We start from the raw sequence: 53,159 nt of genomic DNA, 5'->3' as shown, positions 1-53,159 counted from the left end.
TTTAATAACCATGAATTTATAAAATAATCTTTTATGAAATAAGCTGTCAAATAGCAATATTGATAGTACTTTATACTAACTGAAAGAGTTAAATAAATCATTTAAATGATTTAATAAAACCCCCTATCTTTAGACAGGGAGTTAAATGTAGATATAATAACGATCAAACTAATATAAATATCATTCAGGTTCTTTGTATCCTAGCTGTATCATTATGATATCCCAATGATCTAAAGAAAATTTAGCTTCTTTATCCCCCATATCAGCCATTTTCTGAAAATATATTTTCGCCTTCTTTAAATCTTGTGGAACGTTGCCATCACCATGTAAATAAATGACAGACATATTATTGTATGCCTTTAAAAGACCTTGGCTACCGGCTCTTTCGTAAAATTCTAATGCTTTTTTTGCATCCTGCTTATCGCTATCTCCAGATTCGTAAGCAACACCTAACCAAAATAAAGCCAATATGTGATTGTTATCTAAATCTAAGGCTTTCTCATAATAATATTTAGCTATTTCATAATCCCTTTCCGAACTTGGTAATGAAATATCACTATATAAACGCCCCAACAAAAAATTAGCATCCGCACTCCCCTTTTCTGCCAATTTTTCTAAGTTATGAAACTCCTCAACTGTTCCGGGTGTCTTCAGCGTAATTTCCTTGTCCTCATAATGCATACCTGTAAACACCGTTTTCGGAATATATTTTGCTATATTTTCCGCATATACGTTAGAAACCAATAAAACCATAATTAAAATAATATATTTCATGATACTGCCCTAAATTATTTGCCAAAATATCCTGTAGTTAAATTAGGAAATTATTTGAGAAATCATACCTCTCTGTCTAACCCTTAATATGATAAACAGCAGAATAGCATTCACAAAAAGCCCCAAAACCAACCCATACCAAAACCCTATAATTCCCATCCTCTCGGTTACCCAGTCTGTCAAAGCCAAAACAAACCCTAATGGCAAGCCCACTAACCAATAACCGAATAACGGCGCGTAAAATACCGATCGGGTATCATGAAAACCCCGTAAAATACCGGATAAAGCCGCCTGACAAGAGTCAAAGAATTGGAATAGACATAACAGAAAGATGATGTTAAGCGCAATTATTATAACTCCATTGTCGTTAGTATAGAGTGAAATAAATGAACCGGCGAAATAGTAGATTAAAACGCCAATAACTGCGGAAATAGATAAAATTAAGGCAATTGAGATCCTTATAGTGCCGATTAATGATGTTCTATCTCCCTTCCCAATATAGGAACCGACTTTCACAGTCACAGCGGCGGCAATCCCACCCGTTATGGTATAAATGATAGAGGTAATATTGAGCATAATATTATGCGCAGCAATGACTTGAGCACCTAAAGGAGCAGCGGTTATCGCGATCACATCGAGAAAAACCATTTCAACAAAAAGCGCCAATCCACTTGGCATGCTAATATAAAAAGTCTTCATCAAAGCATTATATTTCGGCAAACTAAAATCTGGCCTATAGCGACGATATTCCTTCTTTAGCAAAAAATAGATAATCAAGCATACAGCAATTAGATTATTAATAATTGCAGTTGTAATACCCGCGCCAATGCCGCCCATTGCTGGCAAACCCAGTTTTCCATAAATGAAGATGTAATTTAATGGTATATTCAATAATAAAGAAGCCGCAGACAAATACATTGCGATTTTTGTGTCTTCCAATCCTTGTAGAAAGGAACGAAAAACATTAAATATCATAACGCTAGGAACACCACAAGCCAGCGCAATAACATAGCCCTGGGTAATTTCTAAAATATGCTCATCAATACCGATGAACGAAAGTAGCCAGCTAACTAACATTAATAAAAGAATTATTGGTATCGAAAGTATCACCGCCAGAAACAAGTAATTTTTGAGACTGTCTCTAATCCCTTCGTCATCATGTTGCGCTTTCTGCTTAGCGACATCTGCTGCCAGCATGATAATCATCCCATATCCTAATACAAATATAGGAAACCAAATACTACTGCCTAATGTTACCGCTGCTAAATCAGCCGTAGCATAGTGACCAGACATCACAATATCAACAAAACTCATTGCTGTACGTGCTATCTGACTAACGATGATAGGGAAAGAGAAAAATAAAAGTTGTTTCAACTCCCGCCGGTTTGAAAACATAGCCATAAGAATCCTATTAATTTATTGGTTAGTGCCAATATTGATAATACTAACAATAAATTACGACCAAAATCATTTAAAAAAGTCTAAAAAAGTGAGAATGACGAGTATACCTGCTATTTTCGCTCAGGCAACAACGAATAAATAAATTAAAGCAATCTAACGAGAACTAACTATTTCACAGCAATTTTTGTGATCTTTATAAAAGATTGAATATTTATTTAAGTATTTTGTTCCCATTTTCTATTTTAGTAGTTAATGTTACTTGGCTGAAATTATTGAAGTATTTTGTGATAACATCCACATTATTAAAAAAATAATAATACTAACATAGCTAAAGCAAATAATTAGTAACTTTTTCAAATTATTTCTTTAATCAATAAAGAATTAGCGAAAATATCATGTCTACACAGATATCTATTCTAATAGTTCATCAATCAAAAAGAGAGATAAATCAAGTTCCTTGTAAGCAATTGCGAGCGGCTATGGTTTTAACAAAGGCCGATTACACCTATTCATCAAAGATATATGTCATCTTACCGTAAAAAAAGAGATCGAAAATGAAACCAGAAACTCTTGCTATCCACGGCGGATATTCCCCTGATCCAACCACCAAAGCCGTTGCCGTTCCTATTTATCAAACGACATCCTATGCGTTTGACGACACTCAACATGGCGCCGACCTATTTGATTTAAAGGTTGAGGGCAACATCTACTCCCGCATTATGAACCCGACTAATGATGTATTAGAAAAACGGGTTGCTCTACTTGAAGGAGGAATCGCTGCTTTGGCGGTTGCATCTGGCATGGCGGCCGTCACCTGTGCAATTCAATCCATTGCCAGCGCTGGAGATAACATTATATCTGTTGCTAAGTTATATGGCGGCACTCATAACCTGTTAGCTCACACATTGCCGCGATTCGGAATTGAGACTCGGTTTGCTGAACACGATGATATTGCAGCATTGGAATCATTGATTGATGACAATACCAAGGCGGTATTTTGTGAATCTATTGGTAATCCGGCAGGTAATATTGTTGATCTGAAAAAATTTGCCGAAGTCGCTCATCGTCATGGCATCCCTTTAATTGTTGATAATACTGTCGCCACTCCTGTGCTTTGTCGCCCCTTCGAGCACGGCGCTGACATTGTTATTCACTCTTTAACCAAGTATATGGGAGGGCATGGTAATTCTATTGGCGGCATCATTGTAGATTCCGGCAATTTCCCCTGGAAAAAATATCAGCAACGGTTTGCTATATTAACTACCCCGGACCCTTCCTATCATAACGTCGTTTATACCGAGCAATTCGGCAAAGCTGCATTTATCGGACATTGTCGTGTTGTACCACTACGTAATATGGGAGCTTCACTGTCGCCTTTTAATGCTTTCCTTATCCTGCAAGGTTTGGAAACACTGGCATTAAGAATGGAACGTCATACTGAAAATGCGCTGAAAGTCGCTCATTATCTGCAAGATCATCCTCAAGTTAGTTGGGTGAAATATGCCGGGCTGCCAAACCATCCAGAACATGAACTGGCTCAGCAATATATGAATGGGAAACCATCAGCCATCCTCTCCTTTGGTATTAAAGGCGGGCAGCAATCCGGCGCACGATTTATTGACGCACTAAAATTGATTGTGCGCTTGGTTAATATTGGCGACGCTAAATCACTTGCCTGTCATCCAGCGTCAACAACGCATAGCCAATTAAATGATGAAGAGTTAATTAAAGCCGGCGTATCACAGGATATGATTCGCTTGTCAATCGGCATTGAACATATCGATGATATTATTGCCGATCTTGCTCAAGCGCTGGATGCATCGAAATAATTTAGATTTGTCATATACCCCGTTCTGACGAACGGGGTTCTATTCACCGATATTCACTGTTTTTATTCTATCTATCTCAATTATTTTTCCCAACTCATATTGTCAACTTTAATTCCCTTTCATTTTTATCAACCAATATTAATACCATATTGAATGAATAAAACGAAAATAATGGGGGTAATAAATTAAATCGGTAACCCCGTCGCTAATATTCGATAAAGTAATTCATATCTCTGCTACAAAAAAGGGGAACCAATAGCACTCATTTTTTAGATTGATATCCATAAGGTTCAAGGGCTCGAATAGAAATCGGTAATAGCTATCGAATAAATAACAATTATTCACGTCAAACATACAAGGAAAATAGATGAAAATTAAGCTAACCTACACGTTGTTATTAAGCACATTGTTCAGTGGGTATGCTCTAGCAAAAATCCCCAATGAATTTAGCTCTACTCCCTCATTTGAAGATAATTTCGATGGCGCCGCGCTTAATACCCAAAAATGGGATCACCGTGGTCTGGGCGTCAGAAAAAATTGTATCAATACTCCATCAGCGGTTATCGTACAAAATGGTCATTTAATCATAAAAACCTATTCCGATAGTTCTTCTGGCAAGTTACAAAATTATTGCGGCATGATTTCAACACAAAAAAGTTTTCTACAAGCATATGGCTATTGGGAAGCCGCTATCAGATTTAATCGTGCAGAAGGTAATCAAGTTGCATTTTGGATACAGTCACCGACAATGGGCCTCGATTTAACAAATCCAGAAAAATCAGGTGTCGAAATTGATGTATTTGAACATTTAGCCGAAGCAAAACAAGAGCAATATGATCACGCTATTCACTGGAATGGTTATGGCAGCGCTCATAAGGAGTGGTCAAAGAGATCATCTACCAGTAAATTGACTGATGGTCAATTCCACAAATTTGCTGTGGCATGGACTCCAAATGGCTATACATTTTATATTGATGATATTGCTCAAACTCTGTCGGGGTTAGATCAAGTTCCTATTTCAATCACAGAAGAATACATTATTTTAAGTTCTGAAGTACCGCGCAGTTATCCAGCGCAAGGTTATGGCCCGATAAATAAAACAACCGCAACATTCGATGTCGATTATGTAAAAGTTTATCCGTATATCGGTAATAAGAAATAGTCATTAATCAGGAAAAGGATAAACAAATAATTGGCGCCCAATTAATTGGACGCCATTTTCTCATTAGAATTTTACATCTACTTTCGCCCACACCGTCCGGCCGGGTTCATTCACTGAGGTATTCGCTGAATAACCAAAGGTGCTATTACCGGCAAGGTTAAGGTGTTCGCTGTACTCTTTATCCAAAATATTGTCGATACCCGCGCTAACTTTTACATTTTTATTAACCTTATAGGCCATGTTGGCTGAAAGCACGCCGAAACCTGGACTATCTTGAAAATCTTTACCAACGACATTGCCTTGCCCCACAGCAATCCGATGCTGGCTGCTTACCAATCGCCACAAGCCGGTACTGCTCCAATCACCACGTTCATAGGTCAATCCGAAACGGGCTTCCAAAGGTGGGATCTGAGGCATCGGCTTGTTATCCGTCCTGTTTTCTCCCCAAGCATAGGCAAGGCTGGCATCCGTTTTCCAATGATCAGTCAATTGATAACCGAAGCCCATTTCTCCGCCCATGATATTGGCATTAACGTTATCCGCCTGGCTAATACGGGCGTTTGTCGGGCTATATCTAAATAAAATGAAATCATTTACACGCCCCAGATAGGCGGATACCCAACCATTAAAACGCTCCCCGGTATATTGAGCGCCAATATCAAGTTGAGTGGTTTTCTCACTTTTTACCCCATCAAAAGCGCTGGCACTCCCCGCCGGACCATATTTAGGCGAGAACAATTCCCAATAGTCGGGGAAACGTTCGGTATAACCAATACCGGCATAAAACATCATTGGCATATCCGCCAGTGTATGCTCTAAGCGCATAAAACCACTCGGTAAAGTATCATTACGCTCTTTTTCACTATTACCAGCAAATTTCTTTGCTCGACTGCGATCAAGACGGGCGCCGGTTATCAATTCGCTCTGTTCCGTAGCAGACCAAGTTAGCTCACTAAATAGACCATAGTTATAGAATTGCGCATCCTTTTGCCATCTACTACCGGCTTTATTACGGTGAGTATTGGTTTGTGTATCCGCGCCACTTTCCAATTTGAAGTCTTGCCATAGCCAGGTGCCCATAATTCGCCCCCCGATAACGCGACGATCCAGTTGCATCGACATACCGTGATTCATATTCATGTGCATGCCACACCCGTGTTTACAACTCGAAGAAGACATCCCCATCGACATAGCGCTATTCGGAGAACGCAAGGTTATATTGTCCATAATATGGTTGGTATAGTTGTAATAAACTTGGGCTTCAACCTTATCAAGCACTTCACTAATGTGAGATTTCTCAAAACGCACGCCAAGACTTTCACGTTTGAATTGTGAACCGTCCATACTGCGTCCTGCATAACGGGCCTCTCCGTCCCCTTTCCCTGCGGTCAACTCAAGCAACGTATCTTTATCCGGCGTCCATCCCAACGCCAGATCACTATTCCATTTATCCCAACGTGAAGGAACGCGATACCCACTGCCATCTTTGTAGTCATTTGAGCGGGATTTATTCGCCATTAAACGTAAATATCCCAATTCATTGCCAATACTGGCATCCACATTGCCATCCCAACGGTCATTTGAACCCGTCAGCCCACTGGCATTGAATTTGACTCCCGGCTGATCAAAGCGAGGATGTTCACGTTCAAATCTTATGGTCCCTGCCGAAGCGCCAGCCCCCCACAATACCGTTTGAGGCCCTTTAATGACTGTCAGCAAATCATAACTTTCTGGCGAAATGTAGGATGAAGGGGCATCCATTCTGCCGGGACACGCTCCTAACATTTCTGCGCCATCAGTCAGGAGTTTAATTCTTGAACCAAACATGCCCCGAAATACCGGATCGCCATTGGTGCCGCCATTACGGATTTGGGAAAATCCGGGTATGGTTTTTAAATAATCAGAACCGTCACTTGCTGGAACTGGCTGACGAGGCGTTTTTGGCGAAGTGACAATTGCCAAAGGAGAGTACAAAGGCGCGGTTACGGTAATCACATCCCCATCATTGGTTTTTGAGCCCTTTACATGGTCGTGCGCATCCGATGCGGTTTCAGCCGCATAGCCATTAAAAGTCGCTAGCAGAAAAAGCGGCATTGCCGAACGGATACAATGGGATAGCATATTTTTTTTATGAGAAGAATTTTTTTCGAACATCATCTTGCCTTAATGTGAATCCACCTTCCAAAGTGATATTTCTATCAAAAGCGGAATACGTTATAGAATCCAACCAAATTGTTTTTGGTATGAGCAAACTTTTCCTGACTCAATAAGTTACAGGACAAAGCGTTGCAATTATGTTTAAACCAATGAGATTAGATCTGTTCAGGCGGAGCACGAGGCAACGAATCAGCAAAGATGAAATGCGGCAGAAAGGAAGCTACAGTTTGAATCGGTGGTGGCCGTGACGTCAGCGAAGTTGACCAAAATAGCAGTGTATTCGCCAAATCCAGTATAGGTACATGGATCAGAAAAACGCAGTATCCACAGGCGATATCCTCCAACATCGACATACCACCGCCAGCATGCATACCCATCTGCATGCCATCATGATGGCTGGTACTATATAACTTAGTACTATGTGATTGAGTAACCTGTGATGCGGAAGAAACGTCAGAATGAGACATATTCCGAGGCATATCATCGTCAGATGACATCGCCCTATGGCAATCGACCACTCTCGATGAATGAGCCTCACCAATGCGCGCATGTTCCAGCGATCGGGAGATCACTGGCGCAATGAACAACATCAGTATCGCGAATATCCCGAGCCAAGCTGGCAGGCGACTTCGCGATGTATAAAACCGGATCAGTGACAAACTAAGCCTATTTCTGTAGAGAACACATTCAGGGACGGGATTGTACGTATTTAACAAGCAAATGTTAAAGCACTTTATGCAGGAATGTCGCCTCGGCGACACAATTTATTGTTTTTCCAACGTTAGCAGGAGTTTTTTCACTCATTCGACCAAAAATACCAAAAATCTCACCTGTCACAATAACTGTATTCTTAGCAATATAACGCTACCCATTTTTGCAAAGTAGAACAACCGGCTTCAACCCAATACAGTCAGCCGACGGGGCCAAATCGCCTGACTGTGATAAGCAGCGCTAAAAACGCCATTTACGTTAGCCCCAAGGTATTTTTTCACCTTATTATGACCATTAACCGCCCCTTTGCTTCCGACAATTAACTTAATTCAGGAATCAACATGCGAATAAAACTCGCCTGTTCAGGCGATATATCATCGTCGTTAGTGATGGCGTTCTTAACAAGCTCCAAGTTCGTGTCATTAATAAAATTTTCAGTGATTGAAATTCCTGACGCCAAATTTTTAACTTGGTGATAGTGTGTACAAGGGGTGAAAACAATATCACCAGGATTCTGTATACAATGAATACCCTGAGCCTGAATGAAATCGGGATATAAGGCCAGATCGGGGTTAAAAGCATCAACTTTGCCATCACCTATTTTCGCTGCTTCTTCCGGCCCATAAAATATCCACTCTTTTCGACCACTAATAACCGCATTCCAGGCATGAGTAGAAGCAATATCCAAATGCAAACGAGAACCACTGTTTTTAGGCCCCATATAAATCCAGCGAAGTAATAGTAATGCGGCTTCATTATGCAAAATATCGTCTGCAACACGCTTACGAATCAAGCAGGAAAAATAGTCAGGGACCTCATAATCACTCACCAACTCTTTAAAATAGAGCGAAAACGGCCACGCAGAGGCATAATAAGGATCGGGTTCTTCCACATCTTTTATATAATCAATATAGTCACCAAGAGACATATATTTATTATCTTTATTATTTGAGGATCGAAATACTTTTATCAGGTGATGACCAAATTTTTGCTGAAAATAGTTCCATGTCCACTTCGTTCTTGCTACCCACTGTTCAGCTCCGCCTCGAATAATAAAAGGGACTCTATCCAGCATGCAAGTAAACACATCCTCTATGGATGGCATGGTGAACTCTACACATTTCTGACATCCAGAATTAGAAAAATCCATCATATTTATATCGTTCCAAAGAATAAATAGTATTTTCGATAACTGACGGAACCAATCCGCCAGTTAATAATTTTATCCAGCCAAGGCCCAAATAATCTGATTGCCTAATGTTGGATAACCACTTCTGAAATAGTTGATCGTTTAATCTCTTCTGGCCGATAAGGCAACGGCAATAGCTGTTTATAATGAGAATAAAACCGGCTCTGATCCGCAAAATAAGGCGAATCAATATCAGAAGATTGCGAATAAGTGAGTAACCCACGCGCATTAGGTCCTTGTTGATCAAATGCCACCAGCATTATCCAACTGGAACCATAACGAATATGATATCCTTGATCAGTTAGCTCCGATTCCAATGCCTCACCAGTCACCACATCATTACCCACAGTATAATGATGTTTAGGAAACAGGGTTTCATCCTCATCCCGCGGAGCGATCATATTAAAGCCGCCTTCTTTTCCAAACAACCCCGGCCAACTCATGCGATTATCTGCCGGTTTACCGTCAGGTGCGGTACTTTCAATAAATTGAAACTGACTCACCGGAGTATCTAAAGCCAGCCCCGCATTATTCACATTAGCAACCGCTCGTGCTAACAAGGTGACAAACTCTTCACTTTGTTTTAATTGGCGTGGCGTTGTTGCCGGGTGGGCTATGTCAAACGGTACGGCAAAGTGTTTTTGCTGATCAATTAAAAAAGCTAATTCACGTAATATAATCGCGCCCCGACTATCAGCATTAAATTCACCGTTCCATTGCGATAGCAATTGACATGCCTGAGTAATATCGACCTTCATGCCATTCACCAATCTAATTAATCGGTTCTGTGTTTTATCACATAGGGCAACCACATCTTTTAATATCAGTTCGGCTAAATATGAACGCTCAGAGAATAACGCCCGTTCTAACTCCATGAGAGAAAATCGCTTATTATCACCCGCCGCATCCTGTATTAGTTGCAATCCCATACGCGTTCTGAACGACAGGGGTTTTCGTTCATTACCCAGAAGTGGGGAAAAGCCTTCGAGTAAATGTTCCAAGTTCGTTGCCCAGTGAGAATCATTGGAATTTTGTACATAGGATGTTTCCACAAGCTGCGGGATCTGATCATAACCCAAGGCTTCGGTAAAAATCATGGATGATGAGTTACCCGGTAAAATAGTCACGTCATACTTCTCACGTGCTGCCGCTAGGGTTTCGTTATCATTCAATAATTGAATAGCTTCAAGAGACAATGCCGGTACAGCTTTATCACCAATAAAAATACCAACGCCTTCTTTACCCGTTAACAACGTGTTATTAAAAGCCAAGCCATTAAAATCTTTATAAGATTGTTTTGCATCAGCAAGACTATCCGCTCGATTCAACGCCAACCAATGATCAATCATATCAAGATTGTAAAGATTGACATCTTTCACGACATAAAATTCAGACTCGGACCAAGCAAAGTCTTCATTTTCAATAATTGGCCCAATATCAGTATAAAAATGATCTTTCGTGACCGTTTTAATACCGCTGTCGGTTTTGACTTCAATATGAATCGGCTTCGACATTACCGGCTTAATAACCCCATCAATCACATAATTCAGCGGATTGTTAGCAGCAGTTTGCATTTTGTAAACAATGACATGTTCAGCCTGTGAATAAGTGTGAGTCCAGGCAATATTGTGATTAAACCCAATATTAACAATACCCGGGAAACCAATTAAGGAGGCTCCCATGACATCAATCTTTCCGTTCATGACATGATGCACCTGCCAAAAACGCAGGTTGCCTTCATAAGGAAAATGGGGATTAGCCAATAACATGCCATTGACTTCTTCAACTTTGTCACGGCCTAATGCCCAACCATTCGAACCAATGGAATAACCATTATTCCTAGATATATTTAAAGACAATTGTTTTTGATCATCATTATTGGGATCAGCCGCATAATAATCAGCAAGAAATTGAGCAGAACCCGGAAATACCGCAATAGAAAATACATATGCCAGTACATCCTCACGTTGAATAGGTGTTACCCATTCTTGATCTCGACAAGCTTTTGGTAAGGTATAACGCCCTTCCTTAACATGGGACAGGTAGGTATTATAACCTGCAACAAATCCATCAATAATTACCTGTGAATCAGCACTTAATTGCGGCCATTTTTCACGCGCCTGTTCCACCAAAGCTAACGTTTTATAACCGAAGTCCTGAATTAAATTCAGTGAGTCCCCCTGCTTATCTCTATCAGCACCAAAGAAACGCGCACGCTCCCCTCTAATGCGCACGTAACTATCCGCCATAATGCATATATTATCTTGTGCCTGAGCATAGGCATTGCCAAAACTCAAGCTTCCCAAGTCGTGTGCATAAATATGAGGGACACCATAATGAGTACGAACAATTTTCGCTTCAAATGCTGTCTTCGTCTTTTCTGAATAACTTTTAAATCCGCTACAACTTATTGTTAATAAGGTAATCAACAGTAATGTGATTGATTTAAATGATATTGTTTTAAATAATATTGTTTTAAATGATGTCATTTTTATTTTGCCCTTAAAGTACCTGTATAAAAGTAATCTCTAGCTTTGAATTTTGATTCCAATATTAATGCCCTGAGTAACCAGCGATCATAACCATCGTATCGAGGTTCATACTCGCTGCGTGCATGAGCGACTTTGCGGTTATCAAATAGCAACATGTCTCCCGGCGATAATGTAAAGGACTCTCTATTTTCATTAATACACTGATTCAACTTTTCTAACGCGGCTTCTGCATTTGGGGTTAAACAACGCATATAAGCGGGATCAAATATCATTTCTGGTTCTTGATGTTGACTTAATATGGCAACACAACGACGGCCACTGGTATTTGACATAAATGTAGGATCGACATCGATCTCAAAGTTCGGTTTTTGTAATTCAGCAATGGTTTCAGCATCTAAATGAATATTCTTGGTTTGAAACAAATAGGTTTCAGCATTTTTATCGCCACGTAGACAATATAAAGCGACCCAGTCCGCTTTTGCATCATGGAAACCATCTTCAACATGCCATTCCAAAAACTCTTTGTTTGTCCCTAACTGCATATTCTTATATTTTTCCATTGGGAAAACATCATCGATAAAATTAAAGTTCTTTTTATTGACAAACGAATAAATATATCCAATGCGAGATAAAATCGTGGATATCAAAGTACGAACACCCGCCACCTCAGAACTATTTGTTTGTTCATAAGATAAAGGCGTTAAGCCCAGATCATCAGGGATAGGCAATCCCTTTATCAGCAAATAATTTTCATTTTCTAACGCACGAAAATCAAATAGCTTTTTCTGTAAACGCACAGGCAAATGAAACGATTGATAAAAACATTGCCAGTAAAATTCCTCGAAATTATCAATGTCATATTTTAGAGTAGACGCTAAAAATTCCTGCTTTAAATATGTCTGTTCTGTTGAGTCAAGCTCAAAAATGAAGTCATCAAACTCCTGAATATCAGACACCATGCATCGCCCATTTCTATTCATAAAGGCTATCCTTTTAAATTGTGTTGCCATATCCAGCAACACATATCTAATAAAATATACCCGTCATCTTTCAAGTTGCCTCTTTGTTGGCTGCGCTCACTCACCCCGATCACATCGTTCTCTATGCTCCCGGGGATTCGCTCCCTTGCCGTCGCGATGCATCTTGAAATCCATTGGGTATAAGCTAATCGAAAAGTTCACGAATACCGGTAATAATCAAAACCAATGCTTCTCGTTCCGCAAACGATAAATTGGGGTGCCAGATATCCATTAATAAACAAATTCTATGTTTATCTGAACGGTTATAAGCTTCATGCTGATAAGAATAATCAAAAAGCAAACATTCTCCTTCTTTCCAACATCTGGCTTCATTGGCAACGATGATCTCACAATTGCTAGCAGGAATATCGACTGCAAAGTGTAAATTAAGGGTGAAATTCCATAAATCACAATGCGGTTTAATCACCGTACCCGGTTGCAACACCGAAAAGTGAACTTCCAATAGAGGACAATGCCAATCCCGTAATTCATTATTAAAAATATGCCATGTAGCGGGCAAAATATTGGCAACTGCATTATTAGGCTGACCATTTTTGAACAAATATAACGCTTTCCAATCTCTTTGCGTTCCCAAATAGTGCTCATAATCGGTTATATGTTGGGATTCACCGCTGATGACCGCGTTAATTTCCTGTTTTATTTTACCCGCATTATTCATCAATGAGGTGACTAATGGCTGCAACTGCGGAAAAGAATGGGTATCTAACCACGGCGTGGTAGAAAGCCCAGGCATGATATATTTAGCATCTGCTTGTAATGGCGCTCTTTGTTGTAATAAAGGATAAAACATATCCTCTACTCTTTTTAAACAGTCACTCCCATATCTTTCCTTAATTCCAGCTAATTGATCTTCAAATAGTTCCAACATGATAACCTCCTGATATCTATTTTCTATTATGATTATATTTCTCTATTATAATTATCTTTCCCTATTATAGTTACCTTTCCTTATTATAGTCATACAGTAGAAATAGCGGGCTCTAGAGCCGCATTTTCTACTTTATCGGAGTGTACGTTGATTTCAATATTATCCACCAAACCATTATCCATAGTGATAACTCTGTCCGCGATATGAAAATATTTATCGTCATGGCTAATAACGATGATAGTTTTCCCATTGCGCTTCATTTCAGGAAGTAATTCATTATAGAAAAATCCTCTGTAATTAGGGTCCTGATCGGCTGCCCATTCATCAAACAAATAAACAGGCGCATCTTCCATATAAGAGATAACCAGAGCTAAGCGTTTACGTTGACCATGAGAAAGCTTAGTTGTGGACAATCTGCCATCTTTAACCGTGACTTTTTCTGCTAAATCCAATTTTTTCAGATATTGACGCGTTAATTCATCATCGGCAAGTTCACCTTTTCGATTAATTACCGTATCAAACAGATAAAAATCCGAATGAATAACACTGTACATATTCAGATAATTCTCTCGGTTATCTTTATTAACCACCTTATCATCTATGAAAATATCACCTTCAGATTTATTCAACAGTCCAATCAATAATTTGGCAAAAGTTGACTTGCCACTGCCATTACCGCCTTTAATAATGATAATTTCGCCGCGCTGAATATCCAGATCAATCGGCCCAACAGAAAAACAGTTCCCTTCACCGGTATACTGAAAGCTTATGGAACGCAGAGAAATTCGAGACCATTCTTTATATTCTTCGGTGTTGGTTACAGTTGGCTCCATTGATAAGTTTTCAGAAAACCTCAAGCGATCAATCTTACGCAGAGATATGAGCGCTTTTACTATGGTTTCCTGTGAGGACAAAATAAAATCAACAGGCCCCAGTAAAAAGGTCATAATAAAGATAAAGGTAAGAATATCGTTACTTTCTCCGATCCCCCACATAACATGAGAAAATAAAATAGCGCCAAGCACCAGAAATAATAATATTTGTCCCCAATTTTCATTCAATTTCCAGAAAATTTCTGATCTAAGATCAGAGTCATTAATCTTTTCTAATGAGGGTAAAACACCTCGATTAAAAAACGAATGTTTGCGCTTTTCATTATTATTAAGCTCTTTAACTCCATCCACCAGACTCTTAAATTGTTCATGAAGATTATCATAATCATCACGATATATCTCATCATAAGCTTCAGCTCGACTGATGAAATAACGGGAAACCAAAAGCCCTAATGGGAGAATGACCAGCGTGACCATAAACAGCTCAATCGATCTGAATGCCAGAAAACCTAAACATGCAATCACGGTAATTACATGATAAATAAACTGCGGCATGGTAGAGATAGCCCTGGAAATATCACTCACATCAGATGTTAAACTGGCCTGAACTTTATGCCCGCCAATCCTATCCAAAATGGCATAAGGGGTATTCAAGATCCGTTTCACTAAGGTACTACGAACTTCAAAAATAATTTTGACACTTAACTTTGTCATTAGGTAATTAGCAAAAGAACTTACAATAAATAAGCAAGCAAGCCCGGTGAAAAACTTAACTGTCCACGATACTAAGTCAGCGCTAATCTGCTCCAATGCATCATCGGTAATCAAGGAAATTAACCAAATACTAAAGAAAGCACTAAAAGCGCCAACAATACTATTAAATATAATTTTTAACCGATTGGCTTTAACCAAATCAGAGATCATCGAGATTAACTCCTAAATAAAATTTTATTATTGCCTGACTTTAACAATCTTTACTCTGCCACAAAGTGATATTCCATCCCCCCATAAAACCTCGGCTAATGGTTTTTGGCGTTAACCAAAAGCAGTGTTGATAAATAGCATCATTACCATTAATTTGCAAAATCAACACTTTATAGCCTTTGTCATAAACATCTGTTTTCAACCGCTGTAGAAGTTGCTTAAGCTGATCATTTAAAAAACTATCAAAGTGATAAATAACCACATGGTTTTCATTAAATCGATAATGATTTACATCAGCCTGTATTATCTCAATGTGATTCTTTTTATTTATAACGTTAACATTTTGCCGCGCAATTAACGCCAATGACTCAACAAATTCTACTCCAGTAATCTTGTTAAAATTGTAACTAGATGCACATATAATCGCTCGCCCTTTACCGCATCCCAAATCAACAAATTCAAAGTCACTGTACTCGATCGGCAGAGACATTAATGCTTTATCAATCACACTGTAATGAGCAGGCATATAACGAGTACCAACGGGAGAATTGACATGCCATTTATCGTCAAAATCAACGCCATTGGTTTGCACGCCTAAATATTGATCTTGGCTATCTTGTTGATCAATCCAGTGAAAAATTTCATCAGGTTGCGTGACGCCAAAAATAATCCATAATAAGTGATACAGCTCTTCTCCTCGTTGTACCTGAATTTTATTATCCAATATCGCCTTAGCGATAGCGGCTGATGGCTCCTCACTGGTTACGCACGCTATTAATGAATCCACACTGATTTCAATCTCACTATAAAAATCATATTGTTCATACATTGCATCATCAGCGTTGAAATCAATATGTACACCGCCATCCGCTATCTCAATAAACCAATATCCGACCTGTGATATCTTCACGCGGTGACAATGGTTGATATTATTTATAGGCCGATAAATATCGGCCCGATATTGCACAATGTCGAGCAACTCCTGATAGGTTAAGTTCGATGTTTTGAATAAAGGCTCCGGCCGGTAGCGTTGTCGCAATATAGCCTCAGCCAACTCTTCAACGGCACCCGGTTTTAATACTGAATAATGATCACCACCCACCATGCCGCAAGTAATCGTTTGTGCGACATAATCTTGTAAGGATGCAATAATCTTCTTTTTTTCCGCCCGTAGCTGTATGGAAGTTTCGCAATAAATGAATGTCATCTTGCCCTTTAATCTGGCCGATGGGACATAATTGCAAGCCATCGTAGAGTAGCGTTTATAAACTTCAATAAACCTTTCCAGCGCTTCACCTTCAATGCCTTGAGCTAACTCAGCACTCACTTCGTCGATCTCTTCGCGGGTATAAGGCTGTTGCTCATAGGCGGTAAGAAAACTATCAATCGCTATTAAGTCAACGGTTTTCCCTTTATTTTCCAACGCCAAAGCAACCTCGAAAGCAACACATGCCCCCACACAATCACCCACCAGTCGATAATGCTCTTGTGGATAGTCTTGCAAAAGTAATGCCGCATAACGTTCCGCCAAGGTTTTAATCGTCATGGTGTTCCCTCCCAAGAATAGGGAGGTTGCGTCAAATACTTTGAGGCAGAAATCGTTTTTTATTTCTCGGGCTAAATCAATAAAAGATGATACTGGCGCACCGGCGCCAGGAACCAAAAATAATGGCATTTGGTCAGCACCCAATGACACCAATTTAATGGCTTCATCTGGCGCTAAAAAAGTAATAATGTCGGCTTTATTAGCAATCACCAGATTTTTTAGTTCAGGAGTAAAAACACAACCTGACATGACCTTAAAACCCAGTTTGCCGTGCTCAACAAATAACTGCACCCCCGCAGCCGAAGTTTGCCGAATAATATCAACGACTCGCATTATTCCACCTTATTTATCAGCGTCTATTTTTATCATCATAACCAGCCTTCTTCTGCCACCGAGTTATGCCCCTGATTAACTTGTTCAGCTTGTTGCAACTGCTTACGCTCAATTATCAATGCCAGTATTGCCAAATCACTGGCCGTCATGATATCGGCAACGCTGACCGTGACAGCAAAAGTCTGTTGTATCTGATGTAAAAACCTCAATAAGGTTAATGAATTTCCTCCCAACTCGATAAAAGACGCGGTTAAGCTCACCATACTTAACGGTAATTTCAGTGCGTCGGCACACAGTTGTACCAATTGTTTTTCAATTTCAGTTTCCGCAATACGATCCAACCCTCGCGTAATACAAGGTTTTGGCTCAGGTAGGGCAGCAAAATTCACTTTACCATTAGCCGTGGTTGGTATCGTGGCTATCACAGCATACAGGGTTGGCGCCATATATTCTGGTAATCGGGTTTTCAGTTGCTCTCTTATCGGAGGAATGACAGCATCCGTTTCGATACCCTCTGGCATAACCAGCCAAGCACACAGTTGTTTTTCGCCCGTTGCATCGACAATCACTCGCACAATACTTGTCGCCACACTATCGATAGCTGACAGTGCTGACTCTATTTCGCGAGTTTCAATACGAAAACCTCTGATCTTGACCTGATTATCAAGACGACCGACATAAACCAGTTCACCCTCGTTATTCCAATAAACACGATCACCGGTTTTATATAAACGTACTGTTTGTTCCGGCAAGATAGCCATTTCAACAAACTGGGCCGCATTTTGCTCTGGGTTATTCACGTAACCTAAACTTAAAGCATCACCCACAATGTAGAGTTCACCAATAACACCCGGCGGCACCAATCCACCCTGAGAATCCAAAACATAGGTCTGACAATGTGCCAAAGGACGACCTATCGGCACCACTGCGTCGGTTAAGGCGTCTAACTGGGTGACATCAATAGCAGTCGCGACAATGGTTGTTTCTGTCGGTCCATAAGTGTTGAATAAACGGATCTTTCCTTGTGTTTTTTGTTGCCATAGCGCCAACAACTCCATTCGCATGGCTTCACCACCGACGATGCATACCTCCAAATGCTTAACGAGTTGTTCAACATCGTCGGCAGTTAACTGATACGTCCATTCATGCCATAAGGCTGTGGGTACTGAAATCAGTGTGATTTTTTGTGCATCAATGATCTGACATAACTGTTTAACGCTATACGCTGTTTTATGACTATCCAGAACCAGACGACCACCGGAAAATACCGACAACATTAATTCTTCGATAAAAATATCAAAACCAATGTTGGCAATTTGCAATACCGCATGAGCAGAAGTTGTCGGGTAATAGCGTTGAACGGCCTCATAATAGCTCAATAAATTGTGATGGCTGATCTTAATGCCTTTAGGCGTACCCGTTGAACCTGAGGTATACATGATATAAGCAATACGATCTTGCGCTGATAATGCGACTTCTTGTGCCACAACCGCAGTATCAACCGACTCAATCTCATCAACCATAACAATATTTTGTTCATCAACCGGTAAAGTGCGGCTTTCAGAACGCTGTGAAACAATAAGCTGAATATCAGCATCATTAATAATATGGGCAATGCGTTCTGCTGGATAATCGGTTGCCAATGGCACAAACGTTGCGTTCGCCTGCAAAATAGCCAAGACACTGATCACCACTTCGGGGCTACTTGATAAATAAATACCCACCGTATCATTTACCCCAATACCCCGCGCGATAAGAAGCGCCGCCAACTTATCAGCCGCTAACGCCAACTGCGCATAATTCATGCTTCCCCAAGGCCCTGACAAAGCCACTTCATCAGGTATCTGATGCGCCACTCGGGCAAATAATTGAGTCAGAGATGTGCAGTCATTAGCAATAGATGACGCATGACCGGCTAATTGATGCAAGTGTTGAATTTGATCTGGAACTAAATAATCCGCATGCCCCAAGTGATGATGTTGTGAAACTAACATCGATTTTATTGCCGTTTCATAATAAGCCAATATTTGGCCCGCCTGATATTCCCCAAACACCGATTGAGTTAACGCCAATTGCAGAACCAGAAAACTATTAGCTGAGCTATGATGGCAAACAAAATCATAGCCATAACCAACTCGTTCATATTCATGATCATCAGCCTGCTCAGGCTCAACATCCTGAGTTGTCTGTAATTCATCAGACACATGAAAATCGACATAGTTAAACAAAGCGCCAGAGTAATCACACTTGAATTCCTCTTGCATTACAGCCACCGGATAATGTCGATAAGGCCAGCTTGCCGTGCTATATTCGGTTAATTGCTCAATCAACGATGCCCAGGTTTGTTGATGAATATCTGCATTAACCGGCGGCGTATTCAAAAATAATCCAAGACAAGATTCAGCACCTTCCACTTCAAGTCTTCCGTGACTTACCACCGAACTGGTGATGGCATCAGTGCCATTGATTTTCGCCAATACATAAACATGTACCGCCAACAGTAATGTGCGCAACGGCACTTTTAATTGCGTCGCAAGTTGTTGCAAGTCGTTATGTAAATAAGATAGCTCAAGGCGAGCGGAATAATGTTGTGTTGACCCTTTCCCAGTCCAGTCAGGAAGTACAGCCGCGTTGGCAATCTGCCGCCAATAAGCTTTGTGTTCAGGATCATCAATAGCCGCCAGTTCTTCAGCAATGTATTCACCGTAATGCGGTAAGTCAGCTCTTGGTGGAATAGAACCGCCAGACAACACCGATAAATAGTTTTCCATAAACTCAACTTGCAGGTTGGCAACACTCCAACCGTCAAGAATGGCATGTTGATGAGACAAAACCAGAGCAAATGTATTATTAGCATCAATAAATACATGAACTCGCCACATTAATTCATTTTCAACAAAAAAGCGGCTATTTTCCTGTTCCAAACAGTGATCTAATTGATGCTCAAATTCCTGTACGGAAAGGTGGCGGCAATCATTAAGCGTAATCGGCAAAGCAATCTTTTTATGAATATATTGCAACGCTCTTCCTAATTCGAAGTTGTATGTCGCACGCAATAATTCATGGCGTTGTACTATGGCATTAAATGCTTGACGAAACGCTTGTTCACTCCACTCGGCATTAATCGAGTAATGTTCTACAATGTGGTAACTTTTATCTTTTAGCTGATGATAAATAGACCCCATTTGCAAACTCGACAATGAATATGCATCATCCAATGTGGATGACTCAGTCAATGCCGCTCGCTCGTCATCGGTGAGTAATGAAAAAGCGTGATAAACATCTTTAGAAGAGGCAATGTTGTTGTGCAAATCAGGTAACTGCTGCGTTATTTCATGAATACTTTGATAGGCCAAAATATCTTTTACACTGAGTGCTAAACCCGCCTGTTTAGCCATCGCAACAACACGCACAATTAATATTGAGTCACCACCCAACGCAAAGAAATTATCGTAACGACTCACTTTCTCCTGCTTCAAAACCACGGCAAAAATAGACGCTAATGTTCTTTCAACGTCATTTTGCGGCGCAACATATTCAATACTGGTAAAAGCACTGGCTTCTGGCGCAGGTAATTTTTCTTTATCCACTTTTCCGGTAATACTCACCGGGAAAGCATCCAGACATACAAATGCACTGGGGATCATGTAATGTGGTAATTGATGCCGTAGCTGTTCTCTGATCTGTTCAACCAATAACGATTGCGGCGTTTGCAGATAAGCAATAATTTGTTTATTGCCCGGCTCAATTTCCCGTACCACAGCAATCGCATTCTGCACATCAGGCAATGCACGCAGCTTGGCATCAATTTCAGCCAGTTCAATACGGAATCCACGCAGTTTTATTTGATCATCATTACGCCCTAAAAACTCCAGAGTCCCATCAGATTTTAATCTAGCTTGATCACCGGTGTGATAAATATAACCACAACCGCCAGAAAGGTTGTCTTTAACAAATTTTTGTTGCGTTAATTCGCTATTGCGGTTGTAACCTCTTGCCAAACCCGGGCCGCCTACCGCAATTTCACCAACCACCCCCATAGGCACAGGCTCGCCATAAGCATCAAGGATATAAATGTGGGTATTGGCAAACGGCGTACCAATGGGAACATAGGCGTCATCAGGCAAAGAGAGATGCGTCACATCACCGTAACTGGCATCAATCACCGATTCTGTTTGTCCATAAATATTGAAACAACGGGCATCGGTATGCATCAGCTTTTGCAAACGGTTCAAATCACGACCATACCAAGCTTCGGAACCCACTAATATATGGCGCAGGGAATCCAATTGAACCCCGTTTTGTTCAGCATAATCGAGTAAATTCCTCAGAATGACCGGCACAAAGTCACCAAACGTCACTTGTTGTTGTTCGATAAGCTGATACAAAGCCTCTGTGGTAATCAAATCCGACTTGCGGCAAATCACCAAGCGACCACCGGTGGTCAAGCTCTTAACGATATCACCCAGAAAAATATCCACCGCCAAACCCGCCATTTGTAATACTGTCGGCGGCTGCTGGAATAAGCCAAATACCGCATCCCAACCATACAAACGGGCAATCATCGCCGTGTGCTCAACCATCACGCCCTTGGGATGGCCGGTTGTTCCTGAAGTGTAAGTCATGTAAGCCAAATTGGTCGCAGTTGAATGACTCTGCGTCGCCGCAATATGGGTATCAATCCGTGACTGGCTTAATATTTCATCCAATCTCCAGACGCTATACGCCGAAGCCACTTCAATAGGCAAACGCTGAATATCATCAACCACAACCAATGGTGTACCGCTATCTTGAAGAATGTATTCAATCCGCTGCAATGGCTGATCAGCATCAAATGGCACATAGGCTAAACCCGCCTTCAAGATGCCAAGTACGGTAATCACTGCGGCCGCAGTACGATCCATACAAACCGCAATAAAGGAATCCGATGTATAACCTTTGTCCAATAAAAAGTGGGCTACCTGATTCGCTTGCGCATTCACTTGCCGATAAGTGAGATGAAGCTCGCCGTCAATAACCGCTATTTGTTCTGGACTCCGTTCCATTTGGTCTTCGAACAACTGGTGAATACACTTATCCGCAGGATAAGGCTGCCAATTGTCGTTGATATCGCTCAACAGATATTGCCTTTCCTGCTCAGTTAACACCGGCAATTTAGTCAAAGGCGCTGTTTGATATTGGTCACTCACTAATGCAGACAATAAAGTCAGGAACCGTTGGCTGAATCGGGTTATTGTCGACCGTTCGAATAGTTGACAGTTGTATTCAAAACTAAAATCAAGACTGTCCTCACTTTCACTGGCATCTAAGGTCAAATCGAACTGGGCGGTAACATGTTCGCTATCAAGGTACTCAAATTCAACGTTACTCAATTGCAATACCTTGGATTCATTGGTATCCATTGAGAATACGATTTGGAATAGCGGCGAATAACTTGTACTCCGTTCCGGCTGCATTTTCTCAACCAACAGTTCAAACGGCAGTAATTGATGCGCTTGAGCATCAATATTAACTTGGCGAATATGCGACAGATATTCAGCAAAAGTGAGATTTGCCTGATATTTGGTGCGCAGCACTAGCATATTGACGAAAAAGCCGATAAGCGGCTCCACTTCCGCCTGCAAACGATTCGCAACCGGCGTTCCTATGACAATATCTTTGCTTTGACCATGACGAGCAAGTAACAAGGTAAATGCAGCATGTAATACCACAAACAGACTGGTATTATGCTGACTGGCAAGGGATTTGAGCCCAATCAAAAGAGATTTGTCAGCACTAAATTCAAATAGCCCGCCACGGCTGCCAAGTTGTAATGGGCGCGGGTAATCCAACGGTAAGTCGTGTACAGGCGGCAGCTCATTAAGCTGAGTTAACCAGTAGTTAAGATCCGTTTGTAACGTTTCACCCTGTAGTTGTTGCCGTTGCCAGACAGCATAATCTTTATATTGAATGGGTAGCGATGGCAAAGCCGGTTGCTGACGGCCCTCAAGCAGTTGGCTGTATATGCTGACAAATTCATCAGCAAGCACGTTGATTGACCAACCATCTGAGGCGATATGGTGCATATTGAATACCATAACACTCTGATCTTCAGCTATTTTTAGATAAGCCGCTCGCAGCATGACATCGTTAGCCAAATCAAATGCCCGCTCTGCATGCTGCTGAATAAATTCTTGCACCTGCTGCTGACAGCTTTTTTCCCCAAAGCTTTGATAGTCAATACGGTCGATCTTCACAGTTACCGTGTCCAACACTTCCTGCCATGCACCAGCAATATCATGCCGATAGACCGTTCGGAGCACCTGATGGCGTTGAACAATCATGTTTATCGCACGCTCAGCAATAGCGAGATTGAAGTCCCCTTTGACGGTTAATGCAAACGGCATATTGTATTGAGGCGTTTGTCCATCTAACTGGTCAATAAACCAAAGCCGTTGCTGAGCAAACGACAATGGAAGCCGCGCCATTTCAACTCGAACCATTTCAGCTCGCACCATCTCAACTCTCGCCATTTCAACTCTTGTCATTTCAACTACAGGCGTAATTGGCGCTATCGCTGCATTGCCGCTAGTTGCTGTCTGTTGTTCAGCGATCAATTGTGCAAAGTCAGCCAAGGTTTGGCTTTCAAACACTACCCGAACAGAGATCTGTACGGCCAAGGTTTTCTTGATTTCCGATACCAATTTAATCGCCAACAGGGAATGTCCCCCTAGCTTGAAAAAGTTATCGGTACGGCTCACTTTAGGATGACCTAACAACTGCTGCCACATATCAGCCAGTTGTTCTTCCAGTTCCCCCTGCGGGAGGCAATAATTCTCTGGTAACGGCTCTTGTGTCTCTACACTCAGTAACGCTTTGTAGTCAACTTTACCGTTTACCGTCATTGGAATGCTGGTTAGCGAAATAAAGGCATTGGGGACCATATATTCCGGCAAAGTTTGGCTTATTTGTTCCCTCAGCGCCACTGGCTCCAGCGGCGTGTCCGCAACGTAGTATGCAACCAGTTGTTTATTGCCGTTAAGCTCATCCGCAGTGACAACCGCCTGCCTCACTCCATCAATCGCAACAAGTTGGTTCTCAATCTCACCGAGCTCAACGCGGAAACCCCGAATTTTTATCTGGCTATCCTTCCGCCCGATATATTCAATTTCACCATGAACATTAAACCTCACCAGATCGCCGGTCCGGTAAAGCCGTTCAACCTCACCGTCGAAAAAAGCAACCTGGACAAAACTTCTCTGCTGCTCCTCAGGTCGGTTTAAGTAACCTCGGGAAACGCCTTTACCACCAACCACTAATTCACCAATGACACCTTGTGGCGCCAAATTCAAATGTTCATCAACAATATAGGCTTTAACATGACCACATACCCTGCCAATGGGAACCGATTGTTCAATCTGCAACGCGGATTCAATCAGGTAGTAACTCGCCAAGACGGTTGTTTCGGTCGGCCCGTAGGTATTCATCACCGGAGGACGGTTTGCTGATGCAAACCAATGCCTGACAATTTCAGCATTAATTGCTTCGCCGCCAACGATAACCAACCGTAGTGTGTCAGGCACCAAGGCGTCGCCACTACTTACCTGATGCCAAAATGCGGTGGGTAAGCTCATTACGGTGATATTGTGTTGACAACACTGTTGCCAAAATAGGTCAGCGCTGTTCAACCAATCATCGTTCCTCAATACCAACGTGGCCCCTGCACATAGGGTGACAAAACACTCTTCAATGGAAATATCAAATGCAAATGAGGAGAACTGTAATACGTTGTCGTCAGGTTTAACGGCATACATTGCCAATGCGGCCGCCACAAAATGGCTCAACTGCGTATGCTCTACCATGACCCCTTTAGGTTTGCCCGTCGATCCAGAGGTATACATGACATAAGCAAGTTCATCCAAGCTCTGGTTGATATTCGGATTATCAGATGCAATCTCTAAAAATGGCTCCATTTCCGAGGTTAACAGCTCAACAATGACATTCAGTTCAGCAAACTTGTCTGCATAGGCGTTGTTCGTCAACACAACCGCCGGTTGGCAATCGGCAATAATGTGCTGGATTCGGGACTGAGGGTTGTCAACGTCAATGGGGGTGTAAGCGGCGCCTGCTTTCAGTACCGCCAATATACTGATAATCATCTCCGGGGAACGCGGTAAACATAACGCGACAATATTACCCGGCTTAACCCCCTTTTCGATTAGGTGATGCGCCAATCGGTTAGCCCGCTGGTTCAACTCGCAATATGTCAGGGTTTGGTTTTCTCCTGCAACCTGCCATACCAAAGCGGTCGCATCGGATCTTCGTGCTACCTGACGTTCAAACTGGCATTGCACAGTTTCTGCCGTTGTCGCGATAGAAGAGGGTATCGCCAGTTGTCGCCCTAAACGGCGCTTTTCGTCTTCATCCAACAACGCTAAAGAGTCTAATGTTTTATAAGGATTTTTGGCGATATCAATCAATAAGATTTCAAACGATTTGAGTAACCTTGCAATAGTGTGTTCATGGAATAGGCTACTGTTGTACACCACTTCAAACAGAATAGTGTCACCGTCATCAATCGCATCAAGTTCCAAATCAAATTTAGAGAATGCTTCACCCGAAGATACCGGGGTAAACACCACGTCATCCAATCTCGATTCACTGGCCTCGGTCGTATCCATTGTGAACATGAACTGGAATATCGGTGAATAAGCGATGTTCCGACTCACCGCCAATTTCTCCACCAGAACATCAAACGGCAAATCCTGATTCATTTGTGCTTCAATGTTGACTTGCTTTACATGCTGCACAAACTGCATGAAATCAATCTTGCCCTGATATTCAGTTCTCAACGCCAACGTATTGACAAACAACCCGAGCAGCGACTGTAACTCTTTTTGTTTCCGGTTAGTGGCCGGTGTACCAATGACAATATCCGTTTGCTGGCTGTAGCGAGCGATAAATACTGAAAATGCGGCGTGCAATAACATAAACAGGGTCGCCCCGGCATTGCCTGCATGCTTACGCAACATCGCCGAAGATTGCCGATCCAATCGGAATCGCACCTTAACACCATAGTTGGTCTGTTTCACCGGGCGCGGAAAATCCAAGGGAAATTGGTGAACTTGCGGTATATCCGCTAGTTTTTGTCGCCAATAATCAAGTTGCGCATCAAACACCCCGTCAGCAATCCATGACTGCTGAGTGTAAGCATAATCTGCATATTGTACGGGTAATACAGGCAAGGATTCCGGCAGATTCTGCTTAATCGCTTGATAATGAGTGACAAATTCTTCCATCAATAGAGAGAAAGACAATCCGTCTCCAGCAATATGGTGCAAGTTGATGATAAGAAATTGCCGCTGAGTATCCGTTGTAAAAAAGTCGATCCGGACCATGAGATCCTTCTGCAAGTCAAACGGAGCAGAAACATACTGATAAAATATCGCTTTCAGTTCGGCAGGTTCACATGTCAAGTGCCGAACATTGATTTTTGCCTTAACATCTGACTGAATCTCTTGCCATACTTCGCCCTGTTCTTCTCGGTAAACTGAGCGCAACACTTCATGGCGTTCGACAATGCGTTGCATGACTTTTTCAGCAATCGTTAAATCGAACGCGCCGCTCACTTCCAACACCGTCGCCATATTGTAATGTTCGCTGCTGCCAAAGAGCTGGTCGATGAACCACAGGCGTTGTTGTGCAAAAGAAAGCGGTAACCGAGTCAACCCTCTGTCGACAATCTTGATCGGTAATGGATTTGATTGTTGCCCTTGCAGATACGCAATAATCTCTACCTTATGCGTTCTCAACTCCGTAAGCATATCTTGCGATACTGCGCCCTTAGGCGCGTTCAGCTTAAGCGAGTCAGATTCAAGGTATACCATAATGTCTTGCTGTTTTAAGTCAGCTAAAAATGCGGCGATATTCACAGTTCAACGACCTCCCTTTCTCCCCCAATCTGTTTCTGTCGTTCGGCAAGCTGCTGCTCAACATACTGTGCTAAAGCAAACAGAGTGTCGTAGACGTAAAAATCCTTTACGGACAGTTCTATCTTCAATTCTTCGCTGATGACACTGCCGAGTTTGACAAATTGCAGTGAGTGAATACCGATCTGTACAAACCGGGCCGCAGTATTGATTCGCTCCAAGCCAAGCTCTCTATGAAACAATTCAGCTAACTGCTTTTCAGTTGCCGTTTCTGGCGGCGTAAAAGGCTCCTCAGCGATATTTTCCATACTTGGCGCAGGCAGGGCTTGACGATTAACTTTACCGTTCTCAGTCAGCGGCATTTCCGGCAATAACACATAGCAGCCAGGCCACATAAACTCCGGCAAGATGCGCTCGACTTTATCGCGCTGTTCACGTATGTCGATCATCGACGGAGCGACTAAATAAGCCACCAAGGATTGCCTCTGTTTGTCATCCTGCCTGACACAGACCACAACATCCGCTACCTCAAAATTAGCGCGGATACAGTTCTCAATTTCACCCAATTCGAGACGAAAACCACGCAATTTCACTTGGAAATCGTTTCGGCCAATGTAAGCAATTTCGCCTGATGGCAACACTTTCACTAAATCACCTGTGCGATATAGTCGTTCGCTGTTACCTTTAGCATCCAAATGATCAATAAAACGTTCGGCCGTCAGTTCTGGACGGTTCAAGTACCCTTTTGCTAATCCGACACCACCGACATACAGTTCTCCAACTACGCCAACCGGACATTGGGAGCGATCTTTCGCCAATACATAAAGTGACACATGGGGCGCTGGACGACCAATCGTGACTGGCTCAGTCGCCTTTGCAAAGATTTTCAACGAAGACCATACCGTGGTTTCCGTTGGCCCATATTCGTTGACCAGAGTTGCCTGAGGCTGACATTGGAAATGTTTTGTCTTAACTTGGTCCGACAAATTCTCGCCGGCACAAATCACCTTACGTAGTGAATGTCCTGTAAGGGAATCAAGAACAGCATCGTAGAAACTGGGAATAAAAAGAACGTGGCTAATTTGTTGACTGTCTATCATCTTTGCCACATATGATGCATCTTTCGCATCTTGGGGGGCCATTAAATGCAACGTTGCGCCGCTGCCAAGCCCCCAATATATTGCCGGAGCCGATGAATCGAAAGCAAATGATGAAACCAGTAAAAATTTCTCCGGCACTATCGAGTATGAATTAAACCGCCCAACCGTTGATGCGCTCAAAGCCCCGTGAGGGATCATCACCCCTTTAGGATTGCCTGTCGAACCTGAGGTATAAATGACATAGGCAAGGGAATCTGCTGTTACATTTGAGGTCAACATCGGTTCAGTACGGAGCTGGGCGGCAATTTCAGTGTCATCAAGCAAGATAGTGCAAACGCTACCCGTTGGTAAATCGACCTTATCGATACTTTTGTTATCGACGATAACCAAACCAACATTGCTGTCAGCCAAGATAAAACTTAACCGTGCTACAGAATAAGTAGGGTCCAATGGCAAATAAGCACACCCTGCTTTCAATATCGCTAACATGCTGACAACAAAGTCAATGCCGGGTTCCATCAAAATAGCAATTAGCTGGTTGTTGTCGGCGCCTTTAGCCAATAATAATTGAGCGATCTGATTAGCCCTTGCATCAAGTTCAGCAAAACTGAGGCTTTGCTCCTGATAGCGAATTGCCGCTCGCTCAGGATACTCAGCCGCCCGCTGTTGAATAAGCTGATGCACAAAAGGTTGCTCCTCAGGCAGTTGCCAAGCCGATTGATGAGACTTGTCCAACACCGCTTGTTCCTGCTCACTGACGATCGCCAATTGATTAATGGGTCTATCACCATTGACCGCAATATGTGCCAACAACAACTGCATATTTTCAGCAAAACGGGCGATTGTGTCTGGATTAAAGAGTCCTTGATTAAACTCAAAAATCAGCGACAATCCGTCCTTATCTTCTGTCGCGGTTAGGGTTAAATCAAACTGCGTTTGTCCCCGTTGTTCCATAACCTCTTCAAATTCAACATCAGCAAGTTCCAACTGTTGAGATTCATAATTTTGCATTGAGAAAAGCACTTGGAATAAGGGCGTAAACGCGGTGCTTTGTTCAGCTAGCAACTTCTCGACTAATAATTCGAATGGAATGGCCTGATTGCTCTGTGCATCAAGGTGCGCCTGCCTTGCACTCTTTAACAACTCATTGAATGTCAGCGTCGGTGTACAATTCAAACGCAACACCAGCGTATTGAGGAAGCAACCAATTAGCGATTCCAGTTTCTGTCCCGGCCGGCTTGTAATAGGTGTGCCAATAACCACATCCGGGTTATCACTGTAACGCCCCAGCATCACAGCAAAAGCGGTATGCAACAGCATGAATAAAGTGGCATTTGCATCCACCGCTAATCGCTTAAGTTGACTCACCGTCTCCAGCGGTATCTTTTGCGTGTGCGTTGCGCTGCGCATATCCAATTTTTGAGGACGAGCGTAATCCAAAGGCAATTCATGAACCAATGGCAGGTTAGCCAACTGTTGTTGCCAATATTGCAACTGCTCGTCAAACATTTGCTGAGTTTCAGCTTGATTCTGCCAGTAGGCATAGTCCGAGTATTGCAGTTCAAGTTCAGTCAACAAGGCGGGTTTACCATGCACAATTCGCTGATAAAGAAGGGTAAATTCATCCACCAATATCGCCAGAGACCAGCCATCAGCAGCAATATGGTGCAAATCAAAAAACAATACGCCGGCCAATGGTTTATCAGATGTCTCTGATTTTAGATCAGAGGCCAAATAAGCCACTCTTAGCGGTAAATCCCTACTTAAATCAAATCGTCTCTGTCTCTGCCCCGCCAGCCAATCTTCTATCTGTTGCTGTTGGTCAACACCATCGGCAAGGGTGTCTTTATCAATCTGGAAAACAAAGTCGTCCAACACGACCTGTTCCGGCATGCCTTGTGATTCCTGATAAACAGTACGTAAAATTTCATGTCGCTTAATAATGGCATCCATCGCCTGATTTGCGGCTGCTAAGGAAAATTGACCATATAAATTAAACGCGGTTGAAATCTTATACTGACTCTCAACCGTAGAAACCTGTTCGACCAGCCAAAAACGGCGCTGCGCAAAGGATAACGGTGCCTTGGTAAGGCGCCGACGTTGTAATAACGCAAGCTTCGGTTGCCCCCCTACCTCCGCATGAGAGAGAAAATCAATAATTGCTTGTTTGTTTTGTTTAATAAATTTTTCCTGCTCAGGTGTGATGGCGCCAGGAGCAGACTGAGATTTTAGCGTCCCATTTTCAACAAAAAGACGAACTTCCTGCTCGGACAATCTATCAATAAAGCCTTTTAGGTTCATAATCACCACTCAGTTACCTCATATTCTTCCACTACAGCCCCAACTGACTTGTTACGTTGAATAACAATTTCTTTTTCAAGCCAATCACATAACTGCTCTAATCTTGATCTTTCAAACACAATCGCAATTGGCACGCCAACGGAAAATGCCTGTTCAATTCGAGAAATTAGCTTCATCGCTAATAAGGAATGACCACCTAAATCAAAAAAGTTGTCGGCCATGCTTACCCTGTCTTGTTGCAATAACCCCTGCCAAATTTTCGCAACACTTTGTTCCAGTTCAGTCACTGGCGCGATGTATTTGGCTTTGACAAAGTTATCTGCTCCAGGTTGTGGAAGTCGGCTGCGATCCACTTTGCCATTGGTATTCAGCGGAAAAGCCGCCATCTGCACATACGCAGATGGCAACATGTAATCAGGTAAGCTAGCCGATAAATAGGCTTTAATTTCAGGTAAATTCAATGGGTTAGCTGCGATAAAATAAGCGATAAGCTGCTTATCGCCTGCTTCTGTACCAATAGCAATGACTACGGCTCCGGTTATGCCATCGAACTTACTTAATTGAGCTTCGATATCACCGAGTTCAATTCTGAACCCACGGATCTTGACCAGATGGTCGTTGCGGCCAAAGTAGTTGATTTCACCGTTTTGATGAAAGCTGGCTAAGTCCCCAGTTCGATACACTCGTTTCCCAAGAACCCAATCGCAATCAAGATACCGCTCTGCGGTAAGCTGGGGCTGCTGATAATAGCCTCTTGATAAACACTCCCCGGCTAAATATAGCTCGCCAATGGCTCCCATCGGGACAGGCTGCAAGTACTCATCCAAAATATAACAAGCCACGTTAGGCAATGAGCGGCCAATCGTCGGCAAATCAGGCCATGAGGCAGGTTCTCCCTGTAATGTGTTAGACGTTACGACATGGGTCTCTGCCGGGCCATAGTGGTTCACTAACTTACATTGACTATGTGTCGTGAAAAACTGTCTGATGGCCGCTGTGATTTTGAGCCTTTCAGCGCTCGAAACAATAACCCTTAATTCGGGGAACTGTAGCCCATTAACACCGCTATACTCAGCCAGGTTCTGCAATACGGCATAAGGTAAGTTCAGGACTTGAAGTTGCCCCTGCTGGATTTGCTTCGCTAACAGCCGAATATCCAACTGAGTCGATTTATCAATGAGTTGCAGTGAACCCCCGGACAACAGCGGCATGAATATGTCTTCAAAACTGAGATCAAAACCAATTGATGAGAATTGTAACCAACGGTTCGGCCCCGTCAGCGCTGGCTCAAGCTGGCTAATACCTTGTAATAAATTGCTCAGCGCCCGCTGTGGCATTTCAATCGCCTTAGGCTTACCCGTTGAACCTGAGGTATAGAGCACGTAACCGAGGTAATCCAGAGAGTATTCGATAGCCAAATTACTGGTTGGCTGTTTGTCCAGTATCTCTACTGTGCAAGGATCATCCAACAACACCATTTTCTGGCGTTTTACCGCAAACCTATCATTCAAGGAGCACATCGTTACTAAGATTTCATCAGACAGATCACTAAGAATGATGTTTAAGCGTTCTGTCGGTAATGAGGTATCCAGTGGTACATAACCGGCGCCCGTTTTTAAGATGGCGATAACAGTGATGACCATCTCAAAGGAACGTTCAATGAACATCACGACGGGAGTATTTACTTTCGCTCCCTTGTTCAGGAGATACTGAGCAAGTTGATTGGATCGCTGATTTAACTCACGGTACGTCATCGTCTCGCCAGCAAAATTCAACGCAATCTCATCGGGATTCGCCTTAACTTGGGCTTCGAATCTCTCAATCAGAGTTTGTGAGTTGTCATACGGTAATACCGTTTGATTTAACGAATGCAACAGGAACGCCCGTTCCTCAGCATCAAGGATGTCGAGCGACAATGCGGCAACCTGTACCTGATTTTGCAAAGCAGCAACAAGTTGTCTGCTAGCATTGATGAGATATTCCACCAAGCGTTCAGCATCAAATCGACTGTCGATTTGAGCAGCAACAGAAAAATCATCCCCGAAATCGTCAATCGATATTGTAATCGGGTAATTGGTACGTTCTCTTACATCGACCAACTCAATGCCGGTTTTTTGCCAAAGCTGGTTAAGTTCACTTGTCTCGCCACTCACTTCGGAGTGACGGTAATTCAAAATACTGTCGAATAAACTGCTAGAACCCGACAGTTTGCTACATTGTTCAGCAATCGCAGTCGGTACTTGCTCGAATTGCAGCAAGCTAACCAGTTTCTGTTGCATTTCCTGCATCAACTGAGCCACGTTCAACTGACTCAAATCAACACGCAGCGGCAAGGTATTGATGAATAAACCAACTACTCGCTCAATATTATCAACGCCCTGCAAGCGACCAGATAATACCGTACCGAATATGACATCTTTAGTACCGCTGGTTTTTGCCAGAACCAATGCCCATGCCATGTGAAAAATAAGCGCTGGACTTATCTGCCATGCAGAAGAAGAGCGACGAATCTCTGCGGATAAATCCGCAGGCAAGCCAATTTGGATTTCAGTGAATAGGTTATTGTTAACCATTCCACTTGTGATCCCAAAAGGTGCCGTGATTTCATCAACCCCAGCCAATTGCTCGGTAAAAAACTGTTGCGCCGCTTTGGTATCGGTTTGGCTGATGGCGTTTAAGACAAACTCCCGATAACTCAAAGCTTCTGGCAGCGACTTTTCATCACCTGTCAAGATAGCCAGAAATTCTTCTTGAATAATCTCCAATGACACATGATCACTTATCAGGTGATGCTCCTGCACCATAACATAGCGCTGCTTTTGCTGGCGGTCGATAAACCGGGTTACCCTGACCAACGGCGCCTGAGTAACATCCATCCATTGTTGTGATGGCTCCATAAACTGTGCTAACTGCTGCTGGATATCAACATCATCCCTTAAATCGATGTCAACCACCGGTAATGGCGCCTCTTTGTAGATAACCTGCACCGGTTCATCAATACCTTGCCAAAAAATTCCAGTTCGCAGCGCATCATGTCGCTGTACTATTTTATCCAATGCTCCAATAAAGCTTTCCATCTCGGTGTTTGACGGAAATGAATACAGCATCGGAGTAACATAAAGGTCAGATTTCCCACACATCATGTGATGGAATAAGATCCCTTCCTGTAATGGCGCCAAAGGATAAATGCCAACAATATTTTGCTCACCTCCCGGCGACTGAGAGACGATCAAAGCCCGCTCAGTTTCCGACAAGGAAACCATGCTTTCCAATGCTTCATGGGCTGTTAACAGCGGTGTTCCCTGCTCGGTTGCCTGTAGTGGATCGTAAAGTTGTTTCGCCATATCCCGTAATTTCGGGTACTCAAACAAGGCCCGAATATCCAATCGATAACCATGCTTTTTAATATGGGATAGCATCTTCATGCTCAACAACGAGTGTCCACCCAACTCAAAGAAGTTGGCCGCAGCACTGACTTGCGCCAATCCAAACAGTGTTCGCCAAATTTCAGCTAGCAGTGTTTCTTGTTCAGTGGCTGGCGCGATATATTCAATTTCCCCCTGAGCAACAAAATCTGGTTTAGGCAGCGCTTTACGATCCACTTTTCGGTTGGCAGTAAGCGGTATCTCGTCTAGTACCACAAACGCCGAAGGGACCATATAACTCGGTAACTGCTGACTTAATAGGTGTCGGATCTCAGCAATTTTCTGCTGACCATCAAGGGTGATATAGGCCGCCAGATACTTGTGAGCCGATTCATCCTCTCGAGCAATGACAACCGCGTCACGAATGGCAGGCAAGCTACGCAGCCTTGTTTCTATCTCCCCTAACTCAATACGGAATCCACGGATCTTAACCTGATGGTCATCACGCCCGTAATATTGAATATCCCCTGCCAGTGAGTAACGCCCCAAGTCGCCAGTTCGATAGAGCTTTGGATAGCGGCTTACAAAAGGATTATCAATAAATCGTTCACGGGTTAATTGCTGTTTGTTGATATAGCCCCGCGCAACACCATCACCCGCGACACAAATTTCACCAACAGCGCCAAAAGGCACAAGCTGTTGATTTTTGTCCAACAAGAAGATGGCCGTATTTTGAATTGGGCGCCCAATACTGAGGGCGTCTCCCTGAAAATCGTAGGCAATGCAAGTATTGACCGTGTATTCGGTTGGCCCATAGGCATTGACTAAACGGGGTAAATGCCCCGGTCGCTGATACCATGCAACCACTTTATCCGGCTTAATCTGCTCGCCGCCGACACTAATTTGGCGAATATGCTCAGGTACTAAGACCGTATTTTCACTTACTACTTCGTGCCAGAACGTGGTTGGCAAATTCACCGCACTGATCTGGTATTCCCGGCACCTTTGCCAGAAAGTAGCGACATCTATCAACCAATCTTCGCCACGTAAGACCAAGGTACTGCCATTGCCAAAGGCGCCAAATATTTCTTCAATAGACATATCAAAACTGAGGGCGGCAAATTGCAGTACCCGATCCTGCTTTGAATAAAGATAGGCATCCGCAAGCCCCACCACCAGATTCACCAATGCCTGATGTTCAATCATCACACCTTTCGGCATGCCCGTAGAACCCGAGGTATAGAGAACATAAGCCAAGTGGGTAGAACGCAAACCCAATTCAGCGGCGGAAAGATTATCGGTTGAGAATCCGGCAAACGAGGTGGTAGTCACATCAATGCTCAATGGACTATTTTCAGGCAATAACTTGCTGTTATGGCTGTTGGTTATCACCATCAAAGGCTGGGCATCATCAATAATATAAGCAAGCCTTTCTTGCGGATAGGCAGGATCGAGAGGCAAATAGGCACTACCCGATTTCAAGATGGCAAGTACCGACACAATCATGTCAATACTGCGCTCAATACATATCGCAATCATTGAATCCGGTTTGGCGCCCTGAACAACCAGATAATGCGCCAACTGGTTGGCTCTGGCATTAAGTTGCGCATAAGTCAACTGCTGGTCGCCAAAGACCAACGCAATGGCATCCGGCGTTTGTTCGGCAAACTTTTCTATCCGCTCATGGATACATTGGCTACGATCATACTCTACCGCTGTCTGGTTCAAACTGTGCAGCAGGTAATCCTGCTCTTCCGGCGGTAACAGAACCAAATCGCCAAGCTTTTCGGACGGAGAAGCCACAATGCTCATCAACAAGGTGGTAAAACGTACCACCAGCCGCTTTATTGTCTGCTCGGCAAACAAATCCGTGTTGTACTCGAAATTAAACGTCAGACCTTCTTCTGTCTGGCTGGCATCCAGTGTCAATTCATACATCGCATTGCGGGTCTGTTCCGGCCTCGGCCACAAACTTACCCCGTCCAATTGCAACTCCACACGGTCATTCGTATTCATAGAAAACATGATTTGGAACAACGGTGAATAACTGGTGCTACGCTCCGGTTGCAACCGCTCCACTAATAACTCAAACGGGACATTTTGATGCCGCTGGGCAGCCAGGTTTACCTCCCGGACCGATCTCAGGTAATCGATAAACGATTGCTCTAGCTCACACTCGCTGCGCAATACCAGCGTATTGATAAAACAGCCGATCAATGGCATTAACGATGTCTGCAAACGGTTAGCTATCGGGGTTCCCACCACAATATCTCGTTGCCCGCTGTGACGACTGAGCAGTACCGTAAATGCCGCATGCAACACCATAAAAAGAGTGCACCCTTGTGTCAGCGCCAGTTGCTGCAACCCTTTGCTAACCTCATTGTTCAGGCTAAATTCATAACTGCGGCCATGACTGGTCTGGTTGACTGGCCGCCCGTAATCCAGAGGCAACCCGTGTACTGGGGGTAAATCCGACAACTGTTGCTGCCAATATTCCAATCCCGCCGCTAACTGAGATTCTCCTTCTGCGCTGTGTTGCCAGACCGCATAATCTGCATACTGAATCTCCAGAGCTGGTAACGGGTTAGCCCGACCTTGACGATAAGCTTGGTACAAGCTCACAAGTTCCTTAACCAGCACCCCCATTGACCAGCCATCAGAAGCAATATGATGCATGTTAAATAACAACACGCCCTGCTCCGTTGAAGTGCTGATGTAGTGACAACGCACCATCACATCCTGTGCCAAATCAAATCGGTAGGTCATTTCATGCTGAATAGCCTGTTCAATCCACGCCTCTTGCCCGGCTTTGCCGATGTCACTGATATCCGATTGAGCTATCTCAAACGACCACTCCGGCTTGATAACCTGCCAGGTGCCATTTTCATCGCTGTGGTAAACCGTACGCAGCACTTCGTGTCGATCGATGATGGTTTGCAGGGCCAGATTCGCTGCCGACAGTTCAAATTTACCGCTTACCGTATAGGCTGACACCATGTTGTAGGCGGTGCTATCACCGCCAAACTGCTCGATAAACCAGATTCGTTGTTGAGCATAAGATTGCGGTAATAAATTTGTCTTGCGTTCAAGAATAGGAATTGTTTGATAACGCTTATCCGATGCCGCATAAGGCACTCTCTCTGCAAGTAAAGCCACTGTTGCAGCTTCAAAGATATCTCTTACCTGTAAACTACATTGAAATTGCTCATTAATCTTTGTGATCACCTTAGTCGCAATTAATGAGTGGCCTCCAACCATAAAAAAGTTGTCATCCCGGCCTATTTGCTCAATACCTAGCATTTCGCACCAAATAGCTGCCAGTATTTCTTCTTTTTCGTTGATGGGCGGCGTACTGGCCTTAACAGCAATATCACTCTCTTGCGGTGTTGGCAGCGCTTTGCGATCAATCTTGTTATTTAGCGTAAGCGGCAATGTTTCAAGCTGAATAATTGCTCGTGGTAACATATAGGCTGGCAACTTCTGCTCAAGGTGTTGACGTAGCGCATCAATATCAATTTGTTGCTCGGCGACCACATAACCCGCTAGATACTGTTGTGTTTGCTGATCGTTTAGCGCAATCACAACAGAACGGGTTATTTGTGGAAACAGGTTGATAACCTGTTCAATTTCGCCAAGTTCAATTCGGTGGCCCCGTAATTTCACTTGGTAATCATTTCTACCCAAATATACAAGTGAACCTTCTGTAGTGTAACGGGCAAGATCGCCCGTTTTATAAACTCTGGCGGTTAAACCGTCAGAAAATGTCAGGTTAATGAATCGCTCAGCAGTCAGATCTTCACGTTTGAAATAGCCGTCAGCAAGCCCATCACCACCAATGTATAGCTCTCCCACCGCCCCAAAAGGCGCCGGTTTTAATTGTTCATCCAGTAAATAAATTGTGGTGTTGTTTAACGGTAACCCGATAGTAACAAGTTGCTGCTCAAGCAGTTGTGCGTTCAGTTTCGCAATGGTTGACCAAACCGTGGTTTCCGTCGGCCCGTACATATTCCAGAGCGCGTTGCCTTTGCTCAATAATGCCGTTGCTGTCGCTAATGGCAAAGCCTCGCCGCCACTGATCATTTTTAACGACGAGCGCCCCTGCCAGCCTGATTCAAGCAACATATTCCAAGTCGTTGGCGTGGCTTGTAACAGCGAAATGTTATGTTGTTCGAGTAGTACAACCAGTCTGGCGGGATCAGTCACGTCTTGCTGCGCAGCCACGACACAAGCGGCGCCGGACAACCAAGGCAGATAGAGCTCTAATACGGCAATATCAAAGGAAATAGTGGTGATGGCTAAAACATTGTCCTGCGCCATACACTGCAAGTTATCTTGCATTGAGATCAAGAAGTTATTAACCGCAGAGTGGCTGACCATCACACCTTTGGGATTACCCGTAGAACCGGAAGTGTAAATCACGTAGGCCGGAGCAGATGCGGCTAAACCGATCGACTGTTTAGAAATATTGGTGGTGGGTGATTGGCTAAGGTCAATGTGATCCAATAAGCAGGTTAATTCCGCAAAACCGACTAATCCTGATGCGCATTCGCGGTTACTTATAATGCGGTTACTTATAATACATTGCGGCTCTGCATCGTTCAGCATATACCGCACTCTATCGGCAGGAAAGCTAGGATCAACCGGAACATACGCAGCTCCTGCTTTCATCACTGCCAATAGTGCTGTAACCATGTCGATGCCTCTCTGCAACAACACAGCAACTCGCCCACCCGTTGAAACGCCCTGCGCTCTTAATTGATGTGCTAACTGATTAGCGCTGGCATTAAGTTGCGCATAAGTCAACCGCTGGTCATCAAAGATCAATGCAATGGCATCCGGCGTTTGTTCAGCAAAGGCTTCTAGCCGCTCATGGATACATTGGTTACGGTCATACTCTACCGCTGTCTGGTTTAAACTGTGCAGCAGGTAATCCTGCTCTTCCGGTGGCAACAGAGTTAAATCGCCAAGCTTTTCGGACGGAGAAACCACTATGCCTATTAGCAAAGTCGTAAAACGCGCTGCCAGCCGCTTTATTGTCTCCTCTGCAAACAAATCTGTGTTGTACTCGAAACTAAAAGCCAGACCTTCCTCTGTTTGCTGGGCCTCTAACGTCAATTCATACATCGCATTGCGAGTCTGTTCCAGCCGCGGCCGCAAACTTACCCCTTCCAGTTGCAACTCCACACTGTCATTCGTATTCATAGAAAACATGATTTGGAATAACGGTGAATAACGGGTGCTGCGTTCCGGCTGCAACCGCTCCACCAACAACTCAAACGGAACATTTTGGTGCCGCAAGGCAGTCAGGTTTATCTCCCGGACCGAACCTAGATAATTGATGAACGATTGTTCCAGCTCACACTCGCTGCGCAACACCAGCGTATTCATAAAACAGCCTATCAACGGCGTTAATGATGTCTGCAAACGGTTAGCTACCGGGGTTCCCACTACAATATCCCGTTGCCCGCTGTGACGACCGAGCAGTACCGTAAATGCCGCATGCAGCACCATAAAAAGCGTGCAATCCTGTGCCAACGCCAGTTGCTGCAACCCTTTGCTAACCTCATTGTCCAGGCTAAATTCATAACTGCGACCATGACTGGTTTGATGGGTTGGTCGCCCGTAATCCAAAGGCAATCCATGAACTGGAGGTAAATCCGACAACTGTTGCTGCCAATAGGCTAACCCTGCCGCTAACTGAGTTTCTCTCTCTGGGCTGCGCTGCCAGACCGCATAATCGGCATACTGAATCTCCAGAGCCGCTAACGGGTTAGCCCGACCTTGGCGATAAGCCTGATACAAGTTCACAAACTCTTTAACCAATATCCCCATCGACCAACCATCGGAAGCAATATGATGCATGTTAAATAACAGCACGCCCTGCTCCATTGAGGTGCTGATATAGCGACAACGCACCATCACATCCCATGCCAAATCAAATCGGTAGGTCATTTCATCCTGAATAGCCTGCTCAACCCACGCCTCTTGCTCGGCTTCGCTTATATCATGGATATCTGATTGGGCTATCTCGAATGACCACTCCGGCTTGATAACCTGCCAGGTTCCATTTTCATCGCTATGGTAAACAGTACGCAGCACTTCGTGCCGATCTATGATAGTTTGCAGGGCCAGATTCGCTGCCGCCAATTCAAATTTACCGCTTACCGTATAAGCTGACACCATGTTGTAAGCGGTGCTTCCACCGCCAAACTGCTCGATAAACCAGATCCGTTGCTGTGAAGAACTTAGAGGCAATTTCTGGGTTCGAAGAGCCGGTTCAATCACCATTTCATTGCCAGGGATATCCACTCTGCCTTTATCGAGAAAATCGATCAGCTCGGCTTTGTGTGCTTTAATTTTGGCTTTTAGTTCATCGGGGAAGTGAGCCCCTTTTAACTTAAATCCTAACTGACCCTCTTTACTGAATAGCAATACACCCTGTTCATAAGCGTCTTTAACTAATTTCAACATGTCCATCATAACCACCCCTCTTCACCTGCCGTTTCAAGCTCACTTTGGATTTGCCCTTGTAATTGCTGGTTGCAGATTAATTCTGCAAGTTCATGCAAGAGAGGTGTCTGGAAAACCTGCATAGCACCAAGCTCAATGACAAATGCAGCATTGATTTCCGTGACTAATTTGATTGCCAATAATGAGTGACCGCCTAGTGCAAAAAAGTTATCGTTGCGCGATATTTGTCTGACATTCAGTACCCTTTGCCAAATTGCCGCCAAAGAGATTTCCGTTTCACCAACCGGTTCAATAAAATTATCGCTTTTATCATGCTCAGTATTAGGTTCAGGCAGCATCTTACGGTCAATCTTGCCATTGGGCGTCAACGGCCATTCTTCAACCACAACCATAACTGACGGTATCATGTAGTCCGGCAAGGATTTAGCTAATGCAGATTTGATACCCTGAATAAACCGAGTTTGAGCCTGCTGCCATTCTGCGCTCGCCCTCTCATTCGTCAGCTTATCCGACACCCGTTTGATATAGGCAACCAGTTGTTTGTCACCTGCCAAGGTTGCCTTGACCAGCACCAGAGACGAGTTCACCCCTGCCTGCTGATTAAGTTGATACTCAATCTCACCCAGTTCTATTCTGAAACCACGGATTTTCACCTGATCATCAATACGACCAACGAACTCCAGATTGCCGTCTGGCAAGTAGCGCACCAAATCGCCGGTTTTGTACAAACGCTCACTGCTATCAGTATTGGCTGGATCATGAAACGGGTTAGCAACGAAGCGTTCCTTCGTGAGTTCAGGACGATTGATATAACCACGGGCTAAGCCTGCGCCGCCGACATAAAGCTCCCCGGTAGAGCCGTAAGGCACAAGTTGCTGCTCTTTATCCAAAATATAAGCCTGACTATTGCTAATGATCCTGCCAATAGTCGGTGTGGTGTGCACAGGAGAATCCAATTTCGCCCAAGTAGAATATGTCGTATCCTCTGACGGTCCATATAAGTTATAAACCGTTACATCTTGATTTTTCTCATATATCGCATTGACCAAATTTGCAGATAAAGCCTCGCCGGCCAAATTAATAATCCGAGTACTCCTCGGTATCGCATTTCGTTCAACCAGAGAGTTCATTGCCGAAGGCACCGTATTTATCAGAGTCGCCTGACAGTCAATGCCTTGATGTAGAACCAAAATGTCCTCAACAACACACACCCGCGTACCCGAGACTAAAGGTAAAAATAGTTCAAATATTGATAAATCAAAGTTCAGAGACGTTGACATGAGAACACAAGCAATGTCCTCCTTGGTATATTGCGATTGAGCCCAACTGAGCATGGCGATTGTATTTCTATGCTCAATCATCACCCCTTTAGGTTTACCCGTCGATCCTGAGGTGTAAATCACATAGGCCAGATGACTGGCAGTCAACGCCAATGCATGCTTATCCAGATTAGTCGTAGGGTAGTGGCTGTATGCCGTGCTGATTTGACTATTCGTACTGCCAAGATTATCTAATATCACCCGATGACCGTTGAAGTCTGGCAGTACCTGCTCCAGATGTGACTGGATCAGCACCACCTCAAGCTGCGCATCTTCCAACATGTAACCCAGGCGCTCCTGAGGATATCTTGGGTCCAGCGGCACATAAGCGCCTCCCGCCTTGAGGATCGCCAAAATGCCGATTACCATCTCCAGTGAACGCTCCACACATAAACCCACTAGCGTATCCGGCTCAATAGCGTGTCGTTCCAACAGATAGTGCGCCAACTGGTTGGATTTTTCATTGAGCTGCCTGTAAGTCAATTGGCTATCACCGCACTCCAGCGCAACGTTATCAGGATTTGTTTCGGCCTGCTGTTCAAACAGCTCGTGGATACATTTGCTCTTTGGATATTCTACATAGGTATCATTGAGCGTATGCCGCAGGTACGCGATCTCCACATTTGACAGCATCGGCAAGCTGGCAAGTGAAACCTGTGTATAGTCATTCGCCTTCGTCGCTTCGGCCAGCCCTATCAGTAAACGTGACAGGTGATCATTGAACTGCTCAATATGTTCATGGCTGAACAAACTGGTGTCATAGACCCATTGCAAATGCAATCGATCCTCACTAATACTCAGATCAATATTGAGATCAAACTTGGTTTGGATATGGTTCGGAGCGATTGAATTCAGCTTCATTCCCGGCAGGTTGAAGGTAACCTCTCCAACGTCGCTATTCAGTCCATAATCTGTATCGGTCGTCAACATGATTTGGAACAATGGCGTATATGCCGTACTTCTTGTTACTTGTAACCGTTCAACCAGTTGTTCAAACGGCACGTCTTGATTGGCCTGAGCATCCAGATGCGCCTGTTTGACATGAGCAAGGTAATCACTAAGCATAGCGTGCCTAGTATCTACTCGTAGTATCAAGGTGTTGACAAAGAAGCCAATCAGCGTTTCCAGCTCTGCCTGCAAACGGTTCGCCACTGGCGTACCTATCACAATGTCATCGCTGTTGCTGTGACGAGATAATAATAATGCCAACGCAGCATGGAATAGCATGAACGGAGTCAGTTGATGTTGTCTGGCCAAACTGACCAGTGCTTGCGTAGTGTCCTCCTGCAATGAGCCTGTCACCACGGCGCCTTGATGTTGCCTTACCTTCGGCCTCGGCCTGTCCAGCGGCAAACCGTGTACTGGCGGTATCTCATCCAATTGCCGTTTCCAATAGCTGATCTGCGACGCTAAATACTCACTTTGCAACCTGTCACGCTGCCAAACTGCAAAATCAGCATATTGAATGTCAAGTTCCTTTATTTCGACCTTGTTCCCATTGCGTAAAGCATCATAACGAACAACAAACTCGTGGGTAAGAATATCCTCAGACCAGCCGTCAGACGCAATATGATGAGCATTAAATAGCAATACGCCATTATTGACTTGACGCTGAATAAAGGTGGCGCGAATCATTAAATCGCGGCTTAGATCAAAAATTTGCCTAGCGTCTTCTTCCATTAACTCAGCTACATGCTGACTTTGTTGCTCCTTAGGCATACAGGTTAAATCAATATAATTAAGCGTCAGATTTCTCCCAGATAGAATTTTCTGGAACGGCTTGCCGTCTTGCTTAATGTAGACAGTACGCAATATTTCATGACGCTCGATGATTTGATTGAGTGCTAGTTCAGCTACGCCAACATCAAATTCGCCCTCAACAGCAAATGCAATGGGCATATTGTATTCCGCACTACTTTGGTCAATTTGGCTAAGAATCCACAAGCGTTCTTGAGCAAATGACAGAGGCAGTAACTCACCGGTTCGTGGCTGTTTGGGGATCGAATCAACTGTCGTCGCCGTCCGCTGTTCAAGCATAACCGCAAGTTCGGCCAGCGTTGGATGATCAAAAATAGCTCTAACCGCAATTTCCCGTCCAAGTTCGGCACGTATTTTAGAAATTACCCGAATGACCAATAAAGAGTGGCCGCCGAGGTGGAAAAAGTTGTCGTTTCGACCAACCCGGTCAACATTGAGTACTGATTGCCAAATACCGGCTAATGCTTGCTCGATCTTATTAGCAGGTTCAACCCACTCAACGTGATGATTGACTAAACAAGGCTTCGGCAATGCATGGCGATTAATTTTATCCGCCGCATTTAATGGCATCTTATCCAGAATTTCATAGTAGCCGGGGATCATATAATCCGGTAAGTGATGATTTAATCCCTGCTTAACGTTATTAATAATCTGCTCGGTCTGAGCAATATTTGCCGTTAATACCAGATAAGCGACCAGACAATTTTCACCCGCTCTATCTTTATGAACGAGTACCGCTGCTTCCGCCACTTGGGGTAACTTCACCAAAGCCGACTCAATTTCCCCCAGTTCAACGCGAAAACCTCGAACTTTTACCTGATTATCAATCCGCCCAACAAGTTCCAGATTGCCATTGGCGTCCCAATAACCTAAATCGCCAGTGCGATAAAGTCGGGTCCCATGCCCGTTCATTGTGAGGAAAGGGTTATCTTTAAAACTTTCTGCCGTTTTTTCAGGTTTATTCCAATAACCTTTGCCTACGCCAACACCAGACACGCACAATTCGCCAATAACATTAGTCGGCAAAATTTGCATATGTTGATCCAGAACATACATGGTTAAGTTTGGTAACGGCTTGCCTATAGGAATATTTTTAACGTGCTCTTCTAACGGTTTGTCAATAATAAAATAGGTGATATCGTCCGATGCTTCGCTAGGTCCATAACCATTCATCACCGGAATTTGAGGGTAATATTGCAACCAGCGATTAACCAAAGGCACCGGACAAGGTTCAGCAATAATCATTAACCATTTCAGGTTCGGTAATGGCGTTGCGACCTCACCCTGACCAAGCAAGTGTTCTAACAATATTTTCAATACTGACGGAGCGGTTTGAATCAGATGAATTTGTTCGTCTTGCAACACACGAATATATTCAGACAAATCCATAGCATCCGGCAGAATGACTGTTTTGCCTCCACTTAGCAAAGGCGCCAGAAATTGCCACACAGAGACATCGGAAGAAGAAGCGGCACTTTGTAGAAAGTTACGTGATAACAGTTGATTATGACGCCCCATAAAACCGAGAACATCAAATTCGGCATCAATATGATTCAAAGCTCCGGCATGGTGCACCAACGCGCCTTTAGGTTTGCCGGTCGAACCGGAAGTATAAATCATATAAGCCAGATCATCAGGATAACACTCAACCTCCGGGTTAGTATTTGCATAATGCCCTAATGAAGGCCAATCCACATCCAACTGAAAACGTTTCTGACCATTGAAGGTTAACCCATTTAAATGGCTTTGAGTTAAAACCACATTAACCCCAGAGTCAGCCAACATATACGACAAACGCTCAGGTGGATTAGTCGGGTCCAAAGGAACGTAAGCAGCGCCGGCTTTCATAATGCCAAGTAGGGCAATGACAAACTCAATGGAACGTTCGGCATAGATAGCAACAATATGATTACGTACCACTCCTTGTGCTATCAAGCAGTGAGCCAGTTGATTAGCACGCTGATTAAGTTCAGCATAAGTGATGCGATGGGTATCACATACAACAGCAATGGCCGCAGGTGTTTTTGCTACCTGATGTTCAAAACGTTGATGAATCGCCGCTGTTTTATCATAAGCAACTACAGGGCTATTGAATTCGTTAATAATCCGCTGTTGTTCGCTAATAGGCGTTATAGATAATGTCAGTAATGGTGTTTGCGGAGCTTGACCCAATGCATGAATAATAGCCTCCAATGCTGTTCTCATATAAGTCAGAACATTACACGCCCCAACTTGTGACTCAACATAAACTTGCATTATGAAATCATTATCGAGTTGCTCAACGCCCATTTCTAACGGATAGTTGGTGTACTCTTTAGTGCCTAGCATTTCAAAATGATGGTTTTGGTTGGCAACAGCTAATTCACTTTTATGACTGAAATTCAACAAACTAGTAAACAGGGGCGTGCCGCCAGGCAAAGCACTGTAACGTAATGCCTCAGAAAGCGGAAAATGCTCATAGTCGGCTAATTCAATGAGCTCATTATGAATCTGCTTTAATGCTTCGCTTACCGACAAATCTGCCAAATTGATGCGTATAGGCAACAAATTGATCAACATCCCCAGAATACGATCGCTACCACGAATAGCTTGCTGTCGTCCTGACATCATGGAGCCAAAAACAACATCGGATTTACCGCTGCATTTAGCAACCACCAATGCCCAAGCCAAATAAAAAATATTCGCCGCACTGATGCAGTGTTGACTAGCCAAGCCAATAATCTGCTGCGTTAAACGCGGGTCAACCCATTCTCTGACAGTATCTATTTTCAACCCGTCGTTATAAACATCTAATAACCCGAAAGGAGCGGTGGTTTCAGCAACATCAGACAGCTTAGCTTTAAAGTAATCAACACCGCTATTGGATTGGTTAGCTCTTAATGAATAAGCAACAAACTCACGATATTGAACCGGAGTAGGCAACAACACATTGGGATCTTCAAGCAAAGCGTGCATTTCTGCAATTTGCAATAAGACAGAAATATGATCACTTAATAAATGATGCTGCTTTAATAGCAGAAAACACTCATCAGTCTTCGTATCTTTAGCCGCAATCGCTTGCATCATAGGCGCACGATCCAGCTTCATATGGTGGTGTTCAATCGCAGATAATTCTGCCAAAGTTTCCAATGCTGAGAAACCTGGAGCAATAGCTTGCCATTGTAAAGGAACCGAAGCTGTTCGATGAACAACCTGAACTGAGGTGGTTAAATCATGCCAATGAATAGAGGTGCGGAAAATATCATGACGCGCCACTATCTTATCAAGCGTATGTAGAAATGCTGTCAGCTTTTGCTCATTAGCAAACTTGATAAGAATGGGGATGATATAAGTATCATGCTCTTCATTCATCCGATGGTGAAAGAAAATGCCTTCCTGCAACGGTGATAATGGATAAATATCTTGTATATTACTGGCGCCGCCCTCAATTTGTTGGCAAATAATTGCGATTTCTTCTTCACTCAAAGTCACCATATCCAACATATCAGGCGTGATATGTTCAACATGCTCTGCAAGCTTATTAACAGCCACCTCTTGGTGAATTAACGTTTCTTCATCCTTACGGACACAAGATAAATGTAATGCCAATTCTGCCAGCGTGTTGGTTCGATAAATCGCACGCATAGGCAGTTGATAACCACGCTGAGCCAATTCTGCTCGCAATGACATAATTAATAACGAGTGACCACCCAGAGCAAAAAAGTTGTCATGGCGGCTGACTTTACTCAAGGCTAATAGCGACTGCCACAGTTGTGCTAATACCAACTCGGCTTCGCCCTCAGGGGCAACAAATTCCTGCTGACTATAATCTTGTTTTTGTGGTAGCGGTAATTGCCTAAAATCTAACTTGCCGTTTTGTGTCAGTGGTAATTTTTCTAGCTGTACAACAGCAACAGGCAACATGTAATCAGACAGTTTGCTCTTCATCGCCAGACGAATAGCATTAACATTGATGATTTCTTCAGCCACAACATAAGCAATTAATTGCAATCGATCATCAGAGCCAAGCTGTCGAGGATAGACAACCGCTTCATGAATGCCGGGATAATCCATTAATTGATTGCTGATTTCTTCTGGCTCAATACGAAAGCCGTTTATTTTTACTTGATTATCATTGCGCCCAATAAATTCCAAATTACCATCAGGTAACTGACGTACAATATCTCCTGTGCGGTAAAGTCGCCCCGGACCAAAAGGATTAGCCACAAAATACTTCGCGCTATCTTGTTCACGATTAAGATAGCCACGTGTTACACCTGTGCCGCCAATATATAATTCCCCCTGAAATCCTGAGGGAACACTTTTTAAATTCGTATCTAATATATAAAGTTGGGCGCCATAATTAGCTTTACCAATGGGAATCATTGCCGTTACATCAGCCAAAGATGCCATGCAGTAAGCAGACGCGGTTACTGTTGTTTCAGTCGGGCCGTATGTGTTGATAAGTTTGATAGCAGGGCCATGTTCGAACCATTCACGGGCACTAACGGATTTCACCATTTCGCCGCCTAAAATCACTAAACGTAGTGAAGAATCAATAGGTTGACGACTGTAATTCACCAGTTGATGCCAAAAAGCGGTAGGTAAACTGGTCACCGAAATTTCATGGCGGCGGCAAAATGCCCAAAATGCATCAAAATCGTAATGAATATCATCAGCTCGCAACACCAGAGCGGCGCCGTTACATAACGAACCGAAACATTCTTCCACAGAAATATCGAAGCTGACCGAAGAGAATTGCAAAAACTTATCATGTTCAGTCAGTCTATAAGACTCGGTAATGTGTGCAACAAAGTGACTCAACTGCTTATGTTCAACCATCACCCCTTTAGGCTGCCCCGTGGTGCCGGAGGTATAAATCACATAAGCCAGATGTTCCAACTGTAAACCAATATTACTTGCGGATATGTTTGCCACAGAACGCTGGGCCAAATGTTGATTAAACTGAACATCATCAAGCAATAGTGTTGCGATCTTGCATGCTGCCAATCGATGTGCAATGGAAGACATTGTTATGCAAACAACAGGTTCAGCATCGGTCAGCATAAACTGCAAGCGACCATCGGGATAATCAGGGTCCATAGGAACATAAGCCGCTCCAGCTTTCAGCGTTGCCAACATCGCCACGACCATCTCGCTCGAACGCGGCAAGCAAATAGCAACACGGCTATCAGGCCGAACCCCTTTCTCAATTAAATAGCTAGCTAATTGATTAGATTTATTGCTCAATGTAGCGTAAGACATTTGTCGTTCGCCATCCACTATCGCAATAGCATCAGGATGCCGTTCAGCATATTGCTCAATTTGCTCATGCACTAATGTAATGTTCGGACAGACAAGTTTTTCCCCTGTCACAGCAGATTGACTTAGATTCCATAATTCCTGTTCAACGTCTTTACTCACCAGATCAAGTGAAGTTAATAACGCTTCAGGCTGCGCAACCATTTGTTCAACCAAAGTCATAATGCTTTGCAATAAATGCTCTGCCTGATGTGACGAGAAATAATCATGACGATAGTCTAGTTGGAGCTGAGTATCTTGCTTATCACCGTAATTACATAATATAACGGTGAGAGGAATATCTTCACGCCCATGACTAAGGTAATTAGTTTCCGTATCCAAACCACTAGCACTGAAATCAAAATCAATCTGTTGATAGTTAAAAACAATATCAAAAAGACGTTCACGACCTTGAGCACGTAAAGACAAATCCTTATATAAAGCACTCGACGGATAAGAGCGATAACGATAGCCGCTTTTTATAGTACGTGCCGTCATTGCTACTGATTCAGCCACCGACATCTGCTTATTTTGCGCGCACATTATCGGTAGCATCGATATAAACGAACCAACCATATTGCGCTGAGCTGATGTAGTACGATTATGTAAAGGCGTGCCGATGAGGACCCCATCACTTTGGTTGATACGATTTACCAGAGAAGCAATCGCTGTAATAAAAAGCGGCGATATGGGTAAATTACATTGACTCGCCTTGGTTAAAAATGACTTATATCTATCAGGTTTAATAAAATATACAAGCCTGCTACTTTTCCTTGAATCGGCAATTCCAAGACCTTCTTTCCTACATTGGAAAGGCACATCTGGCAAATGATGGAGTAACTCTTTCCAGTATTTAGCTGCCTTTGTTAATTGCTGACTATAATTCTCCGGTAACGGTTGCGCAGCAAGATCAAGAAACCGCTCCCCCGTGTTTTCTTTAGGCTTATTTCCCAGATCTAATTGCTGGTAGGTGTCGAAAATACTTCGAAACCAGTTAGCATAACCGACACCATCAATGATGATGTGATGAGAAATAAAGTATAGCCAGAAACGATTTGGAGCTAACTGAATTAAGCCGACTCGATAAAGCACATCCTGCGCTAATCTAAATGGCTCAGAGAATATCCGTTCAATAATAGCCAAAGCTTTAGATTCCGCCTCTTCTTCACTCGAAAGATCTAAATGAGACAGTTCAAAATGATGGTCTTGAACAATATGAGCAAATTCAACTGTATCTTTTAGCATATCCGAATCAAGATGATGCGGCATTGAGTACTTATCTACTATTGAACAGCGAAGTACAGCGTGTTCTTGGATAGTGTGTTTTATGGCACATTCGAGATTGTTTATATTAATAGATTGTTTAATCTCAACATAACCACCTATATTGAACGCTGCGGTATCCTCTCTATTTATATGATCAAGATAAATTTCTTTTTGCTGTTGATTTAGTGGAATAACAAGCTGTTCAACTTTATCTAGAAACATACTATAATCCCTTTGAAAGATATTATTTTTGGTTTTTATTATCTATAAGTTCCTTAAAATTATTTCCTCACAATAATTTCAGCTAGCATTTCCTCATACTCTTCATAATAACCGACTTCTACAAAGCCAAAACGTTGATAAAATGATTTATGGCGTTCGCTTGTTTCGTCATAACAGACAGTAATCCTGTGACAATCAGGCTGCTGTTTCATTTCATCCAGTAATAACTGCATCGCCTCACTGCCAATACCTTGATTTTGGTAAGATTGATCAACCATCATTCGATACAGATTATATTCGTTGGGTTTGCCTTCATTAACACAACGCTCATACATTGCAAAACCAACGACCTCCTCGCCGCAACAAATTACTCTTGCTCTGCAATATTCATTAAAATGTGATTCGACAATTGACTCTGAGTTTGGCGCGACGAAAACTTCTTGCCCCGGTTCAACTTCAAGAGACATGACATCCTCATAGTTGTTTTTATCGACATCAATCAAAGATACTTTCATAATTAACCTACTTGCTTTTTAAGAAATATAATTAAGATACGGACGGTACTTCTCGAAAAAACTTTCACGCTTCATTAATCCCAACAATCCACATAAACTTAGCCAATTGTAATACAGATTTTTACGCGGCATTTTTTCTTTAATGCTCTTAAAACTTACAAAGGCTGAAGCTCGAGTATGAAAATCGATATTAAAAGAGATGCTATCAGTCAACGTTCTTACATGATGAAGCATACCCGCGGGCATGATTAATATATCGCCTTGATGTACCTCAACCGTCGATGTGTTTATATTAGTTATCTCGCTAACATTTTGGATTTCTGGATTATACTCAAACCAGCGCCATCCTCGACGAGAACAGGCTTCTCTTTCCTCCCAAGGAATAAAAGAGAATCTCTTACTGCCCTTTATCTGAAAAAATAGATTGTTCGTTCTTAAAGTATCAAAATGCAATGGCGTTATAGCTCCGACTGGAGACATAAAAAATTGAACGAACTTCCACCATTCATTTCTGTAAAGCTTTGGTAAAATAGTTAGAGGAAAATCACCAACGTCATCAAGTAACTGTTGAGCTTGTAAAAAGATAGGAATGTCATGACAATAGGGAATATCATTACCCATCTTTCCTTTCTTATATGCATTCAGAATTTCTAAATAACGATACATTTTGGCTTGCTCAGAACGCACACCATTTGTATCAAAAAATTTGATCACAACGTCAATTTGAGGACACTTATCTTGAAAGTATTCAGAATTCCATTGTTTTATCGCAGGCCAGTCTTGCAGTAATCCTCGGTAAACTATCGCGTATCCCCGAGCAAGTGCGTGATGAAATTCAAGCTGATTAAACTTAGTAAGTTCTACTACACGGCTCATAATTCTACACTCCTAGCTAAAACTTTATTCCTAATTGCTGCTAACCGATAACCGTTGAACTTCACTTTCGCAATTATTACTATTCCTTGATTCTAAACTGGTCCTTGATTCTAAACTGGTCCTCGATTTTAAACTGGCGAGAGCCTGTTCTATAATCTTCAATCCTTTTACCAGTGTGTCTTCATCAATGGTCAAAGCAGGCATCAATTTCAATACTTCATCATTAGGGCCGCACAGCTCCACAATCAAACCATTTTCAAAACAATGCTTCACCAAATATTGTGTTAATGAGGAATCAGCCATTTCTATACCTTGCATGAATCCAATTCCCTTAACTCGCAGTACAAATTCATGATACTTTTCAACCAAAGAGTTCAAGTACGTTCGAATTAATTCAGCCTTATGCTGAATTATCTTCTGAAAAGAACTATCCCCCCAATATTCATTTAACATCGCTTTTGAAGCGACAAATGCTAAATTATTACCTCGAAATGTGCCGTTGTCTTCTGCCGGCTTCCACACATCGATATCGGGAGCAATAAGCAGTAAAGACATAGGTAGCCCAATACCGCCAATAGATTTGGAAAGACAAACCAGGTCAGGTTTAATATTTGCGCGCTCGAAACTAAAGAATGTTCCAGTACGACCACAACCAGATTGAATGTCATCAACGATTAATAGAATGTTGAACTCTTCGGTAAGTTTTCTCAACGCCCTCAACCATTCAACAGAAGCAACATTTAATCCGCCTTCTCCTTGTACAGTCTCGAGAATTACCGCAGCGGGAAGATCAACCCCTGAACTGGGATCGGTAAGTAGCTTTCTAAAATATCCTATATAATCAAATTCTCCATCGATATAACCATCAAATGGTAAGCGCGTAATTTGAGAATATAACCCAGGTTGGCGATGATGTTGACTCCCGGTTAAACTGAGCGACATCCCCGTCATACCGTGAAAAGCGTTGGTAAAACAAACAATATTTTCTCTTTTTGTATACTTTCTTGCTAATTTTACCGCAGATTCAATGACGCTCGTGCCCGTAGGGCTGGTAAATTGTAAACGATATTCAAGCTGTCTCGGTTTCAAAATCTTATCAACAAATGTCGATATAAATTCCATTTTTGCTTCCGAGTACAAATCAAGCCCCATAATAATACCATCATCTTGAATATATTTAAAAATTTGTTGTTTTATGATTGTATTATTATGTCCATAGTTTAACGCGCCAGCGCCACATAAAAAGTCAATGTAACTTTTACCATTTATATCGGTTAAGGTAGAACCTATACCTTTTCTAAATATTACGGGAAATCTACGGCAATATGAACGAGCTTTAGACTCATAATTATTAAATATTTCTTCCATTTCCATAATAACTCCACAGTAATCCAGATAAAAGCTAGATTGATTTATACCCGTCATCTTTCAAGTTGCCTCTTTGTTGGCTGCACTCGCTCACCCCGGTCACATAATTATCTATACTCCCGGGGATTCGCTCCTTTGCCGTCGCGATGCA

At 43.0% G+C, this 53,159-nt stretch carries 19 protein-coding genes; 2 read left to right on the top strand and 17 right to left on the bottom strand.

Translation table 11 applies throughout. The annotated features are described in order from the left end of the window. Nucleotides 1-180 precede the first annotated feature (180 nt). A complete protein-coding gene (locus tag V2H77_RS13360; protein ID WP_341499193.1) occupies nucleotides 181-774 on the bottom strand; it encodes a tetratricopeptide repeat protein in 594 nt (197 codons plus the stop codon). Between the two features lie 42 nt (nucleotides 775-816). Then, nucleotides 817-2,175: an MATE family efflux transporter gene (locus tag V2H77_RS13355; RefSeq protein ID WP_341499192.1), complete on the bottom strand. Its 1,359-nt coding sequence runs from the start codon at nucleotides 2,173-2,175 to the stop codon at nucleotides 817-819. 554 nt (nucleotides 2,176-2,729) lie between these two features. Between V2H77_RS13355 and V2H77_RS13350 the strand changes: the two genes are divergently transcribed. Both V2H77_RS13350 and V2H77_RS13345 read left to right on the top strand, forming a co-directional pair. Further along, complete coding sequence (locus tag V2H77_RS13350) at nucleotides 2,730-4,004, top strand: bifunctional O-acetylhomoserine aminocarboxypropyltransferase/cysteine synthase (protein WP_341499191.1); 1,275 nt, start codon at nucleotides 2,730-2,732, stop codon at nucleotides 4,002-4,004. 367 nt (nucleotides 4,005-4,371) lie between these two features. Beyond that, on the top strand, nucleotides 4,372-5,166 hold the full coding sequence (locus V2H77_RS13345; RefSeq protein WP_341499190.1) for a glycoside hydrolase family 16 protein: 795 nt from the start codon (nucleotides 4,372-4,374) through the stop codon (nucleotides 5,164-5,166). 63 nt (nucleotides 5,167-5,229) lie between these two features. On the opposite strand, the gene V2H77_RS13340 is transcribed toward V2H77_RS13345, so the two are convergent. The 15 genes from V2H77_RS13340 to ectB all read right to left on the bottom strand — a co-directional run bounded on the left by V2H77_RS13340 (nucleotide 5,230) and on the right by ectB (nucleotide 53,014). Continuing rightward, entirely contained in the window at nucleotides 5,230-7,323 is a 2,094-nt protein-coding gene (locus V2H77_RS13340; protein WP_341499189.1) for a TonB-dependent copper receptor, read from the bottom strand. Between the two features lie 155 nt (nucleotides 7,324-7,478). After that, complete coding sequence (locus V2H77_RS13335; RefSeq protein WP_341499188.1) at nucleotides 7,479-7,982, bottom strand: DUF2946 domain-containing protein; 504 nt, start codon at nucleotides 7,980-7,982, stop codon at nucleotides 7,479-7,481. A 371-nt stretch (nucleotides 7,983-8,353) separates the two neighbouring features. Continuing rightward, complete coding sequence (locus tag V2H77_RS13330) at nucleotides 8,354-9,139, bottom strand: cupin-like domain-containing protein (protein ID WP_341499187.1); 786 nt, start codon at nucleotides 9,137-9,139, stop codon at nucleotides 8,354-8,356. Between the two features lie 149 nt (nucleotides 9,140-9,288). Further along, entirely contained in the window at nucleotides 9,289-11,712 is a 2,424-nt protein-coding gene (locus tag V2H77_RS13325) for an acylase (RefSeq protein WP_341499186.1), read from the bottom strand. 2 nt (nucleotides 11,713-11,714) lie between these two features. Beyond that, entirely contained in the window at nucleotides 11,715-12,725 is a 1,011-nt protein-coding gene (locus tag V2H77_RS13320; RefSeq protein ID WP_341499195.1) for a TauD/TfdA family dioxygenase, read from the bottom strand. 154 nt (nucleotides 12,726-12,879) lie between these two features. Then, complete coding sequence (locus tag V2H77_RS13315; RefSeq protein ID WP_265377987.1) at nucleotides 12,880-13,623, bottom strand: aspartyl/asparaginyl beta-hydroxylase domain-containing protein; 744 nt, start codon at nucleotides 13,621-13,623, stop codon at nucleotides 12,880-12,882. Between the two features lie 89 nt (nucleotides 13,624-13,712). Then, nucleotides 13,713-15,380: a cyclic peptide export ABC transporter gene (locus tag V2H77_RS13310; RefSeq protein WP_341499185.1), complete on the bottom strand. Its 1,668-nt coding sequence runs from the start codon at nucleotides 15,378-15,380 to the stop codon at nucleotides 13,713-13,715. Nucleotides 15,381-15,420: 40 nt separating this feature from the next. Further along, nucleotides 15,421-17,259: a thioesterase domain-containing protein gene (locus V2H77_RS13305; RefSeq protein WP_341499184.1), complete on the bottom strand. Its 1,839-nt coding sequence runs from the start codon at nucleotides 17,257-17,259 to the stop codon at nucleotides 15,421-15,423. 35 nt (nucleotides 17,260-17,294) lie between these two features. After that, the gene (locus V2H77_RS13300) at nucleotides 17,295-27,170 is read right to left on the bottom strand and encodes an amino acid adenylation domain-containing protein (RefSeq protein WP_341499183.1); all 9,876 of its coding nucleotides are present in this window, start codon (nucleotides 27,168-27,170) and stop codon (nucleotides 17,295-17,297) included. After that, the gene (locus V2H77_RS13295) at nucleotides 27,167-30,568 is read right to left on the bottom strand and encodes a non-ribosomal peptide synthetase (protein ID WP_341499194.1); all 3,402 of its coding nucleotides are present in this window, start codon (nucleotides 30,566-30,568) and stop codon (nucleotides 27,167-27,169) included. The genes V2H77_RS13300 and V2H77_RS13295 overlap by 4 nt, the downstream gene beginning before the upstream one ends. Nucleotides 30,569-30,570: 2 nt before the next feature. Then, nucleotides 30,571-40,413, bottom strand: coding sequence for an amino acid adenylation domain-containing protein (locus V2H77_RS13290; protein ID WP_341499182.1), 9,843 nt, complete (start codon nucleotides 40,411-40,413; stop codon nucleotides 30,571-30,573). Then, the gene (locus tag V2H77_RS13285; RefSeq protein WP_341499181.1) at nucleotides 40,410-50,249 is read right to left on the bottom strand and encodes a non-ribosomal peptide synthetase; all 9,840 of its coding nucleotides are present in this window, start codon (nucleotides 50,247-50,249) and stop codon (nucleotides 40,410-40,412) included. Before V2H77_RS13285 ends, V2H77_RS13290 begins: the two co-directional genes overlap by 4 nt. Before the next feature lie 59 nt (nucleotides 50,250-50,308). Then, nucleotides 50,309-50,764, bottom strand: coding sequence for a GNAT family N-acetyltransferase (locus V2H77_RS13280; RefSeq protein WP_341499180.1), 456 nt, complete (start codon nucleotides 50,762-50,764; stop codon nucleotides 50,309-50,311). A gap of 18 nt (nucleotides 50,765-50,782) precedes the next feature. Beyond that, nucleotides 50,783-51,640 carry a cupin-like domain-containing protein gene (locus V2H77_RS13275; RefSeq protein WP_341499179.1) on the bottom strand — a complete coding sequence of 286 codons (858 nt, stop codon included), beginning with the start codon at nucleotides 51,638-51,640 and terminating at the stop codon, nucleotides 50,783-50,785. Between the two features lie 30 nt (nucleotides 51,641-51,670). Further along, nucleotides 51,671-53,014, bottom strand: coding sequence for a diaminobutyrate--2-oxoglutarate transaminase (gene ectB, locus V2H77_RS13270; RefSeq protein WP_341499178.1), 1,344 nt, complete (start codon nucleotides 53,012-53,014; stop codon nucleotides 51,671-51,673). Nucleotides 53,015-53,159 lie beyond the last annotated feature (145 nt).

It is taken from the genome of Photorhabdus sp. P32, from assembly GCF_038085095.1.
In the GTDB taxonomy this organism is placed as follows: domain Bacteria; phylum Pseudomonadota; class Gammaproteobacteria; order Enterobacterales; family Enterobacteriaceae; genus Photorhabdus; species Photorhabdus luminescens.
Note: the sequence above shows the minus strand (reverse complement) of the source record. Positions and strands in the feature narration are given on the sequence as shown.

Coding starts and splice junctions, on each gene's coding strand:
- V2H77_RS13360 (WP_341499193.1), bottom strand. CDS start 774: ATGAAATATATTATTTTAATTATGGTTTTATTGGTTTCTAACGTATAT.
- V2H77_RS13355 (WP_341499192.1), bottom strand. CDS start 2,175: ATGGCTATGTTTTCAAACCGGCGGGAGTTGAAACAACTTTTATTTTTC.
- V2H77_RS13350 (WP_341499191.1), top strand. CDS start 2,730: ATGAAACCAGAAACTCTTGCTATCCACGGCGGATATTCCCCTGATCCA.
- V2H77_RS13345 (WP_341499190.1), top strand. CDS start 4,372: ATGAAAATTAAGCTAACCTACACGTTGTTATTAAGCACATTGTTCAGT.
- V2H77_RS13340 (WP_341499189.1), bottom strand. CDS start 7,323: ATGATGTTCGAAAAAAATTCTTCTCATAAAAAAAATATGCTATCCCAT.
- V2H77_RS13330 (WP_341499187.1), bottom strand. CDS start 9,139: ATGCCATCCATAGAGGATGTGTTTACTTGCATGCTGGATAGAGTCCCT.
- V2H77_RS13325 (WP_341499186.1), bottom strand. CDS start 11,712: ATGACATCATTTAAAACAATATTATTTAAAACAATATCATTTAAATCA.
- V2H77_RS13320 (WP_341499195.1), bottom strand. CDS start 12,725: ATGGCAACACAATTTAAAAGGATAGCCTTTATGAATAGAAATGGGCGA.
- V2H77_RS13315 (WP_265377987.1), bottom strand. CDS start 13,623: ATGTTGGAACTATTTGAAGATCAATTAGCTGGAATTAAGGAAAGATAT.
- V2H77_RS13310 (WP_341499185.1), bottom strand. CDS start 15,380: ATGATCTCTGATTTGGTTAAAGCCAATCGGTTAAAAATTATATTTAAT.
- V2H77_RS13305 (WP_341499184.1), bottom strand. CDS start 17,259: ATGCGAGTCGTTGATATTATTCGGCAAACTTCGGCTGCGGGGGTGCAG.
- V2H77_RS13295 (WP_341499194.1), bottom strand. CDS start 30,568: ATGAACCTAAAAGGCTTTATTGATAGATTGTCCGAGCAGGAAGTTCGT.
- V2H77_RS13290 (WP_341499182.1), bottom strand. CDS start 40,413: ATGATGGACATGTTGAAATTAGTTAAAGACGCTTATGAACAGGGTGTA.
- V2H77_RS13285 (WP_341499181.1), bottom strand. CDS start 50,249: ATGTTTCTAGATAAAGTTGAACAGCTTGTTATTCCACTAAATCAACAG.
- V2H77_RS13280 (WP_341499180.1), bottom strand. CDS start 50,764: ATGAAAGTATCTTTGATTGATGTCGATAAAAACAACTATGAGGATGTC.
- V2H77_RS13275 (WP_341499179.1), bottom strand. CDS start 51,640: ATGAGCCGTGTAGTAGAACTTACTAAGTTTAATCAGCTTGAATTTCAT.
- ectB (WP_341499178.1), bottom strand. CDS start 53,014: ATGGAAATGGAAGAAATATTTAATAATTATGAGTCTAAAGCTCGTTCA.